Below are 57671 nucleotides of genomic sequence, written 5' to 3' on the forward strand. Positions count from 1 at the left end.
GACGACGGGACACGGCCGGCGCACGACCCGCTGCGGCTGCTCGCCGTGGTCCACGCCCCGCACCACCTCGTCGACACCGTGCTCGGCCGCAACCCGGCCCTGCGCCAGCTGATCGACGGCGGCTGGATGTCCCTGACCGTCATCGACCCCCGTACCGGCGAATGGAGTGACCCGGGCGGATCCCGGCGCACCACGCCGCTCCCGGCCCTCGGCCCAGAGAAGGAGTACAGCGTATGAACGAGCTCGGACTGACGCGCATGGTCAAGGTGGAGGTCGTGACCCGCGCCGACGACGTCGACGCCGTCCGGACGCTGCTGCACGCCTCCGGCGTGAGCGGTTGGACCAGCCTCAGCGGGGTCTCTGGCTTCGGCCACCACGGCACCCACGAGGGCCGGCTGCTCTTCAACGACCGGGCCGGACTCGTCATGGTGATCGCCGTGCTGCCGCTCGAGCGGGCCGAGCCTGTCGTCGTCGGCCTGCGCGACATCCTGGCCCACCGGCCCGGCGTCATGTTCGTCAGTGAGGCCTGGGTGAGCCGGCCCGAGTACTTCGGCGCCGATCGACCGGCGGGCCCGGTGACCTGAAGGGGGCGAGTCGCGTCCGGGCGGGGTGGCGACCGCCGCCCCGCCCCGCCGTGGCGGCCGGACCCGGCCGAGGAGGCCCTCGGGCACGTCCGGTCGTCCGCCGCTGTACGCACCCGGCCGACGCCCGCATCCCAGCTGATGCGCTCGTTCACGCGCGCGGCGGGTCCAGGAAGCGTTGTGCCAGTTCGGCGAGGGTGTCGGCGGTGTTGTCGACGGGCGCCGTCGGCAGCACGATGTGGCTGACGACCAGTCGCGCGAGGGATTCGGCGCCGACGGTGACTTCATCGGGAGGCACCCGGGGCAGGTGCGTGTCCGCCCACTCCCTCAGCACCGTGACGGCGGCGGCCAGGGCCAGGTCGGCGCGGGTGGTCAGGTAGGGGAGCAGGGCGTCGGTGCCCCGGGCGCTGTTGAGGACGGCTTTGACCAGCGGGTCGGTGCCGGCCTGCGTCAACACGAACGTGACCGCGGCATGGACGGCGGCTCGCACGTCGCCGCCGTGGGCGGACAACGCCTCCCGCACACCGTCCATGAACCGGTCGATCTCGCGGTGTGCGATGGCTTCGCCCAGTCCGGCCTTGTTGGTGAACTCGTTGTAGAGCGTCTGCCTGCTCACGCCCACGCGGGCCGCCACGTCGGCCATTCGTACCGCGTCCCAGCCGCGGTCGATCGCCAGGTCGCGGCCGGCCGTGATGACCGTGTCACGCAGGTGCCGGCGCGCGGTGTGGCGATAAGGCGGAGGGGCGGCCATGGTGCGTCGAGTCTATCGAGTAGACACACATGCCTTGCGTGTCTACTCAATTGACGCAGAGCCGGATATTGTCAAGCGTGGTTATCCGTGTGACAGTCGACGCAGCGCTCGACACTCCGGAGGCGGTACATGCAGACCTCGATCGATGCTCCAGCCGCCGGCTGGCGTGACGGCAAGAAGCACCTGTGGCCACTGGCTCTCCTCGTGCCGGTGCTGCCGTTTCTGGCGTACGCGTTGTGGCAGGCCGGCGCCGGACCCGCTGCCTGGTGGCTCACCCCGGCGGTGGTCTTCGGACTCATCCCGATCATCGACGTGCTGCTCGGTGACGACGGAGAGAACCCGCCCGACGACATCGCCCGGCGGTTGCAGGAGGTCCGCTACTACCGCTGGATCACGTTCCTGTTCCTGCCGGTGCAGTACGCCGCCCTGCTGCTCGGAGCATGGGTCTGGACGCGTGGCGGCCTCGGTGCCGCCGGCGCCGCCGGCCTGGTCGCCACCATCGGGATCGTCAACGGACTGGCCATCAACACCGCACACGAGCTCGGCCACAAGCGCGAAACGGTCGAGCGGTGGTTGTCGAAGATCGCCCTCGCGCCCACCGGGTACGGCCACTTCTACGTCGAGCACAACCGCGGGCACCATGTCCGTGTCGCCACACCGGAGGACCCGGCCAGCGCCAGGCTGGGGGAGAGCTTCTACTCGTTCTGGCCGCGTACGGTCTGGGGCAGCCTCATCTCGGCGTGGCGGCTGGAGATCCGCCGCTTCCGGCTGCGGCACAGGAGCCCGTGGACGCTGCGTAACAACCTGCTCAACGCCGGGCTCATGACCGTCGTGCTCTTCGCCCTGCTGATCGCTGTGTTCGGCTGGCGGCTCGTGCCCTTCCTGTTCCTGCAGGCGATCGTCGGCTTCTCGCTGCTGGAAGCGGTCAACTACCTCGAGCACTACGGATTGTGCCGCCGGCGCACCGCCACCGGCCGCTTCGAGAAGGTCGACCCACGGCACAGCTGGAACAGCGACCGCGTCGTCACCAACGTGTTCCTCTTTCAACTGCAACGCCACAGTGACCACCACGCCAACCCGCTGCGCCGCTACCAGACGCTGCGCAGCTTCGACGTCTCGCCGCGACTGCCCGGAGGCTACGCCTCGATGGTGTTGCTCGCTCTCGTTCCGCCGCTGTGGTACCGGGTGATGAACCCACGGGTTCTGGCGCACTACGGCGGCGACCTGAACCTCGCCAATCGCAACCCCCGCGCCGAGGCCCGACTGCGTCGCCGCTACGGCCGGCCCGCAGCGGACACCACAGCGGTCCACGCCGCCTGACCCGACCCGGTGTAGGTCTGACGGCACCTCTCCGTGTCAGGGCGTAGGATTTCGGTTCCTGCACGGAACGGGGCCGTGCCCGGCCGGTCGCGCCGCTTCGGCCTCGCCGGGCGCCGTGGCGTCCGGGACGAAGGGTGGACACCCCGGATGCACCAGCGGATCCTGCTGCGAGCCCGCAAGGGCCCGTTCGACGTCGTCACCGCCGAGGAGACCTACGAGCGGGACTGGATCGGCAAGAACAGCGGCAACCTGGTCTTCAGCCACGCCGCGCACAAGCTGCTGTCCACCTCGACGGCGGAGATCACCCCGTCGCGGTTCCGGACGGACCCGCGCGATGCCGACGAGATCAACGAGAAGTACGACGTCTTCGTGATCCCGCTGGCGAACGCGTTCCGCCACGACTACGTGAACCGGTTGACGTCGATGACCCGGCTGATCGAGCGGCTCAAGATCCCGGTGGTGGTGCTCGGGGTCGGGGCGCAGACCGACGTGGACGGCGACCGGGAGTACCTGCGCCCGATCGACGAGCCGGTGAAGGCGTTCTGCCGGGCGGTGCTGGACCGATCGCACAGCATCGGCGTACGCGGCGAGATCAGCGAGAACTACCTGCGGACGCTGGGGTTCTCCGCCGTCGAGCAGATCGGCTGTCCGTCGATGTTCCTGCACGGCGACAGCCTCCGGGTCGAGAAGGCGAAGGCCACCCTGGACACCGAGGATCGGCTCGCGTTCGTCATCTCGCCGTACGTCCGCGCGTTGGCCCCGATCGTCCAGCACCACCACCAGCGCTACCCGAACCTGCGCTACGTGGCGCAGGGCCTGTACACCCTCGGCACCCTGCTCTACGGCGACGCACCGAAGTTGCGCGGCAAGACCGACGACATGCCGATCCACACCTCACACCCGCTCTTCGTCGAGGACAAGGTGCGGATGTTCATGGACCCGTGGCCCTGGATGGAGTATCTCTCCGGATTCGACTTCGCCTTCGGCACCCGGATCCACGGCACCATCACGGCGCTGATCTCCGGCACTCCCGGGTATCTCCTCGCACACGACTCGCGCACCCTGGAACTGGCCCGCTACTTCGACATCCCGCACCGGTTGATGCGCGACGTGCCGGCCGACGTCGACGCCGCCCGACTCTACGAGGAAGCCGACTACACGGCCCTGAACGAGGGCCACAAGGAGCGCTTCGCGCGGATCACCGCGTTCCTCGCCAAGCACGACCTCGGCCTGTCGTTCGCCGACGGGGACAGCGCCACCCGCTTCGACGAGCAGGTCCGCCGAACCGTCTACCCGCCGGCGGTCCGGCCGGCCTCCGCCTACACGGCCGAGGAACTGCTGACGCGCATCCAATGGCTGCGGGACGAGAACCGGACGCTGCAGCAGAAGCTCACGGCACGCCGCGCGCAGCCACTGCGCGACCAGGTCAAGCAAGCGGTGGGCAGCCGGGTCCGCCGGATGCTGTCGCGCTGACCGTCGTACGCCTGCTCGGCAGCGGAATGGCCGGCGCCGCGACGGCGGCGTTCGGCGTGGCGGTGCGATCAGCCCGCCGCGAATCGCGAGAACCCTTCTTATTTCCATCGACCGGAATTACGCTCTGGGCCAGCCCCGAGGTGCATCACATCGGAGGTTCCTATGAGGACGATGACCATCCGTCGCACGACTGCACTCCGCCTGGTGTCCGGCGCACGCCGCCTGTGGATCGAGTGGTGCTGGTAACTGCCGGCCCGGCGGGCGCTCCCGGGCGCCCGCCCCTGCGGCGGTGGGCCCTGCGGTGACGGACGGGGCGGAGCGCTACGACTGCCACCGCGACCACGGGCCGTACGCCGGGGTCTCGGCCTTCCTCGGCCGGGTCGCCGCCGACCCTGACCCGGCCCGGCCGGGGAGCCGGCGCTCATCGTGCGCCGGCCCCGGTCCGGGGAGGGGAGCGGGTTCAGCAGCCCTGGCGGCGGCTGTAGATCTGGTGGCGCTCACCGGCCCATCCGATGTAGCCGACCGCCTCGACGCAGTAGTTCGCCGTACCGGTGACGGCGACCGGGCCGGCGTAATAGCTGAAGTCACCGGAATTGGTGTCCGCGCCGCCCGACCGGGTGCAGTGCGCGCCCTCGCCCGACCGCTCCGCGCAGCGGTAGATCTGCACGAAGGTCGGCGCCGACCTCCCGTACGCCGCGCCGCGGTGGTAGAAGCAGGCGCTGTTGGTGCCCCCGTTGCTGCTGTTGTAGTAGATCACCAGTTCACCGAGCCCGGACGACTGCACCTGGCTGTAGGTGATGGTCCCCGAGCAGGAGCCGGCCGCCTGGGCGGCGGGGGCGCCGACAGTCAGGCCCGCCGCGACGGTCACCAGCGCCGTCAGCGCCGAAAGCATGCGTTTCATGTACCTACCTACCCAATCCACAGTCGACTGTTCCGTAGTGGATCTTAATCAACCGGTGACCTTCGCCGTGGCCCTGATCCATAGGCAACCACCTATTGACAAACAATATTAACAATTGGACCCTGCTGAGAGAGCGCTCTCCCGTCCCCCTGTCTCCCGCGAGGTGTCCCCATGCGTCTCCGAAGAAGGCTGCTCGCCGCCGCGTCCGCCCTGCTCGCCGGGCTCACCGGCGCCGTCGTCGCTACGCCCGCCCAGGCGGTCGGACCGGCGTTGCTGCCGGTCACCGTCACCAACACCACCGGCCGCAGCGACCCGGTCCACCTCTACGTCATCGGCGTCCAGCTGTCCTCCGGCCGGCTCGGCTACGTCACCTCCGGCGGCGGATTCGTACCGTGGACCGGCGGGCAGCTCCCGCCGTCACCCGCGCCGGACGTCTCCATACCGGGCCCCGGCAACGGCGGCAGCACCACGATCCAGTTCCCCCGCGGCTTCTCCGGCCGGGCCTACTTCTCCCTCGGGCAGAAGCTCAAGTTCTTCCTCACCCCGGACGGACTGGTGCAGCCCGCGCCCTGGGCGGCCGGTGACGCGAACCGCGACATCCTCTTCGACTGGAGCGAGTTCACCTACAACGACTCCGGGCTGTGGCTCAACAGCTCCCAGGTCGACATGTTCGCGATCCCGCACGCGGTCACCGTGACCGGCGCCAACGGCGTCACCAAGCGCACCGGCGACGTGGTGGCCAACGGACGCAACGCGGTGATCGACGGGATCCGGGCGCAGCCGGGCTGGGCCGGCACCGTCCACACCCGCTCCGACGGGACCGTGCTGCGCGTCCTGGCTCCGGGCAAGGCGGCCGGGGCCGGCCTGCTCAGCACCACCTACCTGGACTCGTACATCGCGTCCGCGTGGAACGCGTACACCACGAAGACCCTGACCGTGGCGCCCTTCGCCGACCAGCCGGCCATCCGGTACTACGGCCGCACCTCGGGCAACACCATGACCTTCACCAACGGCAGCGGCCAGGTGGTCGCCTCCTTCAACCGGCCCTCCTCGGCCAGCGTCTGGGGCTGCGACGGCGACCTGCCCGCGCCGAACGACCAGGTGGTCGGCCCGATCTCGCGTACGCTCTGCGCCGCCCTCAACCGAGGCACGCTCGGCACCGTCGACACCCAGCCCAGCACGAACGCCGCCGACTTCTACCGCAGCAACCCCACCAACCAGTACGCACGCCTGATCCACGCCAACATGACCGACGGCCGGGCGTACGCGTTCGCCTTCGACGACGTCGGTGGATTCGAGTCGCTGGTGCACGACGGCGATCCCCGTTCGGCCGGACTGATCCTCAGCCCGTTCACCGGCGGTGGCGGCGGCACCCCGACCACCGGGGTGCCAGTGGTCAGCAACTGGAACAACAAGTGCATCGACGTGCCGAGCTCCAACTTCGTCGACCGCGCGCCGTTGCAGATGTGGAACTGCAACAACACCAACGCGCAGAAGTGGACGTTCAGCGGCACGGCGCTCAAGAGCCAGAACAACAAATGCATGGACGTCGACGCCGGGTCCACCGCGAACGGGGCGGCGGTGCAGCTCTACACCTGCAACGGCACCGGCGCCCAGCAGTTCACCCTGAACGCGGCCGGAGACCTGGTCAACCTCCAGGCCGGCAAGTGCGTCGACATCAAGGACTGGAACGGCAACGACGGCGCGAGGCTCCAGCTCTGGGACTGCGGGGGCACGGCCAACCAGAAGTGGCGCAAGGGCTGACCAGCCATGCGAACGGTGGCGGGGGCCGACCGCGAGTCGCTCCCGTCACCGGCACGCGACGGACGAGACGGCCGACACGACGCCGCGCACCGAGGCGTCCATCGACGTTCATCCAACAGATCGATGTGCGTAAGCTCCGCCCGGTCAGATCTGGGGAACCTACCGAGGAGGTTCCATGGATCGTCGAGCAATGCTGCGGGCCACTGTCGTCGGTGCGGGCGCTGTCGCGCTGCCGTTCACCGCGTGGTCGGCGGCGTACGGAGCCCCGGCGCAGAACGCGGCGGGCCCCTACGGCGGGCTCCAGCCCGCCGACGCCAACGGCATCCAGTTGCCGGCCGGCTTCACCAGCTCGATCGTCGCACGATCCCGTCGGACGGTGCCGGGGACGTCGTACACCTGGCACGACGCTCCGGACGGTGGCGCCGTGTTCCCGAACGGCACCGGCTGGATCTACGTGTCGAACTCCGAGGTGTCAGCCGGTGCGGGCGGCGGTGCCTCACGCCTCGTCTTCGACTCCAGCGGCACCGTGGTCGGGGCGTCGCGGATCCTCTCCGGAACCAACAACAACTGCGCCGGGGGCAAGACACCGTGGAACACCTGGCTCTCCTGCGAGGAGGTGTCCCTGGGCCGGGTCTTCGAGACGTACCCCCTCGGCGGGACCGCCGTGGCGCGTCCCGCGCTGGGCCGGTTCAAGCACGAGGCGGCCGCGGCCGACCCGGTCCGCCGGGTCGTCTACCTGACCGAGGACGAGACCGACGGCAAGTTCTACCGGTTCGTGCCGACCACCTGGGGCGACCTCTCCGCCGGAACCCTCCAGGTCTTCCGCGCCGGTACGGCGACCTCCGGCACGTTCACCTGGGCCACGGTGCCCGACCCGGACGGCTCGCCCACCCCGACCCGGCAGCAGGTGTCCGGCGCGAAGACGTTCAACGGCGGCGAGGGCTGTCACTACGCGGATGACACCGTCTGGTTCACCACGAAGGGCGACAACCGCGTGTGGCAGGTCAACCTGGCCGCCGGCACGTACGAGCTCGCCTACGACGACAACCTGGTCAGTCCGGGCACCCCTCCGCTGACCGGGGTCGACAACATCACCGGGTCCACTGCCGGTGACCTGTACGTCGCCGAGGACGGCGGGAACATGGAGATCTGCATGATCACGCCCGACGACAAGATCTCGGTCTTCCTGCGGATCACCGGACAGAGCGGTTCGGAGATCACCGGGCCGGCCTTCACCCCGGCGGGGGACCGGCTGTACTTCTCGTCGCAACGCGGCACGACCGGCTCGTCCTCCGGCGGGATCACCTACTGCGTCACCGGGCCGTTCCGCCGATGACCGGCTTCCGGCCCCGCTGACAGTGACCACGAGGTGGAGGACGCCCGGTCTTCACCGGGCGTCCTGCCGGCCGTCACGGCACGTGTCCGGTTCCTGGCGCATTGACATCGGCGCTCCGGCCACAGCAGACTGTCGCGACAACTGAACCACCGCGTGTACGTGCGGGGGAAGACCGGTCGAAATCCGGCGCTGGCCCGCAACGGTAGGCCGCCCAGAGAGATCTGCGGCGGCGAGCCCGAATACCCGTCGTACGCGTGCATCCGCTCCCCACCCGTCGTGGCCCACGGGTCGGAGTCCCGGTCGACGCGGCGTTGCCGCGGTCGTCCGGGCTTTCGACGACCGCCGGGCCGGAAAGGCGCTTCCGATGGTCGTCCGCCGAAGCCGGCACCGCCTGCTCGCGCTCCTCTGCGGCGTACTCGCCGCTCTCACCCTCACCACACCCGCCGTCGCCGCCCCCGAGCGCGCCGCCCTCACCCGCCCGGAGGCCGCCGGCGGCTGGCTCGCCCGGCAACTCGTCGACGGCGAACGCTTCGAGGCGGTCTTCGACGGTGTCGCGTACCCCGACCAGGGGCTGACCCTCGACGCCGTGTTCGCCTTCGCCGCCACCGGCGTCGCCGACGACCACGGCGCCGACGCGCTGGCCTGGGTCACCCGGCCGGACATCCGCGACGGCTACCTCGGCGACGGCGTCTCCGAGGCGTACGCGGGTGCGACCGCCAAGCTCGCCCTCGCCGTGCAGGTGCGCGGCGGCGACCCGGCCGACGTCGGCGGGGTGGACCTGATCGCCCGGCTGCGCTCGCTCCAGACGCCGGCCGGCAGGTTCAGCGACCGGTCCGCGTACGGCGACTACAGCAACGCGTTCAGCCAATCCTTCGCGCTGCTGGCGCTGGACCGTACGGCGGCCGGGGCGCCACCGGCGGCGGCTGCCTGGCTGGCCGGCACCCGGTGCCCGGACGGCGGCTACCCGCTGCTGCCCGCGCAACCGGTCTGCACGTCCGACGTGGACGCCACCGCGCTCGCGGCACAGGCGCTGCGCGCCGCGGACCGTCCGGCCGACGCCGCCGCCGGGCTGCGCTGGCTGGTGTCCGTTCAGCGTGCCGACGGCGGCTTCGCCAACGCGGGCGGCACGCCGAACGCCAACAGCACCGGCCTCGCCGCGCAGGCCCTGCGCGACGGCCACCGGCTGCCGGCCTGGGCGCGGGCCCGGGCATTCCTCGCCGGACTTCAGGTCGGCTGCGCCGGGGCGCCGGCCGACCGGGGCGCTGTCGACTTCGACGGCGGCGGCTTCGACCCGGCCACCGCACCCCGGGCGACCGCCCAGGCCGTCCTCGGTCTCACCGGGATCGGGTACGCCCGTCTGTCCGCCGTCGGCGCCGACCCCGGCGCACCGGCGCTCGCCTGCCCGTGAACCGCTTCGCCGCTCGCCCGATCACAGGAGGATCCGTGTTCCGTCATCGTTCCACAGTCCGCACCTGGCTGGCCGGTCTCCTGGCCGCCGTCGTGGCCGGCGTCGCGCTGACCGCAGTCGAACCCGCGCCCCGGGCGGCGCACGCCGCCGCCTGCGCGGGCACCTCGGGAGTCACGGTGGTCGTCGACTTCGCCACGCTCGGCGGCGGCGTCCAGGTCGCCTGTGCGCCGGGCGATCCGGCCACCGGCCTGGCCGCGCTTCAGGCCGCCGGCTTCACAGTCACCGGCACCGCCCGCTGGGGCCTGGCCTTCGTCTGCCGGATCAACGGCAAGCCCACCGCCGCGACCGAGCCGTGCGTCAACACCCCGCCGGCCACGGCGTACTGGTCGTACTGGCATGCGTCCAGCGGCGGCTCCTGGTCCTACAGCACGTCGGGGGCGACCGGCTACAACCCCGCGCCGGGCAGTGTCGAGGGCTGGTCCTTCGGCGCCGGCGCCCCGCCGAGCATCGCCGCTCCCTAGGTGTGACCGGCGGCGCACCGGGTGCCGGCAACTGCTCTGGCGTCGTCGCGCGCCCGGGCGGTACGGTGTCGGCACCCGGTGCGCCGGGCACACAACTGCATACGTCCCGCGCGGGGGGAAGCCGGTTCGAAGCCGGCGCTGACCCGCAACCGTGAGCGAGAGTCCCCCTTTCGCGAGCCGGAATGCCCCGCCCGGGACGAGCGGCTTCCACTGTCGAGGTCTACAGGGTGAAGTCCGGGCCGCCGAGGTCCGACCACCCCGCTCACCGCAGCACGCGGAGCGGGGTGTCCGTTTCTCGGGGTGCTTTCCGGAGGTTTCACCGACCGCTCTGCGAAAGGCACCCCTGATGCCCCTGTCCCGGCGTCTCACCACCGGCCTCGGTATGGCCACGGTGACGGCTCTCGCCGCGATCACCGGCGCCCCGCCGGCCGTTGTCGCGGCACCCGCCCCGGCCCACGTCACAGCCGCCCGCGAGGCCGCGTCCTGGCTGGCCGGCGAGTTCACCGACGATTCGCTGCCCGGCCCGTTCGCCCCCGAGGACTGGGGGCTGACCATCGACGGACTGGTCGCGCTGTCCGCCACCGGCGTCGACGCGCCGACCCGGCAGGCGGCAACCGCGCAGGTCGCGAGACACGTACGGTCCTACAACAGCTACGACGACTGGGGCATCGAGGGCTTCACCGACGGCGGGGCCACCGCCAAGCTGCTCTACGCCGCGGCCGCCGCCGACGCGGACCCCACCGACTTCGGCGGCTACGACCTGCGGGCGGAAACGCTGTCGCTGATCGCCACGGCCGACGCCGGGCACCAGCGGGGGCGGATCACCAGCCGTACCACCGCCGACAGCGGCCCGGACGCCAGCAACACCTTCGACCAGTCCTTCGCCGTGCTCGGCCTGGCCCGCAGTGGCGATCTGCCACAGGACACTGTGGACTTCCTGATCCGGCAGCAGTGTGCGGCAGGTGGCTTCCGGCTCTACCCGGACGCCGCCGACGGACCGTCGCCGTCCTGCGACGACCAACCCGGCGCCACCCTCGACGTCGACTCGACAGCGATGGCCGTGCAGGCGTTGCTGGCCGCCGCCGAGGACGGCGCCACCGGCGCCGGCGACGCCGCCCGCAAGGGCGCCGACTGGCTGGTCACCCAGCAGCACACCGACGGCTCCTTCGGCGGCTCGGGACCGACCACCGGCGCGAACTCCAACAGCACCGGCCTGGCCGGGCAGGCCCTCGCCGCCGCCGGCCGCGACGACGAGGCCGCCCGGGCGGCGAAGGCCCTGGCCGCGCTGCAGCTCACCGCGGGCAACGGTGGGGCGGCCTCCGCCGACGCCGGCGCGATCGCCTACAACACCGACGGGTTCACGACTGCCGCCGCGGCCGGGATCACCGACACCGACCGGGACCAGTGGCGCCGGGCCACCGCGCAGGCATTGCTCGGGCTGGCCCAGGTTCCGCTGGGCCGGATCGGCCTCGACCCGCCGCCCACGTCGAATCCCACCCCGACCGGCACGGCCTCGCCCACCGCGCCCGCCACGCCCACCGCGTCTCCCACGCTCACCACGTCGCCTCCGCCGACCGGCAGCGCCGGCCCGACGCCGAGCGTGACCAGTCCTCCGGCGACACCCGCGCCCACGACCGCGGCGCCGACCACCGCCGCTCCGCCGATCACCACCCCGGCCGCGTCAGGGCTGGGCGGGCTGCCGACCACCGGCGCGGCGATCGGCAGCTACCTGCTGATCGCGCTGCTGCTGATCGGTGGCGGAGTGACACTGCTCGTGCTCGGCCGACGGCGGGCGGGATGAGCCTCCGCGCCGCCCGCGGTGCGCTGGCCGTCGCCCTGGTCACCGCGGGCACCACGATCGGACCGGGCGGTCCTGCGGTGGCCGCCGGGTCGGCCGGATACTGCCCGGACGCCTCCGGGGTGACAGTCGTGGTGGACTTCAACGAACTCGGCGGCGGAACGGTGGTGCGCTGCGCGCCGGGCGCCCAGGCCAGCGGCCTCGCGGCGCTCAAGAACGCGGGCTTCCCGATCACCGGAACCCTGCGCTGGGGTGAGGGGTTCATCTGCCGGATCGACGGCAAGCCGTCGGCCGCGACGGAGAAGTGCGTCGACACGCCGCCGGCGAGCGCCTACTGGTCGTACTGGCACGCGCCGAACGGCGGCAGCTGGACGTACAGCGACAAGGGTGTGCTCAACCGCAAGCCGGCGGCCGGCAGCTTCGAGGGCTGGTCGTTCTCCCTCAACCGCAACGGCGATGACGCGCCTCGTCCCGGCGTCGCGCCGAAACGCCCCGCCCCTCCACCGCCGCCACCACCGCCCCCTCCGCCGCCGCCCACGGGCGGCGGGCCGGCGGTGCCACCACCGGCGGGAGGAACCGTCGCACCGCCGCCGGTCGCCGGTGGCCGGCCCGGCGAGCCCACCCGGCCGGCCGGCACCTCCGGCTCGCCGGTCTCCGTCAGCCCGCCGGCCTCCGCCGGCGCGTCACCGGCGGCCGGTACGCCGACCCTGGCGGCGACGCCGGGTGCCGCCACCGGAACGGCACCGCAGGGCTCCTCCGACGAGCCGGTGGTGACAGATGTCGCCGCGTCCCGTGACGACGGCGGCCTGCCACCGGGCACGATCGCCGGGGTGCTGCTCGCCGTGCTCGCCACCGGCGCGCTGGTCGCGGCCCGACGGCGGCGTGCCGCCGGCCCGGATGACTGACGCCACGGGCACCGGGTCGCGGACGGCTGACGCCGGCCGGCTGCCGGGCCGGCGGCCGGTGTGGTGGCTACCCCGAGGGCTGCACCCGGGCGCATGGTGGCTGTGGGCGCTCGGCCTGGCCACCGCGGCCAGCCACACCACGAATCCGCTGCCGCTGGCCCTGCTCGTCGCCGTCGCCGGTCTGGTGGTGGTGCGCCGCCGGGGCGACGCGCCGTGGGCGTTGGCGTTCCGCATGTACGTCTGGCTCGGCGCGGTGATCGTCACGATGCGCGTCGTGTTCCGGATCGTGTTCGGCGGCGGCCAGGGCGAGCACATCCTGGTCCGGCTGCCGGAGATCCCGCTGCCCGAGTGGGCGGCGGGTATCCGCCTGTTCGGACCGGTCGCCGCCGAGCAGATCCTCGGTGGCTTCTACGACGGGCTGCGGCTGGCGACGATGCTGATCTGCCTCGGCGCGGCGAACGCCCTGGCCAACCCGAAACGGCTGCTCAAGGCCGTACCCGGAGCGCTGTACGCGGTCGGCACCGCGATCGTGGTCGCGTTGTCGGTCGCCCCGCAGCTGGTGGAGAGCGTGCTACGGGTCCGCCGGGCCCGTCGGCTGCGCGGCGCGTCCGGCCGGGGGATGCGGGCGCTGCGCGGTGTCGCCCTGCCGGTGCTGGCCGACGCGTTGGACCGGTCCCTGGCCCTCGCGGCGGCGATGGACTCCCGCGGTTACGGCCGCACCGCGGCGGTGCCCGCCGGGCAGCGAACCGTCACCGGCGCGCTCGTGCTCGGCGGGCTGGTCGGCGTGTGTGCCGGCACCTACGGGCTGCTCGACACCGCCGCACCCGGCTACCTGGGGCTGCCGATGCTCCTGGCCGGACTGACCGCCGCCGTGACCGGCATGCTGCTCGCCGGCCGCCGGGTCCGCCGCAGCCGGTACCGACCGGACCGCTGGCGCCCGGCCGAGCTGCTCGTGGCCGGCTGCGGGGTGGCCGCCGCGGCACTGACCATGCTCGCCGGCTCGGTGGACCCGGAACTGCTCTACCCGCCGGTCAGCCCGCTCACCTGGCCCCAGCTGACCCCGCTGATGCTTCTCGCCGTGGGCGTCGCGGCGGCACCCGCCTGGCTGGCGCCGCCACCACCGCCGACGGCACGTGCCGGACGCCCGCCGGCGGTGGACCGGCCGTTCCCCGTCACGGACGTGCCGGCAGACGGAGGACGCGCCGCGACGGCGACGACACCGGGAGACCGTCCATGATCATTTTCGACCGGGTCACCGTCCACTACGCCGAGGGCGGCCCGCCGCCGTTGCGGGACGTGACGCTCCGCATCGAGGAGGGTGAACTCTGCCTGGTCGCGGGCCGTACCGGCGCCGGAAAGTCGACGCTGCTGCGGGCGATCAACGGCCTCGTCCCGCACTTCACCGGCGGCACCCTGCACGGCGCCGTCACCGTCGACGGCAGGGACACCCGCACGCACCCGCCGCGCGATCTCGCCGACGTCGTCGGCGTGGTCGGCCAGGACCCGCTGGCCGGGTTCGTCACCGACACCGTCGAGGAGGAACTGGCGTACGGGATGGAGCAGCTCGCCCTGTCACCCGCGGTGATGCGCAAGCGGGTGGAGGAGACCCTGGACCTGCTCGGCATCGCCGACCTGCGTGACCGGCCTCTGCGGACGCTGTCCGGCGGGCAGCAACAGCGGGTCGCCATCGGCGCGGTGCTCACCGCGCACCCCCGGGTGCTGGTGCTCGACGAACCCACGTCCGCGCTGGACCCCACCGCCGCGGAGGACGTGCTCGCCACCGTCACCCGGCTGGTGCACGACCTCGGAGTGACAGTGGTCCTGGCCGAGCACCGGCTGGAGCGCGTGCTGCAGTACGCCGACCGGCTGCTGTACCTGCCCGGCGATGGCCACGTCCACGACGGGACACCGGCGACCGGGCTGGCCCGCATCGACATCGCGCCACCCCTGATCGAGCTGGGTCGCCTCGCCGGCTGGACACCGCTGCCGCTGTCGGTCCGTGACGCCCGCCGACGGGCGTCCGACCTGCGGCACCGGCTCGCCGGCGTGGCGCCGCCGCCGGTCCCGGCGGGCGCGGACACCGGTCCCGCGCTGACCGCGCGGAAGATCGTCGTACGGTATCCGGGGACCGTCGCGGTGGCCGGTGTCGACCTCGATCTGCGCGCCGGACGGGTCGTCGCGTTGATGGGCCGCAACGGATCCGGCAAGTCCAGCCTGCTCTGGGCGGTGCAGGGCAGCTGCCCCCGCCACGGCGGCACCGTGGCCGTGACCGGGCCGCAGGGCACCGTCGACCCGAAGGCCCTGCCGGCCGGTCAGGCCCGCCGGCACGTCGGCCTCGTCCCGCAGAACTCCGGCGACCTGCTCTACCTGGAGACCGTCGACGCGGAGTGCGCCCAGGCCGACCGGGAGACGGACGTGCCGGCCGGCACCTGCCGGGCGCTGGTGGACCAGCTCGTCCCCGGACTGCCCGGTGACCGGCACCCCCGGGACCTGTCCGAGGGACAGCGGCTCGCCCTCGCGCTCGCCGTGCAGCTCACCGCCGCTCCGCCGGTGGTCCTGCTCGACGAGCCGACCCGCGGCCTGGACTACCACGCCAAGCGGCAGTTCACCGCCGTCGTCCGGATGCTGGCCGGCGACGGCCGGGCCGTGGTGGTCGCCACCCACGACGTCGAACTCGTCGCGACCCTCGCCGATCGGGTGATCGTGATGGCCGAGGGGGAGATCGTCTCCGACGGCACCACCGCAGAGGTCATGCTGGCCTCGCCGGCGTTCGCGCCGCAGGTGGCCAAGGTTCTCGCCCCCGCACCCTGGCTGACAGTGGAACAGGTCGCCGCCGCGATCAACGCGACCGGGGCACCGGCATGAGTGTCCTGCGGGTCGCCCCGCGTACCGCTGTGGTGCTGACCCTCGCCTCGGCCGCCGCGCTGGCCACCTTCACCTGGCCCTTCTTCGTCCCCGCACACCCGGAGACCACCGCCCGCACCGGCGAGGCGCCGCTGGTCTTCATCGTCATGCTGCCGGTACTCGTGGCGCTCGTCCTCGCCGAACTCACCTCCGGCGGTATCGACAGCAAAGCCCTGGCGATGCTCGGCGTACTCGCCGCCGTCAACGCCGCCCTGCGCCCCCTGGGTGCGGGGACCGCGGGCATCGAGACGGTGTTCTTCCTGCTCGTCCTCGCCGGCCGGGTCTTCGGACCCGGGTTCGGGTTCCTGCTCGGCGCCACGTCGCTGTTCGCCTCCGCCCTGCTCACCGCCGGCGTCGGGCCGTGGCTGCCGTTCCAGATGCTCTGCGCCTCCTGGATCGGCCTCGGCGCCGGCCTGCTCCCGGCCCGGCTGCGCGGCCGCGCCGAGGTCGCCGTCCTGGCCGGGTACGGGGTTCTCGCCGCCTACGGCTACGGCCTGCTGATGAACCTGTGGTTCTGGCCGTTCAGCGTCGGCGCGGACACCCAGCTGTCCTACGTCGCCGGCGCCCCCGTACTGGAGAACCTGCACCGTCTCGCGCTGTTCACCGCCGTCACCTCCACCTTCGGCTGGGACACCGGCCGCGCGATCACCACCGCCGTGGCGATCGTCCTCGCCGGTCCGGCCGTCCTCGCCGCGCTGCGCCGCGCCGTCCGGCGGGCCGCGTTCGGCGCGCCGGTCACCTTCGCCACGGCGTGCGACCCGCCCGCGCCCCGGGCGGGCGGCGACGACGTGACCACGCCCGGCGTCCCGCTGTCGTCCTCGCGTCAGGACGGAGACGTCGTGACCGGGCACGCGCTCGGATCAGCGGCGGATCAGGCCGAGTTCGGTGGCGGAGGCGACGGCCGCGGTGCGTGAGTCGACGCCGAGTTTGGCGTAGATGCGGGCCAGGTGGGACTTGACGGTGCCTTCGGTCAGGTGCAGGCGGGTGCCGATGCTGTGGTTGGACAAACCGTCGGCGACCAGGGCGAGAACCTCGGTCTCGCGTCGGGTCAGGGCGGTGCCCGGCGTGCGCAGCCGGTTCATCAGCCGGTTCGCGACGGTGGGCGCCAGCGTGGTGCGTCCGGCGGCGGCGGTGCGGACGGCGGCAGCCAGGTCTTCGGGTGGGGCGTCCTTGAGGAGGTAGCCGGTGGCACCGGCCTCGATGGCGGGCAGTGTGTCGGCGTCGGAGTCGTAGGTGGTGACGATCAGCACGCGCGGCGCTTCCGGGCGGGCGGTGATCCGGGCGGTGGCTTCGGCGCCGCCCATGCCCTTCCCGAACTGCAGGTCCATCAGCACGACGTCGATGTCGCCTTCGCCTGCACGGGTGACGGCCTCCTCGGCGGTGGCGGCTTCGGCCACGACGACGAGGCCGGGTTCGGTTTCCAGCACGGCGCGCAGCCCGGCCCGTACGACCGGGTGGTCGTCGGCCAGGAAAAGGCGGACGGGGACGTCGTCGGTCACGGGCGGCCCTCGGGCTCGGTCCTGCTGGGCGGGGTGAGGGGAAGCTCGGCGGTCAGGGCGGTGCCGTGGCCGGGCGCGGATTCGACGGCCAGGGTGCCGCCGAGGGCGTTCATGCGGGCGCGCATGGCCGTCAGGCCGAAGCCGCCGCTGTCGACGTCGGGGGCGGGCAGACGGTCGGGGTCGAAGCCTTGCCCGTTGTCGACGACGTGAAGGGCGATGCGGTCGCCGAGACAGCTGAGGGTGACCTCGGCCGTGGTGGCCCGGGCGTGGCGGACCGTGTTCGCGAGGGCGGACTGGGCGATACGCAGGAGCGCCACCTCGTGGGCGGTCGACAGCGATACGGGGGCGCCGACGAGGTGGAAGCGGGCGGCGATGCGGTGGCGGGCGCTGGTGGTGGTGCACAGGCGTTCCAGGGCGCCGGCCAGGGTGGTGCCTTCCAGGGTGGGCGGGGTGAGTGCGGCGACGAAGCGGCGGGCCTCGGCGAGGTTGTCCACGGCGACCTGGCGGGCCGCGTCGACGTGGCCGGAGGCGGCACCGGGCCGGCCGGGCAGGGCGCGCTCGGCGGCGCGCAGCAGCAGCTGGATGCTGGACAGGCCCTGGGCGAGGGTGTCGTGGATCTCGCGGGCCAGACGCTCGCGTTCGGCGAGTACGCCGGCCGTGTGCTCGGCCCGGGCCAGGTCGGCCCGGGTGGCGGTGAGTTCCTCGATCAGCTGCCTGCGCTGTTCGCTCTCCCGATACAGGGCCTGATATCCCCACACCACCCCGACGGCGACGGCGGCGCCGAGCGCGGGACCGATCACCGTGGCCGCGGTGAAGGAGCCGGTGTGGGCACCGAACCCGGCGACGGCCGCCGCGGCGGTGGCGATCACGGCAGCCAGGCTGGCGCGGCGCGGCAGCAGGTGGAGCTGGAGGAAGTACAGCGGGAAGGCCACCCAGATCGCATCGGGGGACAGGCCCAGCAACACCAGCCACGCGGCGCCCACGGCGGCCAGCCACCAGGCGGCGGCCCACCGCGAGCGGCGGATGCGGGGGAGGAGCGGCCCGATGGCGTACGCCAGGGCGCACGCCACCGACGCAGCGACGATGAATCCGGCGCGGGGCCGGTCGTCGGCCACCGCCCGGCCTGCGGCCAGGACGAGCAGGCCGATGATCAGCAGGTGCAGGCACCAGGCCAGGGCTCGGGTGGTCGGGGTCAGGGCAGGGGCAGCGGTGCTCACAGTGCGTCCCACGTTACCGAGGCCGGCGCCCCGGGGGCCTCTATCGAAAGTTAGAACCCGTGCGCCGTCCTTCGGCCCGCGAAGTGCCCGCCTACGCCAGACGCGGACACGGGCGCCGGCCGCGATGGTGGAGTCGTACCGCTTCCACCGCCGAAAGGACAGGCCACTGCCGTGTTTGTCGCCTGGAGAGATCTGAAGTTCGCCAAGGGACGCTTCGCCCTGATGGGGACCGTCATCGTGCTGATCACCCTGCTGGTCGGGCTGCTGTCCGGGTTGACGGCCGGACTGGGCCGGCAGAACGTCTCCGCCATCACCGGCCTGCCCGCCGACAGGATCGCCTTCCAGGCCCCCGGCGAGGGCCAGGGCGTGTCGTACTCCAACTCCACAGTCACCGAGAAGCAGTGGCAGCAGTGGGCCGAGGCGCCCGGAGTGACAGGCGCCGAACCGCTGGGCATCGCCACGACGAGGGCCACCGCCGGAAACAGGAGCGCCGGGGTCTCCGCCTTCGGCGTCCGGCCCGGCTCCCACCTGGCCCCCGGCAGCGGCCGGATCGACGGCCGCTCGGCAGTGCTGTCCACCAGGGCCGCCGACGACCTCGGTGTGAAGGCCGGTGACTCCGTCACCCTCGCCGGGCAGCGACTGACAGTGGCGGCCGTACGCGGCGACGCCTCCTTCAGTCACACCCCTGTGGTGTGGATCAGCTTGGACGTGTGGCAGAAGATCGCGCCTCCCACCGGCACCGGTGACGGCAGCCCGGCGGCCACCGTCGTCGCCCTGACCACCACCTCGGGGGCCGATCTGGTGGCCACCGACCGGCAGGCGGGCACCAAGACGGTCTCCGTCGACGACTCGCTGTCCGCGATCGGCTCCTACACCTCCGAGAACGGCTCCCTCCAGCTGATGCGCGGCTTCCTGTTCGCCATCTCCGCCCTCGTCATCGGAGCGTTCTTCACCGTCTGGACGATCCAGCGCAGCGGCGACGTCGCAGTGCTCAAGGCACTCGGCGCCTCGACCGCCACCCTTCTCAAGGACGCCATCGGGCAGGCCGTCGTCCTGCTCGCCGGCGGCACCCTGCTCGGCACCGGCATCGCCGCCGCGCTCGGCGCCCTCGTCGCCGGATCGGCTGTGCCGTTCGTCCTCACTCCGGTGACCGTCCTCCTTCCCGCGGCCGTGATGGTCGTCCTCGGCGCCCTCGGAGCCGCCCTGGCCATCCGCCGCATCACCTCCGTCGACCCGCTGACCGCCCTGGGGAGCGCCCGATGAGCCTGAACCTGACCGACATCACCCTCACCTACCCCGACGGCGAGGGCCGCCTGACCGCCCTCGACCGCGTCACCCTGGACGTGCCCAAGGGCAGCCTGACCGCCGTGATCGGCCCCTCCGGCTCCGGCAAGTCCAGCCTCCTCGCGGTCGCCGCAACCCTCATCACCCCCGACACCGGCACCGTCACCGTCGACGGCACCCCGACCACCGGTCTCATTCGGGCCGAACTCGCCGACCTGCGCCGCCGCAAGATCGGCATCGTCTTCCAGCAGCCCAACCTGCTGCCCTCCCTCACCGCCGCCGAGCAGCTCCAGGTCATGGCTCAGATCGACGGCCGCCCACCGGCCAGAGCCCGTACCCGCGCCGTGGAACTGCTCGACGCGGTCGGCCTCGCCGGCCAGGCCGACCGCCGGCCGCACCAGATCTCCGGCGGCCAGCGCCAGCGCGTCAACATCGCCCGCGCCCTGATGAACGACCCCACGGTCCTGCTCGTCGACGAACCCACCAGCGCCCTCGACCACGAACGCGGCGCCGCCGTCATCGACCTGATCACCCGCCTCACCCACCAGCAGACCACCGCCACCGTCCTGGTCACCCACGACCGCACCCACCTCACCGCCGTCGACCAGATCGCCGAGGTCCACGACGGCCGCCTCCACCTTCCGGCACCAGCCCGCTGAAGCGGGTGTTCCGGGGGGCGGGTCGGCGCAGCGGCCTGCGGGCTGCCGTCGACGTCGTGATCCAATGAAGCGCATGGTCGTCCAGCGGATCACCGCCGGCCTGCTGTTGCTGATCGGGTTTCTGGCGATGGCGGCCTCCCACACCTTCCCGTTCCTCGACGATCTCTCCGAACCGGCCGAGTCGGCGGTCGCGATCGGGGGCGCGGCGTGCCTGCTGGCGGGGGTGTGGCTGTGGTTGCGCAAGCCGGCGGACCGGTCGTCCGCGCCCTCGGCCGGCGACGGTGAGAGCCCGTGACGGCGCGCGGATCGGAGGCCGGGAAAGGGCCGGCGCTCGCGGTGACACGTCCGCCCGCCGCTCACTCCGGCGGGCGCCGCCCGTCGTCGTGCTCGACGGGCGGTCCCGGCTGAGGCGTCGGATACTGAGCCGATGACCAACCCCGACCTCGATCCCGAGGTGTACCCGCCGATCGACCCGCGTGAGGACGTGCCGGACGATCCCGGCGAACTCCTCCCGGACACGCCCGGCGAACTGCCCGAGGCGCCGGTCGAGCCGATGCCCGACGACGGGGAGCCCGGGGGCGTACCCGAACCGGCCTGACCGGCCGGCACCGGGGCACCCGACAGATCGACGATGATGGATAATCCTGTGGTGACCGGCGCGCCGACCGCAGGGGAGACCGGATGAGGATCGTCGACGCCCGGGTGATCGTGACCTGCCCCGGCCGGAACTTCGTGACCCTGAAGGTCGTCACCGACGCCGGCGTCACCGGCGTCGGTGACGCCACCCTCAACGGCCGGGAACTCGCAGTCGCGTCCTACCTGCGTGACCACGTCGTGCCGCTGCTGATCGGGCGCGACCCGGCCCGGATCGAGGACACCTGGCAGTACCTCTACCAGGGGTCGTACTGGCGGCGCGGGCCGGTCACGATGAGCGCCGTCGCCGCCGTGGACACCGCGCTGTGGGACATCAAGGGCAAGGTCGCCGGGCTGCCGGTCTACCAGTTGCTCGGCGGCCGGTCCCGCGAGGGCGTGACCGTGTACGGGCACGCCAACGGCGAGACCGTCGACGAGGTGCTGACCGAGGTCGCCCGCTTCGTCGACCTCGGCTACCGCGCGGTCCGGGTGCAGTGCGGCGTGCCCGGCCTGCCCCGGACGTACGGCGTCAGCGCCGACAAGATGTTCTACGAGCCCGCCGACGCCGCGCTGCCGACCGAGGCGACCTGGTCGACCGAGGCCTACCTGGCCCACGTGCCGGGCGTGTTCGCCCGGGTCCGCGAGGAGTTCGGGCCCACCCTCCGGCTGCTGCACGACGTGCACCACCGGCTCACCCCGATCGAGGCGGCGCGGCTCGGCAGGAGCCTGGAGCCGTACGCGCTGACCTGGATGGAGGATCCCGTACCGGCGGACCTGCAGGAGGGTTTCCGGCTCATCCGGCAGCACACCACCACGCCGATCGCCGTCGGCGAGGTCTTCAGCAGCATCTGGGACGCCGCCCAGCTCATCCGGGAACAGCTCATCGACTACGTGCGCACCACTGTGGTCCACGCCGGCGGGATCACCCACCTGCGACGCATCTTCGACCTCGCCGCGCTGCACCACGTCCGCAGCGGCTCGCACGGGGCCACCGACCTGTCCCCGGTCTGCATGGCCGCCGCGCTGCACCTGGACCTCGCCATCCCCAACTTCGGCCTGCAGGAGTACATGCGGCACACCGAGGCGACGGACGAGGTGTTCCCGCACGGCTACCACTACGAGGGCGGCTACCTGCATCCGGCCGAGACTCCGGGGCTCGGTGTGGACATCGACGAGCAGGCAGCGGCCCGCTACCCGTACGCGCCGGCCTACCTGCCTGTGAACCGGCTGACGGACGGCACAGTGCACCCCTGGTGAGCGCGCCGGTTCAGTGGATGCGGCGACCGTGCGCGTCCGGCACCCCGGACTTGCGGAAGAAATAGGTGTTGATCTGGTCCCGCCACTCGACGGCGCTGCGGAACTGTTCGTCGAGGCGCTCGGCCACCCGGTCGTGGACGGCCGGGTCGACCGCCCCGGCGACGAGCCGCCACCGTTCCCGCATCGCCGCCACCTCCTCGACCCCGGCGAAGTGCGTGTCGTAGATGTGCTGGATCACGGTACGGCCACTGCGCAGCACGTGCCGGTACGGGACGTGATGGAAGAACAGCAGCAGTTCGTCGGGGCAGCGCTCGCGTGACTCGTACACCTCCGACCACGGCGGCGGGTACTGGCCGGTGAAGCCGGTCCCGGTCGCCCGGGTCCGGTCCACCCCGACGCCGTCTCGGTCGGCGAAGTGGTACGTGCCCCACGGGGTGTACTCGTAGCCGTCCACGTCCGGGCCGTAGTGGTGACCGGGCCGCACCATGAAACCGACGCCGAGCGGGGCGGTGTAGCGCTCGTAGGTGCGCCAGGAATCGTCCATGACCGCGTGCATCGTCCGCCGTACCGCTTCCGGATCGCCGGTGGTGACCGGCAGCCAGGTCAGGTCGATCCACTCGTCGAGGATCGCGGCGGGATCCAGCAGCGGATCCCAGGCGAGCCGGCCGAAGGCGTACAGGTTCGCCTGCGCCAGCGGGTGCCCGGTCCAGAACGGGTCGTCGCCCACGTTGGCCACTGCCACCAGGCCGCCCCCGGTGCCCGCCCACCCGGCCGCCACGTCGGCGATCGTGCCGCCGGCCGCGCCCCGGGGCCGGAACCGCAGCACCTCGCTCCACCAGGGTCCGAGGTAGCAGACGTGCCGCTGCTGGCCGGTGTACTCCTGCGTCGCCTGCACCTCCACCGCCAGCCGGGTGGCCGGCATCGCGGCGAGCACCGGGGACACCGGTTCGCGTGTCTGGAAGTCGATCGGGCCGAACTTCACCTGGAGGATCACGTTGTCGGCGAATCGTCCGTCCAGCGGCGCGAAGTGGTCGTGCGCGGCCCGGGCCCGGTCGGTCGACCGGTCCCGCCAGTCCTGGTGGTGGTCGTAGACGAACGCCCGCCAGCGCACCACGCCTCCGTACGGGGCGAGCGCGTCGGCGAGCAGGTTCGCGCCGTCGGCGTGGTCGCGCCCGTACGCGAACGGGCCGGGCCGGCCCTCGGAGTCGGCCTTCACCAGATAACCGCCGAAGTCGGGGATCCGCCGGTAGACCCGCCGGGTGGCGGCGGCCCACCAGGCCCGTACCCGCTCGTCCAGCGGATCGGCTGTGGGCAGGCCGCCGAGGACCACCGGCGCGGCGAAGGTCACCGACAGGTGCACCCGGATGCCGTACGGGCGGAGCACCCCGGCGATCTCCGCGACGTCGCCGAGCCGGTCGGTCAGCAGCCGCGCCTCGGTGTCGTGCACGTTGACGTTGTTCACCGTGACGGCGTTGACGCCGCAGGAGGCGAGCAGGCGTGCGTAGTCGCGGAGCCGGGCGGTCTCGTGCCGGGCGGCGCCGTCGCGCCAGAACAGGGAGCCGCCGGCGTAGCCCCGCTCGACCTGGCCCGACACCGGGTGTACGGCCACGTTGTCCCAGTGGTCGAGCATCCGCCGGTCCAGTGCCGGTCGGTGCCGCCGAGCCGGGAGGTCGTCGTCGAAGGCCGCCGCGCCGAGCCGGACCACGTGGAACATCCCGTACAGCAGGCCGGCCGGCGCGTCGGCCAGGACCACTGTCACGTCGTCCACCCGCGCCAGCAGGTACCCCTCGTCGCCGAGGGAGCCGTCACCGGTGCCGTTCACCGCCGGTGTCGCGCCGAGCCGGGCCGTCTCGGCTGCCGCGTTCGGCACCGGGCCGGCCCCGCGCAGGGCCAGCACCAGGTCGGCGTCGACCTGCCACGGCGGACCGTGCCAGAGCCGTCCGCCGTACCGGCCGCAGGCCCGGCTCACCTCGTCGAGGACCGTGTCGACCAGGGGTCCGTCGCCGTGCACCAGCACCCCGCGGGAGCCGAGTTCGCGGAACGCCGCGGGCGGGAGCCAGGCGGCGTGCCAGGCCGACTCGCCGGCGTCGGCAGACGCCCGGCCGGTGACCGGAACGCTCATGCGGTGAACTCCGCCCGGATCTCGTCGATCATCGGGTCGCCGATCCGCAGCAGTGCCAGCACCAGGAGCGCGGCGACCAGGGCGAGTACCGCCTCGGAGAACACCGCTGTGAGGCCGGCGACGGCGGCCAGCAGGGCGACGTTGCCGACTGTGACGCCGGGCTTGCGCGCCACGTAGTAGACGGCGAGCCGGAGCACGTCGCGGGTGCGGAAGGTGAACAGGGAGACGATCACCAGCGCGTTGACCCCGACCAGGATCACCCCCGCCCCGACCACGACGAGCGGCACCGCCCACCAGCCGGGGACGGCGGCGGCGGGCAGGTTCGCCAGGTTGACAGCGATGACTGCGAGCCACAGCAGCGTCGGCGCCCAGACGCGCAGCACGCCCGGCAGGTTGGCCCGGTAGGCCCGGAGGAACGTGGCGGCGGGACGGAGATCGGTCAGGTCGGGGCGTTGGTGCCGCAGCGTGTGCAGCGCGGCCGAGACGGCCGGACCGAGCGGCACCGCGGCGGCGGCGACCAGCGGGAGGTTGCTGCTGTCGCGGTCGAGCAGCACGAGCACGGCCAGGCCGGGCAGCGTGCTCACCAGGAGCAGCAGTTCCACCACGAGCAGGATGTGGACCCTCGCGGCGGCCCGCGACAACGGCCCGTCGCCGAACTCCCGCAGCCCGCCGGTCGCGCCGGTCACTGCCGGTCCCCGGGCGGGTCGAGCAACCTGTCGTCCCACCACGGCGGGGTCTCGTCCACCACCGGCGTCAGTTCGGCGAGGGTCACCTCGTGCCGGGTGAGGACGAGGTCGAGGTCGGCCCGCCCGGCCGCGACCGGCACTGCGCGATGGGTACGGGCCGGCTCGGCTGCTTCCCGCAACGCGTCGAGCTGCCGGGGCCGGGGCGAGCGCGGGCTGCCCATCTCCCGCCAGGCCGCCCAGGCGTTGCCGGCGTCCTCGCTCACCGACGAGCGGAGCAGGAACGCCGAAACGGTGCCCGGCGGGCCGATCGGGACCGACAGCGACAGGGTGTGCCGCTCGGGTGCCGGTTCCCGGCCGGTGACGTCGACCGGTGCCCAGGCCAGCACCGCGACCCGGCCGTCGGGGTGCCGGGTGACGAGGTGGTCCGGCCCGCGTGCGAGCACCTCGTCGCCGAGCCGGGCCATGAAGGCGTACAGGTGGTAGGTGGGTTTCTTGATCTGCCGGTGGGTGAGCAGGCCGAAGCCGCCGTGCAGCGGCGCGGTCGGCACCCCCTCCTCCTCGAACACGTCGCTGAAGGTCCAGTAGGAGAAGGAGTCGACCAGGTCCCCGCCGCCGGCCAGCACCGGGGCGAGGTAGGCGGCGTGGAAGGCCGTGTCGTGGATCGGGTTGTCCGGCCGGTAGGAGGAGTTGAACTCGGTGATGTGCACCGGGAGGTCGGCCAGCGCGGTGCCGGCCAGGTGCCGGCGGGGCGCGGCGAACTGCTCCAGCAGGTCCGCGGCCGGGGCCAGCGTCTGCCGGGTGCCGAACGGCAGGTGCCGGGCCGGTCCGGAGGTGTAGGCGTGCCGGCTGACGAAGTCGACAGGCACCTCGCGGTCGGTGACGAACTCGGCGAACGGCTTGAGCCACTCGTCGGCGCCGGGGGAGAGGGCCGGGCCGCCGACCTGGATCGCCGCGTCGACGTCCTTGACGGCGTGCGCCGACACCTCGTACAGGCGGTGGTAGGCGTCCTGGTCGGCACCCTGCCAGAACGCCGTCAGGTTGGGCTCGTTCCACACCTCGACGGGCCAGCCGCGCACCTCGTCGAGGCCGTACCTGTCGACCAGGTGGGCCACCGTGGCGCGGACCAGGTCACCCCATTCGGTGTACGACCGGGGCGGCGTCACGTTGCCCCGCCACCAGAACACCGTCTGGTCGCCGGAGGCGAGCGCCGAGGGCATGAACCCCAGCTCCACGAAGGGCCGGACGCCCATCGCGAGGTAGGCGTCGACGACCTGGTCGACGTAGGTGAAGGCGTGCCGCACCCGGCGCTCGCCCTGGTACGAGTAGGGGCGGTGCACGCCGGCGCCGTCGCTGAGCAGCCCGTGCCCGCGGATGTGCCGGAAGCCGATGTCCCGCTGCACCAGCGCCAGCGAGTCCTGATAGTCGCGTCGCAGAGCCAGGTCGAACCGGCCGGTGCCCACGCAGGTACGCCAGGCGTCGGTCAGCCGGCCGATGGGCCGCTCGGGAACGGTGCCGCGCATCGCCGGTCAGCCGTGGCTCTTGCGGTACCGCTCGTACGCCTTGTTGACCAGGTCGGTGTAGGCCTGCGCGTTCTTGCCCTTCAGCTCCGAGACGTAGGCGTCCCACTCGCTCAGCGGCCGCTGGCCGAGGGCGAACTTCAGCGTGTTCTGGGTGACGTGGTCCTTCAGCGCGGTCGCCCACAGCGTCGTCTGCTCCCGCTCCTCATCACTGAGCGGCGCGGGCGGCGGAGTCACCCAGGGCGCGGGCTTGCGGGCGTTCATCTCCTTCTGGAACTCCAGTTCCTCGGGCGAGAAGAACGACTGCACCAGGTCGAGCTTGCCGCCGTAGGCGAAGACGCCGTTGTAGAAGCCGAAGTCCTTCTGCAGGTGCTTGCTGCCCTTGGGGTTGAGCCCGATGACGTTGACGTCCGGGGCGAGGGCGCGCTTGCCCGAGGCGTCCTTGGTGTACGTGGTTCCCTCGACGCCCCACTTGGCGAACTCCTGGCCGGCGTCGGAGTACCAGAGCCAGTCGACGAACTGCATCATGGCCACGAAGTTCTTGCCCTCCCGGGCCTTGCTGGAGATCATCACGCCGTTCTCCAGCCGGCTCGCCGCGTTGACCGGGCCGGCCGGCCCGACCGGGAAGAGGATCTTGCCGAGCCGGGCGTTCGGGTTGATCTTCGCGATGTCCGGGCGGTAGTCGTTCACCAGGGTCTGCGCGTTCGTGCTGATCACGAACGACTTGCCGCTGGCGAGCTTCTGCCGGGCCTGGTCGTCGGTCTGGGTGAACGTCTCCGGGTCGAGCAACCCCTCGGCGACCAGCTTGTGGAGGTACTCCACCACCTGCCGGTAGCCGTCCGAGGCGCCGGTGAAGACGTACTTCCCGGCACCGGCGTCCCAGCTCGTCGGCTGGTAGTTCCAGCCGGCGCCGGGCAGGCCGTGTGCCAGGGCGAGCATGTTCAGCAGGTTGCCGGCCGGGTTGGGCTTGCCGAACCGGTCGGAGAACGGGATGACGTCCGGGTGGGCCGCCTTCATCGCCTTGAGCATGGCGTACACCTCGTCCCAGGTGGTGGGGGACGGGATCTTCAACTGCTCCAGCACGTCGGTGCGGACCGCGAGCGTGTAGTCCTGCCAGGGCTTCTCGTGCAGGCCGGGCAGCAGGTAGAACTTCCCGTCCTCCTGCCGCAGCGTGTCCATCTCCGGCTGGAGTCCCCACCGCTCGATCTTGTCCTTGAAGTGCGGCATCAGGTCGAGGTAGTCGCTGACCGGCAGGATGGCGCCGGACGAGACGTACGAGCTCTCCTGCGGGTGGTAGGTCTTCGGGATGATCAGCGGGGCGTCGCCGGAGCCGACCAGCACGCTGCGCTTCTGCTCGTAGTCGCTCAGCGGCACGGCGACCGGGTCCAGCTTGACGTTCGTCCGCCGGGCCAGCTCGGCCCAGAACAGCCACTCGGGCTTGAGCGGGTAGTTCGGGTGGTTGTTGTAGAGGATCGAGAACGTGACCGGCTCGGTGGCCTTGAACTGGTCACCGATGCCGTACTTCTCCATCGCGCCCGTACGGTTGCGGTCGAGGTCCTTCTTGTCCGGGGTGTCGTCGCCGCAACCCGCCAGGGCGGCGACGGCGGCCGCGCCGCTGGCGAGCAGCACCTGGCGCCGGGACAGCTTGGCCATGGATTCTTCCTTCCGGTGGTGGGGTGGTGGTGCGGGGGGCGGCTATCCCTTCACGGCGCCGAGCATGATCCCGGAGACGAAATAGCGCTGGATGAAGGGATAGACCGCGAGGATCGGCAGGATCGTCAGCACGATGGTCACGGACTGGATGGTGGCGGCGGACTGGACGACGTCGCCGGCGCTGCCGAGGCCGCCGCCGGTCTGCGTGGCGTCGGTCGCGCCCGCGATGAGGTTGCGCAGATAGACGGTCACCGGGAGCAGGTCCTGGCGGTCCATGTAGAGGAACGCGGCGAACCAGGAGTTCCAGAACGAGACGGCGTAGAACAGCACCATCGTGGCGACCATCGCCTTCGACAGCGGCAGGACGATCCGCAGCAGCGTGCCGTACGTGTTCAGCCCGTCGACGGCGGCGGCCTCCTCCAGCTCGACCGGCAGGCTCTCGAAGAACGCCTTCATCACCAGCAGGTTGAACACGTTTATGGCGTTGGGCAGGGCGATCGCCCACACGGTGTTCTTCAGTCCCAGGCTGGTGACCAGGACGTAGTTGGGGATCAGGCCGCCGGTGAAGAACATGGTGAACACGGCGATCCCGACCAGCGCGGTCCGGCCCCGCAGGTGCCGCTTCGACAGCACGTACGCGTAGCAGGTGGTCAGCACGACGGAGATGAGCGTGGCGACCACCGTGTAGAAGACGGTGTTGCGGTAGCTGATCCAGAACGTCGGGTCCGACGTCACCACGCGGTACGCGGTGAGGTTGAACCCGCGCGGCACCAGGTTCACCTCACCCGCGACGATGTACGCGTTGTCGCTGAGCGAGCGGGCCACGATGGTGAGGAACGGATACAGGGTCACCACCACGACGCCGGTCAGCACGACGGCGTTGACGACCTGGAAGACCCGGTAGCCCGCTGTCGGCCGGGGGCCACGCGGGCGGACCGCCGGTGCCCGCGTGCGGGCGCGCGTGCTCACCACAGGCTCGTCCCCACCGTGCGGCGGGAGATCGCGTTCGCCGACAGCACCAGCGTCAGCCCGATCACGGACTCGAACAGGCCGATCGCGGCGGCGTAGCTGAGGTTCCCGGAGACGATGCCCACCCGGTACAGGTAGGTCGAGATCACGTCCGCCGTCGGGTAGGTGAGCGGGTTGTACAGCAGCAGGATCTTCTCGAAGCCGACGGCCATGAAGGTGCCGATGTTGAGGATCAGCAGGGTGACCATCGTCGGCCGGATCCCCGGCAGCGTGACGTGCCAGGTCTGCCGCCACCGGTTGGCGCCGTCGATGCGGGCCGCCTCGTACAGGTCGCCGTCGACGGTGGTGAGCGCGGCGAGGTAGAGGATGGTGCCCCACCCGACGGTCTGCCAGACCTCGGAGGAGACGTAGATCGTCCGGAACCATCCGGCCTGCTGCATGAACGGGACCGGCTCACCGCCCACGGCACGCACCATCTGGTTCACAGTGCCGTCCACCGACAGCAACTGGAGGACCATGGCGGCCACGATCACGATCGACAGGAAGTGCGGCAGGTAGGACACCGACTGGACGAACCGCTTGAGGGCACGGTTGCGCACCTCGTTGAGCAGCAGCGCGAGCACGATCGGCAGCGGGAAGCAGAACAGCAGGGTCAGCGCGCCCAGCACGAGCGTGTTGGTGAACACGCTCCAGAAGGTCGGGTCGGTGAAGAACAGCCGGAAGTACCGCAGCCCGGTCCAGTACTCGCCGAAGATGCTGCCGCCCGGCTGGAAGCGCCGGAACGCGATCACGTTGCCGAGCATCGGCAGGTAGCGGAACGTCAGGAAGAACAGCAGCGGCAGGACGGCGAGCGAGTAGAGCTGCCAGTCCCGGCGCAGGGCACGCCGCCAGGGCGTACGGCGACTGCGCGGGGTCGGGGCTGCCAAACTCGTCCTCCCGCCTGACCGTCGGCCGGAACTTTCCGGTAATACGTCGTAAGCCTTTCGGAAATTTATGGGTATCGTTATCAGCGTGTCAAGAGCGTCGATTGATATCTCCCTCGACCGGCTCCGCCGCTACACACCGGCCGTTGTCGAGCCCGCCGACTTCGACCGGTTCTGGCGCGCCACCCTCACCGCCGCCGCGGCCACCCCGGTGCTCGTCGACGTCCGTCCCGAACCCACCGACCTGCGGCTGGTCGACGTGTGGGACGTGACGTTCGCCGGGTACGCCGGCGAACCGGTCCGGGCCTGGTACACCCGACCCGCGGGCGTACCGGCGCCGCTGCCGGCAGTGGTGGAGTACCCCGGCTACGGACGCGGCCGGGGCCTGCCGGGCGAGCGGCTCACCTGGCCGGTGGCCGGTTACGCCCACCTGCTGGTGGACAACCGGGGACAGGCCGGCCTGTTCAGCCGCGGCGACACCCCGGACCCGCACGACGCGCCCGGCGGGCCCAGCCCCGCCACGCGGGGGATCCTGTCCCCGGACGACTACCACTACCGCCGCCTCATCACCGACGCCGTCCGCGCGATCGACGCCGTCCGCGTCCTGCCCGGGGTGGATCCGGCCCGCGTCGCCGCGGTGGGCAACAGCCAGGGCGGTGGACTCGCGCTCGCGGCGGCGGGCCTCGTCGACGGCCTCGCCGCGCTCCTGGTCACCGCCCCGTTCCTGTGCGACATCCAGCGCGCCATCGAACTGACCGAGGCCTCCCCGTACGGCGAGATCGCCCGCTACCTGGCGGTGCACCGCGAGGCGGAGGAGCCGGTCCGGCGCACGCTGTCCTACGTCGACGGCGTGACCTTCGCCCGGCGGGCCACCGCCCCGGCGCACTTCGGGATCGGTCTGCGGGACGAGGTCTGCCCGCCGAGCACCGGGTTCGCCGCCTACAACCAGTACGCCGCCGGTGGATCGGCAGCGCCGCTACGGGAGATCCACACGTACCCGTTCAACGGCCACGAGGGCGGGGAGGCCGTCCACGTCCGGCGGCAGCTGCGCTGGCTCGACGCGGTGCTCCGCCCCGCCGGGACGGCAGCCGGCTGACGGGCTCACCGGCGGGGCCCGCGACATCTACCATCCCTGATCATGATCTCGACCGTGTGGCGGATACTCACCCGCCAGATCGACCCCAACCCGGCGCAGGACGACGCCGTGCTGCGCGAGGCGTGCACGCAGGCGCGGTACGGCTCCGACATCGGGCCGGCCCGGACGGCGCTGGTCGCCACCCGGAACGACTACGACCGCCGGGCCCGGTACGTCCGCGTGCTCGCCGAATCGACAGCTCGCGGGCTGGGATCGCGGATCGACCGTACGACCGGCCGGGTCGACACCACGGACGCCTGGACCGATCGCTGGGCGTCGCGCGCGCCCGCGGACCCGGATGCCCAGCTCGTCCGTGCCCGTTCCCTGATGGCACGGGCGTGGGAGGTGCGCGGCGGCGACTGGGCCGCCGGCGTACGCCGGGAGCAGTGGGTCGAGTTCAGCCGCCTGCTGGACCTGGCCCGGCAGGTGAACGATGTCGCGATGCGGCTCGCGCCGGACGACCCCACGCCGTGGGCGCACCGCCTGGACCTCATGATCGACACGAGTGCGCCACTGGAGGACGTCGAGGAGGCGTGGCGTGAGCTGACCAAGCGGGATCCCGGGCACCATCTGGGCCACGTGCTCCGGCTGACCTACCACTGCCGGAAGTGGAGCGGCTCGCACGAGGCGATGTTCGGCTTCGCCCGCTCGGTCGCCGCCACGGCTCCTACCGGCTCACCACTGCTCGTGCTGCCGGTTCGGGCCGCCGCGGAGTGGGCGCTGTGGGAGCAGGATCGCGAACCCCACGGCGGTACCCCCGACGAGATCGGCGAGCGGTGGCGACAGGATCCGGTCATGCAGGCGGATCTCGACAACGCCCTGTCCCGGTGGTTCCACCAGCCGGCGACCCGGCACGCCGCCTGGCTCGACGACGCGAACTTCCTGGCGTACGGGCTGGTGCGCACCGGCCGCGCCGCCGAGGCCGCGCCGGTGTTCGCGTCGATCGGCCGGTACATGACCGGCGTTCCGTGGGGCTGGTGGGGCGACGAGCGGGGCGACGCCGTCTTCCTCCGAGCCCGTCGCCGCGCCCGCCGCGCTGCCTGACGGCGGGCGGCACCGTTCCGGCCACAGTCGATTCCCCCTCGGAGGGACCGTTCTTACCACTCCCTTACGGGACAGCAGCCGGGCACGCGCGCAGCTTCGCGGAACGCGATGCTGAGGTCCGACCACCGATCGGGGAAGAGGGCCACCATGGGATCACTGGCACGGTACGGGCTGTCCGTAGCGACGGTCTCCACTCTGACGGCAGGTGTACTGCTCCCGCCCGTCACGCCGGTCGCAGCCGCGGCCCCTTCGACATGGACGGCGACGGTCCCCGCGCTGATCCACGAGAGCCGGCTGACCGACGTGGCCGCCACCGGCCCGAACAACGCCTGGTCCGTCGGCTACCAGGCGTCGACCTACACGGGGTACTCGATCGACCAGCCGTACGCGCTGCTGCGGTGGAACGGGCGGACGTGGACGGAACGGCGCCTGCCGCACCAGGCGTATCTGCTGTACAAGGTGGACGCGGCGAGCGCCCGGGACGTCTGGACGGTGGGCTCCCGGCGCCTCGGCGAGTCGTACGCCGGGCACTTCGACGGCACGACCTGGACGGCGCACGCGCCGTGGCCCGCCCCGGCCGGGACCGCGGAGCTGCTGGACGTGGCCGCCACCGGCGGCGGGCGGGCCGTGTTCGTCGGCCACGACGGTGGCCGGCCGCTGGTCGTCGAGGGTGACACCGGTCAGTTCGGCCGGGTCGCGGTGCCGGGAACCGATGGACTCAACGGTGTCCTGCGGGCGGTCTCGCGTACCGCGGACGGTGGCGTGTTCGCCGCCGGGGAACGGTACGTCGCCGACGCGCCCTACCCGGAGCCGATGATCGCGCAGCGCGTCGGCGGGTCGTGGCGGGTGGCGCCGCTGCCGTCGATCCCGAGCGCCCGGCTCACCGGCGTGTGGGCCCGCTCGTCGACCGACGCCTGGGCGGTCGGCACCCAGGACTACGACTCCGCCCCCAGGCCGGTCATCCTGCACTGGGACGGCCGGACGTGGCAGCGGGTGGCCGGACCGGCATCGGCCGGCTGGGTGTACGCGGTCGCGGGCGACGCGAACGGCAACGTCTGGATCAGCGGCACGAACCCGATCCCGCCGTACGTCGAGTACCCGGGCACGCTGCTGCTGCGCTACACCGGCGGGCGATGGAGCGTCGCGTACGGGCCGAAGGTCGAGGGTAACGATCCGAGCCTGGACGCCCTGGCCAACATCCCGGGGACCGCGTCCTTCTGGGGGAGTGGCACGGTGTCGACAGCCGGGCTCCGCCTCACCGCCGTGATCGAGCGGACCAGGTGAGGGCAGGGGCGTGAGCGCGGCACGGCTCACGCCCCGCCACCCTGGCACCCGTCGGGAGGAACTACCGCCCGGAGGTCAGCACCGAACGGGTCAGTGCGGTGAGCCCGGCATCCCAGCGCTCGTCGGGCCAGTCGCGAAGATGCTCGACGAGATCGCTGCGCACCGCGGCCAGCAGGGCGTGGGCGAGGAACTCCGCCGACTCGGGGCCCCGGGCCTCGGACACGATGGCGGTCAGCGTCGCGTGCCACTCCTCGTACGACTCGTTGCGATAGGGGCTTCCGCTTCCCGCGTTCTCCAGGGCCAGTGTGAGGACCCGGTTGGCCCGCTTGAACCGGACCAGTTCCCGCAGCAGGTGCAGGGCGCGGTCCGCCGGCGAGTCGCCGGGCGGGCTCGCCGCGAGTGACGCCCGAAGCTGTTCGCCGCGCGTGCCGTAGAGGGCGCGGACGAGGCCCAGCCGGTCGCCGAAGTGGCGGAACAGCGTGCCCTTGCCCACGCCGGCGGCAGCGGCGACGTCGTCCATGGAGATCCGGTCGGGGTCGTTCGCCGCCTCGAACAGCCGATCGGCCGCGGCGAGCACCGCCTCCCGATTCCGCGCCGCGTCAGCCCGCACTCCTGCCCCCTCTCGCAAACGGACCGCCAGTCCGCTATGGTGAAGCGGACCGGCCGTCCGCTTATCGTAGATCACCGCGGGCGGCCCGCCGACAGGAAGGAACAGCAGTGCCGAGTACCGCCACCGATGTGTTCCACCAGGCCCTGGACCGTCTGCTCGCCAAGGACATGCCGGGCTTCATCGCCCTGTTCGCCGACGACGCCGTCATGGAGTTCCCGTTCGCGCCGGCCGGGCGGCCCAGCCGGGTGGCCGACCGCGCCGAGCTGCACAACTACCTCATCGACTACCCGCGGACCCTGGACATCCGCGAGATCGCCGACGTCACTGTCCACCAGACCGCCGACCGGGAGGTGATCGTCGCCGAGTTCACCGCCACCGGCGTCGTCGTCGCCACGGGCGAGCCGTACCGGCTGCGCTACATCGCCGTCCTCACCATCAGGGCCGGGCGGATCCTGCGCTATCGCGACTACTGGAACCCGCTGGCCGTGCGGGAACTGTTCGGCGAGGGGGTGCGGGCATGATCCTCGTCGTCGGAGGCACGGGAACGACGGGCCGGCTCGTCGCCGCGAGACTCGCCGCCGCCGGCCGCCGGGCCCGCGTCGCCAGCCGCCGGGCGTCCGCCGAGGGCGTCCGCTTCGATTGGTACGACCGCAGCACGCACGACACGGCGCTGGACGGTGTGACAGCGCTCTACCTGATCGCGCCCCTCGGCGACGCCGACCCGGCGCCGACCATGCTGCCGTTCCTGGACCTGGCCCGGCGTGCCCGGGTACGGCGGGCCGTCCTGCTCAGCTCGTCGGCGATCGAGGCCGGCACGCCGGGACTGGGCGAGGTGCAGGCCCAGCTCGGCGAGATGATCCCCGAGTGGGCGGTGCTGCGACCGTCCTGGTTCATGGAGAACTTCGTCGGCGACCATCCGCACGCCGCGAGCGCCCGGGAGCGTGGCGAGATCGTCAGCGCCACCGGCGACGCCCGCGTGGGCTTCGTGGATCCGGCCGACATCGCCGAGGTGGCGGTGCGTGCCCTCACGGATCCCGCGCCCCACGACACCGAGCACGTCATCACCGGTCCCGAGCGGCTGAGCTACGCCGACGTCGCCGCCACGCTCACCGACTTCCTCGGCCGCCCGGTCCGGCACCGTGCGGTCGACGAGGACGCGCTCACCGCGTACCACGAGGCTCACGGCCTCGCGCCCGACTACGCCCGCTTCCTCGCGGGCCTGGACACGGCCGTCGCCGCGGGCTCGGAGGACCGGGTCACGACGACCGTCGCGGACGTGACCGGCCGGCCACCCCGGACGTTCCGGGACTTCTGCCGCGACCGGCTGGCCGGAGTCCCTCGGACCGCGGACGCCTCGCGGGCCTGAGATCGACGCGCGGCCGGCGTCACGACGGGTTCGGTTCGGTCCTGCTCGCGTCGGGCAGCGACGTGGACGAGGCTCTGCCGGGGGCCGGCGCGGTCCGGGCGGCCAGCGATCCCAGCAGGCGCAGGTTGTCGTACGACGGGCTGCCGGGATCGGTGGTGTAGAGGAACAGCGTCTGGTCCGGGTCGCCGGGCAGGACGAGGGCCTCGTAGCGGAGGGTGATCGGCCCGACCGCGGGGTGGTGCATCCGCTTGGTGCCGTGCGTGCGTTCGTGCACGTGGCGGCCGTTCCACCAGGCCCGGAACTCCGGGCTCTTGATGCTCAGCTCGCCGACGAGCTCGCTGAGCTGCGGATCGTCGGGATTGCGTCCGGCGTAGAGGCGCAGGGTGCCGACCACGTCGGCGGCCACCGCCGGCCAGTCGAGGAAGGCGTCGCGGGCGCCCGGGTCGAGGAAGACCCACCGGATGTAGTTGCGGTGCCGCGGCGGGAGCAGTGTCCAGTCGGTGAGGAGGGCACGGCCCAGGGCGTTCGAGGCGAGCACGTCCGTGCGCCGTCCGAGGATGAGCGCGGGGTGTTCGGTCATCGAGGCGAGCAGCTGGTGCATCGCCGGGCGTACCCGTTGGGCGGGCATCTGCCGGCTGCTGCGCCTCGCCGGCCGCGCGAGGTCGGCGAGGTGGGCGCGGGCGGCGGCGTCGAGCCGGAAGACCCGGGCCAAGGCGTCGACGACAGCGGCCGAAGGGCTGGTGTGCCGGCCCTGTTCGAGCCGGGTGTAGTAGTCGACGCTCACGCCGGCGAGCAGGGCCACCTCCTCGCGGCGCAGTCCGCGGACGCGGCGTCCCTGCGCCACGGCGGCGATGCCGGCCGCTTCCGGAGTCAGGTCGGCCCGGCACTGACGAAGGAATCGGCCGAGGTCGGAGTGTCCTGCCATGACCCGATGATCCGCCCCGAACGTCGTCCGCGACACCGCCTGGGTGGGTACGCCGTTCCCAGGCAGCGCTGGGCTCGTCCGGCTGTGTTCTCGGCCCTCCCTCGTACCCACGATGGAGTGGCGTCCCCGGCCGGGGACACGACGACACCGAGATCCGGGAGTTCCCATGCCCTACCCCACCGCAGGTCCGGCCACGTGGTTCGTCACCGGCACGTCCCGCGGCATCGGCCTCGAACTGGTCAAGCAGTTGCTGGAGCGGGGTGACGACGTCGCGGCGACGACCCGGTCGGCCGAGCGGCTCGTCGCGGCCCTCGGGCCGGTCGACAGTGAGCGACTGCTTCCCCTCGAACTCGACCTGACCGACGAGGCCGCGGTGACGGCGGCCGTCCGGGCCACCACCGACCGTTTCGGCGGGATCGACGTCGTGGTCAACAACGCGGGGTACGGCTTCCTCGGCGCGGTCGAGGAGGCAGGCGACGCCGAGGTCCGGACGATGTTCGAGGTGCAGGTCTTCGGCGTCTGGAACGTGCTCCGCGCGGCCCTGCCCGGCATGCGCGCCGCCGGCAGCGGCCACATCGTCAACGTGTCCTCGATCCTGGGGCTGACCGCGTTCCCCGGCTGGGGCCTCTACTGCTCCGCGAAGTACGCCCTGGAGGGTCTGTCGGACTCGCTCGCGGCCGAGGTCGCACACCTCGGCATCAAGGTCACCGTCGTGGAACCCGGATACACGCGTACCGACTTCCTTCGGACGTCCTCCCTCGGCCTGCCGGCGCGCACCACCGACGGCTACGAGGCGATCCGCGAGATGACCGAGGCGCACCTGGCCATGCCCGGCACCCAGCTCGGCGACCCGGTCAAGGCCGCGGCCGCCATCGTCGAGGTGGCCGTCGGCGGCAGAGCGCCGCTGCACCAGGTGCTCGGCTCCGACTCATACGGCCTGGCCAAGGCCCGCGTGGCGACGCTGCTCGCCGACATCGAGGCCGGCCGCGAACTCGCGCTCAGCACGGACGCCGACGAAGCCTGACCGCTTCGTCGACGGGTCGCGGCGTGCCGTCGCGCACCCGGACAGCTCGCGTCGGCCCGCCTCCGGAGGCGGGCCGACCGGTCGCACCGGCGTCGATCCGGCTCTGTCGGAGCCCGTGGCTATCCTTTCGCCGTGTCGTACGCCGATCTCAGTCATGCCCAGTGGAACGATCTCTCCGACGGCGCTGCCGGCCGGCTCGCCCAGGACGTCGCCGCGCGGCACGAGCTGACAGTGACCGGCCTGGGCGACACGGCGTACGCGGGGCGGTCGCACCGGACTGCGCTGTTCGACCGGGGCGGGATGCGGTTCGCTCTCGTACCCGGCGGCCGGCCGACGCTCGGCTACGACGCGGCCCGCTTCCGGCCCGCTGCGCACCAGGCCGCCGACTACGCCGACAGCGCCGCCGAGTTCGGCCTTCCGTCGCTGACCGAGTACGTCGACGCGATGACGTCGCCCGTACGCGACGTCGACATGCCGGCGATGCTGGTCGCGGTGGACGCGTTCGACCCGTGCGAGGTGCCGCTGGCGCCGGACGACCCTCGGGTGCGGGAGCTGGTCGCGTCGGTCGGGAACCGGTTCGGCGGGGTGCGCACCTTCCGGTCGGGTGACGGGCTGACTGTGGAGTTCGACCGGACGACCGGGCAGGTGGTGCGCGCCCGGGCGATCCGCGAGGTCTCGTACGACGAGGCGATGGCCGGGCTCGGGAGCCTCGGCGTGCGGACGACCACTCCGGACGAGTGGGAGTGGGCGTGCGGCGCCGGTGCGACGACCCTGTTCCGCTGGGGCGACGACTGCCCCGGAGACGGCTATCCGTACGACCACAGGACCGGCCCGCACCGGCAGGAGAACCTCTGGGGTCTGGCGATCGGGCAGGACCCCTACCGGCACGAGGCGACGACCGAGCGCACCGTCGTCTGCGGTGGCGACGGCGGCGGTGCCACCTGTGGCGGGAGCGGCTTCTTCCTGGGCTGGCTCACCCTCGCGACCGCGTACCGCGACGAGGATTTCGGCCGGTGGGTCGCCTCCGACGACGGATACGCCGACGAGATCCTGACCCGGCCCGTCATCGAGCTGGGCTGAGGCCCGGATGACCACCGAGCGTCCCTACGGTTCCCGCCGCCCGCGCCGCCGCGCCCCGCGCGTCCTGCTGATCGTCGGCGTCCTCGCGGCGCTCGCCGCCGGTACGGCGGTCGTGGTGCCGCTGGTGCGGCCACCAGGCCCGCGACCGGAATTCCAGCTCCCGGTGGCCTGCGGCGAGACGTGGCGGCTGTCCACCTATCCGGGGCACGACGACTACGACGTCGACTTCTTCCCGACTTCCGGGGACGCGTGGGGACGGCCGGTGCTCGCCTCCGCCGACGGCACCGTCACGGTGGCGGGGATCAACGGCTCGCTGGGCGGACGTACCCCGCAGGATCCGGACGGGCCGCGGGGGCGCGGCGGCGGCTACTGGGTCAAGATCGACCACGGTGGCAAATGGGAGACGCAGTACCTGCACCTGCTCGAACCGCCGTCGGTGCAGGCCGGTCAGCGGGTGGCCCGGGGCGACCAGCTCGGACGGGTCGGCAGCACCGGGAACTCCGGCGCCCCGCACCTGCACTACGAGCAGCGCCGGGGCTGGGAGAAGGTGGAGGCATACTTCGACGGCGTGCCGTCCGGGATCACGTCCGACGACCGCGAGTACTCGGTGCGGCTGACGAGCGCGAACTGCCGGCCGACGCGCCCGTGACCGGAACCGTCAGCGTTCGTCGGTGGACGATCCGGCACGCCGGGCCTTTCCGATCAGGCCGAGGTGGGTGTGCTCGAACCCCTCGGTCGTCTTGAGGCCGTAGCCCAGGGCGCGGTCGACGGCGATGTGGAACGCCCACGCGACGGCCAGGACTCCCAGCCAGTCGATCCGGTCGCCGGACGCGGCCGCTGCCACTGCCACCGCGCCGAGCGCCGCCGGCAGCGTGTACGAGTGCGCCACGTTGTAGCAGACGGCGCCGACGCGCGGCCCGCGCAGGTAGCCGAGCATGGACAGGTCGAAGACGAGGAAGAGGGCGAGCAGCGACCACCACGGGTACCCGGCCGCGACGGTCACGACGACGGCGAGGGCCGCGACGGCGACGGCCTCCACGCGCTGCGCCGCGACCGGGTTCAACTGCGGCATCTCCCACCTCGATGTCTGTCAGTGGCCCTTGCGCAGGCCCGAGCCCCCCGGTGGCCGGGGTGGTCGGAGGCAGCCGGCTCGTGCCGCCACCAGCTCTGACAGGGTACGCGGCGGAGGCCGTGCGCCGGCGGCAACCGCGACGGTCAGCCGCCGAAGCGTTGCCGCAACTGGTACTTCAGCACCTTGCCGGTGCCGCCGCGGGGCAGCGCGTCGAGGCGGTGGATGCGGGCGGGGACCTGGTGCGGCTCCAGCCGCTCGGCGAGGAACGCGGCGAGCGTCGCGTCGTCCAGGGCCGGGTCGGCCGCCACGACGGCGGCGACGATCTCGCCGTGCTCGGGGTCGGGCAGCGCGACGACTGTGGCCTCGCGTACCGAGGGGTGGTCGTAGAGTGCGGCCTCGACCTCCAGCGACGACACGAGCTTCCCGTCGGTGGTGATGACGTCGGTCATCCGGTCGAACAGGAACAGCTCGCCGTCGGCGGTGGCGCGTCCGAGGTCGCGGGTGCGGGTCCACCCGCCGGCGTGCACGCGGGCGTTGAGCGCCTGGTCGAGGTACAGCCGCTTGGGCGCCTCGCAGCGCAGCCACACCTCGCCGAGTTCGCCCGGCGGCAGCGGCTCGCCCTGCTGGTCGACGACGCGCATCTCGGTGCCGCGTCCGGGGCGTCCCAGCCACATCGGCCGGTCCGGGTCGACGTTGCCCAGGATGATCGCCGGCACCGCCTCGGACTGCGCGTAGGCGTTGGCGATGGTGGCGTTCGGCATGGCCGCGAGGAGGTCGCGGGCGATGCGCGGCGGCATGATCGCCGATGCGTTGCCGATGGTCTTGACCGAGCCGAGGTCGTAGCGGTCCTGCGGGCGGATGGCGGCGAGCCGGATCGCGGTCCACGGGGTGAGGATGAGGGTCGCGCAGCCGTGCGTGGCGAGCAGGCGGGCGATCTCCTCCGGGTCGTCCGGTGAGCACACGATCAGCGGTGACGGCGTCGTGGTGGCCAGCACCGCGACAGTCGTCGCGCTCGACGTGGTGCCCAGCGGCATCGGCGCGAGCAGCGGTGCTGGGTCGACCAGCTGCCCGAGGGCGGCGGACCCGCGCCCGTACGTGAGGTTGCCGTGCGGGTTGGTGAACGGCTTCGCCGGGCCGGTGGTGCCGGAGGTGTAGAGGATGTCGGAGATGTCCTCGGGGGTGACGCCGGTGTCGACGGCGGCGGAGTCGCCCTGGTCGAGGTCCGCGACGACCACCGACCAGCGTCCGGCGTCGTCCCGCCACGGCGGGAGCGCCGCGCCGCGGATCACACCGGCCACCGCACACTGGTCGAACCGGCGGCGCAGCTCCACCGCCGGCATCGTGTCGTTCACGTGTACGGCGGTGGCGCCGGCCTTGAGCACGCCGAGGTAGGCGACGGCGTAGTCGATCCAGTCGTCGCCGCCGAACAGCAGCGCCACCCGGGCGCCCCGCCCGGTGCCGCCGAGCCGGTCGAGCACCGCGCGGGCGACGGCGTTCGAGCGCCGGTCCCAGTCCCGGTAGGTGATCGCCGTCTTGCCGCGGACGTTTATCGCCTCCTGCTCGGGCATCAGGCCGGTGCGGTGCCGGAGCAGGTCGGGTACGACGACCGCGGACGTGGGCACACTCATGGGTCCTCCCTCGGATGGCGCGCTCAACTCCACCGGTACACGCGGTGGAAGTCTTCGATCCGGTCGAGCAGCAGCAGGCCCCGGCCGGCCACGTGGCTGTCCAGGACGGACCGGTAGGGGCCGGTGTCCAGGACGGCGTCGCGGACGCCGAAGGCGCGGTCGGCGGTGTGCCGGCTCCATTCGTCGAACTCGGCGACTGTGAGCCGGCGGCGTTCCTCGACGGCGCGGGCGAGCGGGCGGGCCGCGAGCCGGCCGGCGGCGCGCTCGGTGACGACGCCGCTGAAGAACTCGGACCCGCAGCCGGAGCCGTAGGAGAACAGGCCGATCCGGCGGGCCACCGTGAAGTCGGCGTGGTCGATCAGCGAACACAGCGCGAGGTAGAGCGAACCGGAGTAGAGATTGCCGATCTGGCTCGTGTACGACAGCGACGGGGCCACCCGCGCCGCGAAGTCCCTGTCGATGTCGGCCGGCGCCATGCGCTTGGTCTTGCGCAGCAGCGTGCGGTGGGCGCCCTTGACCATCCCGGCGAAGGGGATGTGGAAGACGAGGTGGTCGAACGTGGTGACGATGTCGGCGCCCTCGACGCGGTCCCGGTAGGCGGCGAAGCACCGTTCCAGACAGGTGAGATAGGCGAGCAGGGACAGGTCGGAGTTCACCACGTCGACGTCCGGCCGGGGCCGCAGCGTGTCCATCACCTCCTGGGTGTGGTACCCGCTGGCGCCCAGGTCGAGCCGCAGCACGTCGGGCGTACGGCTGACCAGCATCGCGACCGCGCCGGCGCCCTCCGACGGCTCGAAGTAGCTGCCGGCCGCCGCGACGCCGGCGATGTCGGTGGCGATCACGAGCGCCCGCGCGTCCGGCGCCGGGCTCGCGGCGATGATCGCCGCCGCGCTCTGCAGGGCGGCGGTGCCGCCGTAGCAGGCGTGCTTGACCTCGAACGACCGGCAGCGCGGCGGCAGGCCGAGGAGGTCGTGGACATAGGTGCTGATCGGCTTGCCGAAGTCGAGCCCCGACTCGGTGGCCACCACCACCAGCTCGATCGCCTCCCGCTGCTCTGGCGACAGGGCGTCGACCAGTGGCCGGGCGGCGTTGACCGCGTGGGTCACCTGGTCCTCGCAGGGCAGGCTCACCGACCGGCGGCGCATCATCAGGTTCGGCAGCCGCGACGGGTCCAGGCCGCGCGCCTCGAACAGGCTGGGCACGTCGACGTACGCCCGGCCGGGGTAGACGTGGAGATCCTCGATGCCGACCGCCGTGGTGATCATCCTCGGGCCTCTCCTCTTCGTGGATCCCTTACCGCCGCGGTCCCTGACGTTGTACGACCGCGGGCCGGGCGTGTCTGCTCAGAGTTGAGCGCCCGCGATCGGCCCGGCCGGTTACCATCCCGGGTCATGACGAGATACGTCGCTCTGTTGCGTGCGGTGAACATCGGTGGCGGTAGCTCGATGGTGATGACGGAGCTGAAAGAGGTCTTCGTCTCCTGCGGCTTCGACGGCGTGGCCACGTACATCCAGAGCGGCAACGTCGTGTTCGGCTGCCCCGAGACCGACGAGGTCGCGATCCTGGCCGAGATCGACAGGGGCATCAAGCAGCGGTGGGGTCGCGACGTGCCGGTGCTGCTGCGCAGCCTGGACGAGCTCGACGCGATGATCGCCGCCAACCCGTATCTCGACGTGCAGACGGACCACACGAAGCTGCTCGTCACCATGCTCAGCGGCGACCCCGGCGCGGACAAGCAGGCGGCGCTCGCCGCCCCGCCCGGCGAGAGCGGCACGCTGACGCTGCTCGGCCGCGACGTGTTCGTGCACGTTCCCGACGGGTACGGGCGCAGCAAGCTCAGCAACGCCTTCGTGGAGAAGAAGACCGGTGTGGTCGGGACGACCCGCAACTGGCGCTCGGTGCTGAAGCTGCGCGACATGGCGGCGGCCTGACCGCGTACCCGTCATACCCGTCATCGCGGGCTCACCATTGACGGGCCGGACACGGCGCCCGAGGCGCTGTCACCGGCGTCGGCGGCCCGCACGAACCGGTCCGCCAACGACAGCAGCGGGCCGGTGAGAAGCGTCGTGACCAGCGCCATGATGAGCAGGGCGAGGAACAGCGGCGGGCTGAGGATGCCGGCCTGGAACGCGACCTGGAGCACGATGAGCTCGGTGAGCCCGCGCGTGTTGAGCAGGATCCCGATCCGTGTCGCCTCTGCGGGAGAGCAGCCGCCGAGCCGGCTGCCGAGATAGCCGCCGCCGATCTTCCCGGCGAGTCCGAGGACGAGCACGACGACCACCAGCGACCACGGCGTGCTGGCGACCGCGCCGGTCAGCGCGGTGAGCCCGGCGCTCACGAAGAAGATCGGCAGCAGCGACCGCCCGAGCCGCGACACGGCGGCGGTCGGCGCGTCCCAGGGCTCGCCGGGCGGCACCGCCAGGCCGACCAGGATCGCGCCGAACACCGCGGTCAGCCCGAGGAGGTGGACGCCGAAGCCGACCACGAGAGCCACCACGCCGAGCACCACGGCACTGGCGGCCGGCCACCGGCCGCACCACAGTGCCGCCCGGGCGCGGCGCAGCACCCATCGGATCCCGCCGGCCAGCAGCAACGCGCCGGCGAGGACCGCCATCGCGCGGCCGAAGGTCGCGGGGTCTCCGGCGCCCAGCCCGACGGCCAGGGACAGCAGCAGCCAGCCGACGACGTCGACGACCACGGCGGCGGCCAGCGCGAGGGCCCCGGCCGTCGTCTCCGTCAGGCCCCGCTCGGTCAGCAGCCGCGCCAGCACCGGTACGGCGGTGATGGACAGCGTCACCGCGACGCCCAGCACGAAGGCCGGCATCGGCGCGTCGCCGCGTACGGCCGGTCCGGCGACGAACTGGACCCACAGTGCGACGAGCACCCCGCAGGCCAGCGCCGGGACGAGCGCACCGGCGGTCACCCAGGCCAGCCTGCGGTCGTCGCGCGCCGGCCCGACCCGCAGCTCACGCGCGAGGCCGACCAGGAAGAGCACCAGGGCACCCTCGGCGACCAGGCGCAGGAGTGCGCGTACGTCCTCCGGCAGCACCGCCGCCAGCCCGTCGTGACCGGCGAACAGGACGAGGGCCGGGCCGACGAGGAGACCGGCGACGATCTCCCCGATCACCGGCGGCTGCCGCAACAGCCGCGCCACGGCTCGTCCGGTCCCGCCGACGAGCAGCAGCGCCACGAGCAGCGCGGCTCCGTGCAGGAGGACCAGGACGGCGCTCATGCGGACAGTTCCCGGTCGCCGCGCAGCAGGCGTGCGCCGTTCACCGGCCGGATCGGCTCGGCGCCCCACCGGGCGGGCTCGTACTGTCCGCACTCCACGTACCGGGTCAGCGCCGGCTCGTTGATCAGGAGGTATCCGCCGGGCAGCTGATCCACCAGCTTCGCCGCGCGGAAGTGCTTGAGGAACAGCCCGACGCGGGACCGGGTGGTGCCGACCATGCTGGCCAGCTCCTCCTGAGTGATCTTCGCGTCGATCTGCATGCCGAGGTTGAGCCGCCGGCCCACCTTGCGGGCGAGTCGCAGCAGCGTCGCGGCCAGCCGGTGTTCGCTGTCCATGGTGACCAGTTGGGTGATGGCCTGCTGCTGGTCGAGCAGCTTGGCCATGAGGAACCGGGTGAAGTGCCAGTTGAGCTGTTCGTCGCTGCTCAGCAGGTCGAACAGCTTCGCCGAGTTGACTCTCCTGATCACACTGTCGCGCATGGCCCGGGCGGTGTCGTGGCGTGGCCCGCCGAGCAGGCCGAGCTCGCCGAACATGTCGCCCCGTGTGTGGATCGACAGCAGGCACTGCTTGCCGTCCGCGGAGGACGCGATGGTCTTGAACTGGCCGACCTCCACGAGGTACATCCGCAGATCGTGGTCGCCGGAGTTGTACGCGGCCCCGCCTCGCGGGACGTGTGTGCGGACGGCGAAAGTCGGGTCGTCCCGGATCAGCCGATGCAGCTCGTTACGCAAACTGGTGGTGGCGCCGGCGATTCGCAAGGAGGCCTCCTGGCGCCCGATGTCGTGGCTCGGGCGTGTTGTCAGGTTCCTGATCATTCGCTGGTGAAATGCGTGACGCTATCAATCGTTGACAGTACAGCCGCAACGCCGGCAAGTATTTCTTCAGCCGGTGTCGGCAAACTGTCGGAATTGCAATACGGCCCGTGCCGGCCGTTCGTCCCGTCGGTCGTGCTCGGCATGCCGCGCGCCCGGCGCTGAGGCGACCCATCTGCATTTCTGCAGGCAGGAGCGCTTGATCTGGGCGGCGGCATGGCGCGACCTACGATGTCCATCTATCTGTGGTGTCTGGTTTCTTCCATGTTCGGGACGCGTTCATCCAGTGAAGCAAATGCATGCAAGGGGCCTTTCGGAGGGTGTGGGCGAGGGTTGCGCATACTGCTTGATTGAGCCGTATTAATGCCCGCCGCCATCGTAACTAATTGGGTGGCGGGTGTCTACGCAGCGCAATGACCAGGCATTTTGCGACCTCGGTTGGGTTCGTAGGGGGTGATTGTCAGCGGAATGGGAGTCGGCTGGCCTTTTTAATGATTTAGGTCAATTTGCCTCGCTGAGCAGCCGCTCGGTGACCGACTCGGCGTGCCGGACCCGCCAGTCGACCAGCGGCTCCGCCGCGACGAGCCGGTTGAACGCCCCGACGTCGGTGGAGGCCGGCACCCGGTAGTTCAGCCGCTGACCCGGCGTTCCGCGCAGGGCCGCGGCGGTGGCCTCCCGGCAGTAGGCGGCGCAGACCGACGCGAGCACGCGCCGGTCGTCCCGCCCTGCGACGCCGAGATCGGCGCGCACCTCGTCCAGCGGGCGGCCGAAGTGCGTCCGCTCCAACTCGGCGAGCCGCCGCGGGCCGACGTCGGCCAGCCGGTCGTAGCGCAGGAACATCCGGTACAGCTCCTCGGCGCGAGCGGCGAACAGGGTGCCCCGGTGCGCCACCGGAGACCGCGCGCCGAGCTCGAACAGGTCCGGATCGGGCGCCTCACGGATGTCGGTGACGTCGAGCGCGGCGAGCAGATCCTTCGCCGCGTCCGACGTGGCGGCCTCGGCGGTGCACTGGTTCACCGTCGTCGTGACGACGAAGTCGGCCCCGAGCGCGAAGGCGGCGGCGACGGACGCCGGGGTGCCCACCCCGGCCACCCCGATCCGCGCCCCCGGCGCCTCCCGGTCGCGCAGGGCCACCAGAGCCGGCACCAGCGCATGGGCGTCCCGTTCGACTGCCACGTCGGTGGCGACCGCCTCCCGTGCCGCCGCGCCCGCTGCTCCGCCGTCCAGGTGCCCGGCGGCGGCCAGCGCCCGTACCGTCGCCGGATCGGCGGGGCGCAGGAACCGGACCGCCGTGGCCAGATCCGGGGCACGGACCAGGACCTGCCGGGGACCGTCGCCGTAGCGGAACCGCACGAGCTGCGGCGACACCACGGCGAGCGGACCGGTGACCTCCACATGGCGGACGTCGTGGGCGAGGTACAGGTCGCACAGCGCCCGCTCGTCACCACCGGACGGCCAGGCCATGCCGTACCGGCGGACGTCGCGAAGCTCGGCCAGCGCGGCCCTGATCTCCGGCGGCGCCAGACCCCGGGCGCCGAAGAAGCCGAGCAGTCCGGCCTCCGACAGCCGTCGCAGGAACGCCGGCGACGTGACGCCGAACGGGGACGACCCGGCCAGGCAGGCGTACCGGATGCCGTAGTCGGACCGCAGCCCGGGCGAGCCCGCCGGGCGCGGACGCGACGCGGTGGCCGGCGGTGGGCCGAGGGCGGGACCTCGCGCCACCGGCGCGGCCGGCGCAGTCACCGGAAGCGCGGCCGGCGCGGCGGGCGCGACCGACGTCGCTGGCGCGGGCGGCGGGACCGGCGCGGGCGGCGGGACGGGCGCGGCGGGCGCGAGCGGCCCGCCGGGAACGCGTGCCGGCAGGCTCCCGGCGGCCCGGCGCCACATCTTGGTCAGCACCTCACCGGGACCGACCTCGACCGGCTCGGTCACCCCCGACCGGGCCAGCAGGCACATCGTGTCCCACCACCGGACCGGCTCGACGAAGTGCCGCAGCAGCGTGCCCGGGATCTCGCCCGGGACATGGGGCGACCCGGTCACGTTGCTCACCACCGGGATCGACGGCGGGCCCGGCGTGACGTCGCGCAGGGCCACCGCGAACGCCTCCGCGGCGCCGGCCATGAACCGGGAGTGCGCCGGCACGCTGACCGCCAGCGGCACGCACCGGCCCGTACCGAGCCGCGGCACGGCGTCGACGACCGCGCGGATGCCCGCCGTGCTGCCGGCCAGCACGAACTGGTCGGGCAGGTTGTGGTTGGCGAGGTCGACGTCCGGGATCCCGGCCAGCAGCTCCGTCACCCGCGACAGCGGCAGGCCGAGCACCGCCACCATGCCGCCGCCGGTCACGCTCTCCATCAGCCGCCCACGGCGGACGACCAGGCTCAGCGCGCTGTCGAAGTCCAGGCAGCCGGCGAGGTGCAGCGCGGCGTACTCGCCGAGGCTGTGCCCGGCCACCACCTCGGGTGGCGGACGGCCGTCCGCCAGCGCGGCCCGGGCGGCCAGCACGCTGACCAGGAACACGGCCGGCTGCACGTACCGGGTGCGGCCGAGGTACTCGCCCCGGGCGTCCCGGCACAGCTGCGCCGGCGGCACGCCGATGAGCCGCTCGGCGGTGGCGCACTCGGCGGGGAAACGGTCCAGGAGACCCTCGCCCATGCCGGGATGCTGCGATCCCTGCCCCGGGAAGACCCACGCGCGCACGGCGATCACCGTTCCCAGGGGTAGCGGCCGTGCGCGACGAACTCCGTGATCCGCTGCCGCACCGCGGGCGCCGACATCAGCCGGCCGAACTCGGTGACCGCGTGGTCGCGCAGCCGGTCGTCGACGCCGGAGAACGCCCGGAAGTACCGCTTGGCGTCGCCGACGACCACCGGGTCGAGGCGGTTGAGCCGGAACAGTAGCTGCCGCAGCACCGTCTCGGGACGCTCGGCGACCTCGTCGACGAGATGGATCCGGTACGCCTCGGCCGCGGCGATCGTCTGCGTGCTCAACGTCGCGGCGTACGCCTTCTGGAACCCGACCCGCCGCACCAGGAACGGCAGCACGCAGCAGGGCAGCAACCCCCACAGCGCCTCCGGCAGCGCGAACGTGCTGCGGGCGGTGGCGTGCACGAAGTCGCTGGCGGCGACCAGCCCGACACCACCACCGGCGACCTGCCCGTCCACCTGGGCGATCACCACCCGCGGCACTGTGGTGAAGCGTTCCAGCAGGGCGAAGAACGCCGCGCCCCCGTCGGACGCGCCACCGTCACCGGCGGCGCTCTGGAAGTCCATGCCCGTGCTGAACACGCCGTCACGCCCGGCCAGGACCACCGCCCGGCAGGCGGCGTCGCCCTCGGCCTCGTCGAGTGCGGCGTGCAGCTCGCGCAGCGTCTCGTCGTCGATGCCGTTGCGCCGCTCCGGCCGGGCCAGCGTGACGCGCAACAGCCCGGGCTCGCGCCGGAGCTCGATCGTGCGGTACGCCATCGGAGCTCAGGCCGCGCCGCTCGGCACCTGCGGCAGCAGCAGCGTGTCGCGGATGCTGCCCTCGATGAACAGCCGGTCCCAGGTGCCGCCGCCCTTGGACTCGTGCAGCCGGCGCCGGCCGAACACCTCGGTGGCCATCTCCTTGCCGCGCTCCAGCTCGCGCAGCTCGTGGTAGTCGTCGACGCTGCGCAGGTGGATCAGCTGGAACAGGTGGTCCTGCTGGCCCCAGGTCTGCTCGTACAGCGTGGCGGTGACCCGGCCGGCGAGCCGCTCGTTGACGAAGTGCTGCCAGTGGGCCGCGTACATCCGGCCCTCCTCGCGGAACTCGTACTTGACGTCCGAGGTCCGCATGACGATCGCGCCGGCCGTCGCCGAGTTGATCTGCTGCTCCGGCGGCTGGTTGAGCTGGGACGAGGCGGGCGGCACGAAGGTCGCCGGCTCGGCGTCGTCGCCGTCGTGGTCCATCCCGTGCTGCGGTACGAGCACGTCCTCGTGCAGGCTGCGGTGGACGAAGATGCGGTCCCAGTTGCCGCCGCCCTTGTGCGGCAGCCGGTCCTCGTCGGAGATCCGGCGGAACTCCAGGTCGTGGTCGACCATGTTGAGCAGGATCCGGTAGTCCTGCGGGGACTTCAGGTGGATGAACCAGTGCATCCGGTCCCGGCCGCCGAACACCTCCTCGAAGGCGAACGACGTCGCCACGCCCTCCTGCGAGGTGTTGATGTACTGCAGCAGGTCCACGCTGAACTGGCGCCCCTCGGCGGCGAACCCGTAGGCCATCTGGCCGACCCGGTGCAGGATGAAGCCGGAGTTGAGCGTGTGCAGCACCCGCTCCAGCGGCAGCGACGATTGGTTCAGCGCGCGGTACGGCTCGACCGTCGTGGTCATCGGTTCGCTCCTCAGGTGAGATCGCCGGTTCCGGCCCGTTTCTACGGGGACGGCCGACGGCGTGTCTGCTCACGGTTGAGCGGGCGCCGGAAGCAACCGGCCTGCTCAAGGTTGAGCAGGCGAAGCCGGTACGACTGCCTAGCGTGATGACTCGGCCGGGATCCTCGGCCGTCGACCCTTCCCAGGCGGGCAGGTGCCGTGACGCAACAGACCGATCCAGCCCACGCCGTTGTCCTCTCCGCCGCCGATCCGGAGCGGCTACGCCGGTCCGCGCACCGGCTGCGCGAGCACGTCTCCACCGCGGACCCGGCGCTCGACCTCGCCGACGTGGCGTACACCACGCAGGTCGGCCGGATGCCGTTGCCGCACCGGCTCGCCGTGCGGTGCGCGAGCGTCGCGGACCTGGTCGGCGGACTCGACGCCTACCTGCGCGGCGAGGCCCGCGACGGGGTGCTGCACGGCGTCGCCGGGGCGCCGTTCGCGCCGGCCGCCGCGCCGACCGACGCCGACGCCGCCGCGGACTGGGTCGGCGGCGGCCTGGTCGACTGGCGGCGGTACTGGCCGGGACCACGCCCGCGGGTGCCGCTGCCCGGCTACCCCTTCGGTGCGGCGCCGCCGGCCCCGCCCGCCGCACGGCCGCGCGACCCGGCCGGGTCGCTGCGGGCCTATCTGGTCCAGGTGTACGCCGAGGTGTCCGGCCTGCCCGCCGAGTCCGTCGACCCGCTCCTGCCGCTGACCGAGCTGGGCCTGTCGTCGTTCCTCGTGACGCGACTGACCGCCCGGCTGGAGAACGACCTGGGCGAGCGGTCGCGGACGCTGTTCTTCGAGCACGCCACCCTTGGAGAGGTCGCCGCGGCGCTGGCGGCGGCCGGCCGCACGGCTCCCGCCGGCGCGGTTCCCGCCGAGCCCGCCGAGCCCGCCGAGTCCGCCGCACCTGCCGAGTCCGCCGCACCGCCCGCTGCGGACGTCGTGCCGGCGCCGGCCGTCGCCGTGGAGCGGGAGCCGGAGGAGGAGCGCGAGACGGAGATCGCGGTGATCGGCGTCGCGGGACGCTACCCGCGCTCGCCCGACCTCGACGCGTTCTGGGACAACCTCGCCGGCGGCCGCGACTGCGTCACCCCGCACCCGCCCGAACGCGCGCGGCCGGGATGGCCGACCCACCTCATGGACGGCGGGTACCTCGACGACGTCGACCGGTTCGATCCGCTGCTGTTCGGCATCACCCCCCGCGACGCCGCCCTGATGGACCCGCAGGAACGGCTGTTCCTCGAAGTGACCTGGGCCGCGCTGGAGAGCGCCGGATACACCCGCGCCCGGCTGCGGGAGCGGCACCAATCCTCGGTCGCCGTGTACGCGGGCGCGATGTGGAACGAGTACCCGCTGTTCGGGGCGGAGCGGACGCTGCGCGGCGTCCCGCAGGACTCCGGCGCGACGCTCGGCGGCATCGCCAACCGGGTGTCGTACTGCTTCGACCTGCACGGCCCGAGCCTCACCGTGGACACGATGTGCTCCTCCGCGCTGGTGGCGCTCGACCTGGCGGTGCAGAGCCTGCGGCGCGGCGAGGCCGAACTGGCGGTGGCCGGGGCCGTCAGCCTGTCGCTGCACCCGAACAAGTTCATCCAGCAGCACCGGATGAAGCTCACCGCGACCGACAGGCGCAGCCGGACCTTCGGCGCCGGCGGCGACGGGTTCGTGCCGGCCGAGGGGGTCGGCGCGCTGATCCTCAAGCCGCTGCGGCGGGCGCTGGACGACGGTGACCCGGTGCACGCCGTGATCCGCGGCACCGCCGTCGTCCACGCCGGACGGACGAACGGCTACATCGTGCCCAGCCCGGTCGCGCAGGCCGACGTGGTACGGCGGGCGCTGCGCGACGCCCGTACCGGACCCGCCGAGATCGGCTACGTGGAGGCACACGGCGCCGGCACGGCGCTCGGCGACCCGGTCGAGATCGACGGCCTGACCCGGGCGTACCGGGACGCGGCCGGGACCGACCTGCCGCCCGGCAGCATCCCGATCGGCTCGGTGAAGTCGACGATCGGGCACACCGAGGCCGCCGCCGGACTCGCCGGTCTCACCAAGGTCATCCTGCAACTGCGGCACGGCGTGCTCGCGCCGTCGCTGCACGCCGACGAACTCAACCCGAACATCCCCTGGGACGCCGTGCCGTTCCGGGTGCAGCGGCAGCGGGCCGAGTGGACCGGCCCCCGGGTCGCGGGCGTCAGCTCGTTCGGCGCCGGAGGGACCATCGCCCACGCGGTCGTCGCCGCGCCACCCGCCCGCACCCGCCCGGCCGCGCCGCCCGGCCCGCAGCTCGTCGTCCTGTCCGCCTACGACGAGGACCGCCTCGACGAGGTGGTGCGGCGGCTCGTCGCGTACCTGCGCCGGGACCGCGGACCGAGCACGGCGGACCTCGTCGCCGCGGTCCGGCGGATCGCCGCCGGGGAGCACCCCGGTTCGGCCGCCGACCACGCCGCCGCGCTGCTGGCGCACGACGGGCCGGCCCTCGCCGACATCGCCTACACGCTCCAGGTCGGCCGGGAGCCGCTGCGGCAGCGGCTGGCGGTCGTGGTCGAGGACGTCGCAACGTTGTGCGAGCGTCTCACCGCCTACCGCACCGATCCCGCCGTGCTGCGCGGGCGCGCGCCCGCCGCGCCGGACCCGGACGCCGTGCCGCCGGCCGGCGCGAGCCTGACCGACCTCGCCCGGCACTGGGTGGCCGGCGGAGCCGTCGACTGGGCCGCGCTCCACGAGCCGGGCCGGACGGTCGTGGACCTGCCGGCGTACCCGTTCGCCCGCATGCGGTGCTGGGTGCCGGAGGACACACCGGCCGGTGCCGGGCCGTCCGGCACGCAGGCGCCGACCGTCGCGGCGGCGCCGGACGCCGAGGTGCCGCTCTACGCCAAGGGGTGGGAGCCGGATCCCGATCCCGGGCCGGCCGCGTCGCCGGTGGCCGGGGTGATGCTGTGCGTCGGCGGCAGTCCCGATCTCGTCGCCCGTCTCGGCGGCCTGGCCGTGCACGACGTGGCGGACCTCGCCGCCGTGCTGTCCCGCGTGCCCGACGTCGGCGGGCTGGTCGGCCTGCCCGGCGGGCCCGGCTGGGAGACCCGGGTACGGATGGTGCAGCGGCTGCTGGCCGAGCGTCCCACCACGCCGTTGCGGATCCTGGAGACGGCCGTCGACGACGTCCGCACGGCCGGCTTCGTCAAGGTCCTCGGCGCCGAGTACGCCCGCGTCACCGCCACCGTGCTGCACACCGACCGGCCCGGCGACGACACCGATCTCGCCACCCGGATCCTCGCCGAATGGGTACGGGCCGACGCCTACGGCGAGGTCCGGTACGCCGACGGCCGGCGGTACCGGCCGCGCCTGGACCTCGTACCGGCGCCCCACGCGCCGCTGCGTTGCGACCCGGACGGGGCCTACCTGGTGACCGGCGGCACCCGGGGCGTCGGTGCGCTCGTCGCCCGGCACCTGGCCGGTCACGGCGCCCGGTCGATCGCCCTGGTCGGCGTCCACGCGGACACCGGCGTCGCGGACGACCTGCGCGCCCGCGGCGTGCGCGTGCTCCAGCACGCCGGCGGGTTCCCCGGTGTCGAGGAGTTCCTGCGGCAGGTCCGCGCGGAACTCGGCCCGCTGCGGGGCGTGGTGCACTGCGCCGGTGTGGAGAGCCGGGGCAACCCGGCGTTCCTGCACAAGGACCTGGCGGACGTCCGCGCGGCGATGGCGCCCAAGCTGGACGGTTTCGAGACCCTGGTGCCGCTGTGCGCCGCCGACCCGCTCGACTTCTTCCTGGTGTTCTCCTCGGTGTGCGCCACGGTGACCGGGCTGGCCGCCGGGGTCTCCGACTACGCCGCCGCGAACATCGCCGTCGACGAGCTGGTCCGCGCGCGGATCGCCGCCGGCCGTACGGAGTTCCGCTCGGTGGACTGGCCGCAGTGGGCACAGACCGGGTCCACGAGCGGACGCCCCAACCCGTGCGCGCCGGCCGGTCTCGCCCCGCTGGACGACGCCGCCGGACTACGCGTCGTCGACCGCGTGCTCGCCCTGCCGGCCGGCGCGGTGGTGCTGCCGTGCCCGCCGCTCGGCGACGCCCCCGACCCCGACGCCCTGCTGCGGCTGCGCCCGCGCCGCCCGGCGCCGACGTCACCCCCCGTCGTGGCAGGCGCTCCGGCCGCCGGTACGCCCGCCCCGGGCTCGGCGACAGCCTCGGTCCCAGCCCCGGCCTCGGTCCCGGCGCCGGCCCCAGCCTCGATCCCGGCCCCGGCCCCAGCCTCGGTCCCGGCCCCGGCGCCGGCGCCGGCCCTGACGACGGGCACGGCGACGGCCCCGCCGGGCTGGCTCGTGGGCATCTTCTCGGCGGCGCTGGGCATTCCCGAGCGCGACCTCGACCCGACCGTCGAGTTCGGCGACCTGGGCGTGGACTCGGTGCTCCTCGGCGAGCTGCTGATCCGCATCGAGGAGCGGCTCGGCACCCATCTCGACCCGGCGACGCTGCTGCTGCACCCCACGTTGGAGCGCCTCACCGCCCACCTCGGCGTGCAGGCCGCGACTCCCGAGCCCGAGCCGCCGACTGCGCCCGAGGCGGTGAACTCGCCCGGGCCGGTGGCTGCGCCCGTACCCGTGACTCCACCCGACGCGGTGACGGCGCCCGTACCCGTGACTGCGCCCGTACCCGTTGATGAGCCTGTGCCGACGGCGGCGCAGGCGGCGGTGGTCGCGGGCGGCGGCGCGCGGCCGGACCTGGACCGGCGGGTGGCGGTGATCGGCATGGCCTGCCGGTTCCCGGGAGCGACCGACGTCGTGACGCTGTGGGACAACCTGCTCCACGGGCGCTGCGCGGTCACCGAGGTGCCGGCCGAGCGGTGGGACCACCGCCGCTGGTACTCGCCCGAGCCCGGCCTCGGACGGTCGATCAGCAAGTGGGGCGGCTTCGTCGAGGGCATCGAGTGGTTCGACCCCGGCTACTTCGACATGAGCGACGACGAGGCGCGCTGCCTGGACCCGGCGATCCGGATGTTCCTGGAGGGCACCGCGGAGTGCCTGGCCGAGGCCGGGTACGCCCCGGACGAACTGCGCGGCCGGCGCGTCGCCGTCGTGGCCGGGGCGCGGCTGTCCGACTACGGCCGACGCGTCCCGATCCGCACCGACGTCCTGCGCTCCGACCAGAACTTCATCGCCGCCCGCGTCGCACACCACTTCGACCTGCGCGGCCCGAACCTGGTCGTCGACAGCGCCTGCTCGTCGTCGCTCGTCGCGGTGCAGGTCGCCTGCCGCAGCCTGCTCGCGGGGGAGTCGGAGCTGGCGGTCGTCGGCGGCGTCGAGGTGCTGCTGGACCCGGAGACGTACCTCGACCTGAGCGCCGCGCGGGCGCTGTCCCCGACCGGCCGGTGCTGGACGTTCGACGAACGCGCCGACGGCTTCGTGCCCGGCGAGGGCTGCGGCGTGGTGCTGCTCAAACCGCTGGCGGCCGCGCTCGCCGACGGCGACCGCGTCCACGCCGTGATCGACGGCGTGGCGGTGAACAACGACGGGCACACGATGGGCGTCACCACCCCCAGCCCCGCCGCCCAGGCCGACGTGGTCCGGCAGGCGCTGGCCGCCGCCGGCCGGCGCCCCGCCGACATCACGATGCTGGAGGCGCACGGCACCGGCACGCTCATCGGCGACCCGATCGAGCTGCGTGCCCTCAACGACGTCTTCGGCGACCGGCCCGGCGGCCGGATCGAGATCGGCAGCGTGAAGTCGAACCTGGGCCACCTGCTCAGCGCCGCCGGCATGGCCGGGCTGTTCAAGGTGGCGCTCGCCCTGGAACACGGCACGATCCCGCCGACGCTGTTCTGCGACACCCCGAACCCGCGGTTCGACTTCGACCGCTCACCGCTGCACCCCACCACGGAACCGGTCGGCTGGCCGGCCGGACGGGAACGCGTCGCCGGCGTCAGCTCGTTCGGCCTCGGCGGCACCAACGCCCACCTCGTACTCAGTGGCGCGCCGCCGGGGCCGGTACGCCGGGCGCCGCTGCCCCGCCCGGTGTTCCGGCGCAGGCGGCTGTGGCTCGACGGCGACGGCCCGGCCGGGGCGCCACCCCCGGCCCGGCCGGACACGGGCGAGCCGCTCACGGCGTCCCTGCTGCGACTGCAACTCGTCACCACCGACTGACCAGAAGACCGGAGGCAGGTTCCCGATGGCCGACGTCCAGAGCCGGTTCCGGCTCACCCACGACGACTTCGTCATGCGGAACCACCGGCTGCACGAGGTGTCGGTGCTTCCCGGCGTCGTCTTCTTCGACCTCGTCTACCGCACCGCCGTCGCGGCCGGCTGGGACCACCGCCGGCTCTGCGTACGGGACACAGTGCTCGCCGAGGCGATCGTCACCACCGACGGCTTCGACCGCGAGGTCGTGCTCACCATCGGCGAACCACAGGACGCGGGGCGTCCGTTCACCGTCCGCAGCCGCTGGCTTCGCGGTGACGACCCGGTGTCCGGCTGGCACGACAACGCTCACGGGCTGATCTGCCTCACCGACGAGCCGGTCCCGCCGCCGCTCGACCTGGCCGCGCTGCGGGCCGCCGCCGACCGGCACGACGACGTGGAGGTGCTCTACCAGCGGGCGGTACGGGAGCACATCCGCCACGGCCCGGCGATGCGCTGCCGCGGCACCCTGCACATCGGCGGCGGCGCGCTCCTGGCCGACCTGACCCGCGAGCAGCAACCGGGGGCCGCAGCCGCCGGGTTCCACCTGCACCCGGCCTCGCTGGACGCCTCGACGCTGGCCGGGTTCGGGCAGGTCGGGATGCCGACCGACGACCCGTTCGTGCCGATGTTCGTCCAGGAGTTCCGGGCACCCGAGCCGCTGCCGCCGACGTGTCATGTCCACGTGCCGCGCCCGGAACGGCTCGCGCCGTCCGGCGACGTGATCACCACCGACTACACGATCCGCGACGCGGACGGCCGGTTCCTGGCCGGCTTCACCGGCCTCACCTGCAAGCGCATCCGCGAATCCGGGCTGGTACGCCGGCTGCTCGCCGACGTGTCGGCCGACGCCGCGCCGGTCCGGCCCGCCGCCGCGCCACCGGCGACGGTGCCCGGGCAGCCCGCGGCGTCCTCGCCGGGCGCCGCGAACGGCTTCACCGACACGCTGCGCGCCGCCGTCGCGGACATGCTCGGCCGGCCGCCCGCCGAGGTGGCGACCGGCACCGGGTTCTACGACCTCGGCTTCGACTCGGTCGCGCTGCTCCGGCTCACCGAGCGGGTCGAGCAGCTCGTCGGCCGCAAGCTCTACCCGACGCTGTTGTTCGAGCACACCACCATCGACGCGCTCGCCGCGCACCTGTCCACCGGGCAGGCCCCGGCCGCGCCGGCCGTCCCTCAGTCGTCCGACGCGCCGGTGGCCGCCGCGGCTCCGGCCGCCCCCGAGTCGACGGTGCTGTCCTTCGTCGACGCCTGGGTGCCCGCGGACCCGGCGCCGCCGAGCACCGGTACCCCGGAGGCGCTCGTGGTGGGCGGCGCGCTCCCCGCCGGGCTCGCCGCCGCCCACGTGGACTCCGTCGACCGGCTCCGCGACGCCCCTGACCTGCCGCCCGCCGTCGTCCTGCTGACCGACGACCCGGCCGCCGACCTGTGGCGCGCCGCCACCGCCCTCGTCGACGCCGGACCGCGCGACCTGCTCGTCGTGCACGCCGGTGAGACCACCGCCGAGCAGGCGGCGACCGCGGCGCTGGCCCGTACCGTGACCGCCGAGATCCCCGGCCTGCGCTGCCGGTTCGTCCAGGTCGATCACGCCCGCGACCTCGCCACCGCGGTACGCGCCGAGCTGCGCGCGGGCGACGCCGAGCCGGAGGTCCGCCACGTCGGCGGCCGGCGTCTCGTGCGGCGATGGCGCGAGGTGGACCCGGCCGCCGGGGCCACGGGCGGGGAGCCGTTCCGCGACGGCGGCGTCTATCTGATCACCGGGGGATCCGGTGGTCTCGCCGCCGTCCTCGCGACGCACCTCGCGCGGCGGCACCGGGCCCGGATCGCCCTGCTGTCG

The 57671-nt window shown here is 73.0% G+C and carries 49 protein-coding genes and 2 riboswitches (2 of these 51 cut by a window edge); of the genes, 29 read left to right on the forward strand and 20 right to left on the reverse strand.

All coding sequences use genetic code 11. The annotated features are described in order from the left end of the window. Positions 1-237, forward strand: partial view of a putative inorganic carbon transporter subunit DabA gene (locus tag BFV98_RS00520; protein WP_071094354.1) — the end only. The gene continues 3996 nt to the left of window position 1, outside the view; only the last 237 of its 4233 coding nucleotides appear in the window; its start codon lies beyond the left edge, outside the window; it ends in the stop codon at positions 235-237. Further along, positions 234-584: a DUF190 domain-containing protein gene (locus BFV98_RS00525; RefSeq protein ID WP_030268168.1), complete on the forward strand. Its 351-nt coding sequence runs from the start codon at positions 234-236 to the stop codon at positions 582-584. Before BFV98_RS00520 ends, BFV98_RS00525 begins: the two co-directional genes overlap by 4 nt. A gap of 148 nt (positions 585-732) precedes the next feature. Here the strand turns inward: BFV98_RS00525 and BFV98_RS00530 are convergent, their stop codons facing one another. Beyond that, a complete protein-coding gene (locus BFV98_RS00530; protein WP_071094356.1) occupies positions 733-1332 on the reverse strand; it encodes a TetR/AcrR family transcriptional regulator in 600 nt (199 codons plus the stop codon). Between the two features lie 129 nt (positions 1333-1461). Here BFV98_RS00530 and BFV98_RS00535 point away from each other — a divergent pair, with 129 nt between their 5' ends. Then, a complete protein-coding gene (locus BFV98_RS00535; protein WP_071094358.1) occupies positions 1462-2652 on the forward strand; it encodes an alkane 1-monooxygenase in 1191 nt (396 codons plus the stop codon). A gap of 147 nt (positions 2653-2799) precedes the next feature. Continuing rightward, entirely contained in the window at positions 2800-4125 is a 1326-nt protein-coding gene (locus BFV98_RS00540) for a polysaccharide pyruvyl transferase family protein (RefSeq protein ID WP_071094360.1), read from the forward strand. A 460-nt stretch (positions 4126-4585) separates the two neighbouring features. Here BFV98_RS00540 and BFV98_RS00545 read toward each other — a convergent pair whose 3' ends face one another. Beyond that, positions 4586-5026, reverse strand: coding sequence for a hypothetical protein (locus BFV98_RS00545; RefSeq protein WP_013287086.1), 441 nt, complete (start codon positions 5024-5026; stop codon positions 4586-4588). A 171-nt stretch (positions 5027-5197) separates the two neighbouring features. On the opposite strand from BFV98_RS00545, the gene BFV98_RS00550 reads away from it, so the two are divergent. From BFV98_RS00550 to BFV98_RS00590, 9 genes are all read left to right on the forward strand, one after another. Then, the gene (locus tag BFV98_RS00550; RefSeq protein ID WP_030268178.1) at positions 5198-6790 is read left to right on the forward strand and encodes a beta-1,3-glucanase family protein; all 1593 of its coding nucleotides are present in this window, start codon (positions 5198-5200) and stop codon (positions 6788-6790) included. Between the two features lie 175 nt (positions 6791-6965). Continuing rightward, a complete protein-coding gene (locus BFV98_RS00555) occupies positions 6966-8126 on the forward strand; it encodes an alkaline phosphatase PhoX (protein ID WP_013476266.1) in 1161 nt (386 codons plus the stop codon). Positions 8127-8255: 129 nt separating this feature from the next. Then, positions 8256-8392: riboswitch (cobalamin riboswitch) on the forward strand. 98 nt (positions 8393-8490) lie between these two features. After that, positions 8491-9534, forward strand: coding sequence for a peptidase (locus BFV98_RS00560; RefSeq protein ID WP_071094362.1), 1044 nt, complete (start codon positions 8491-8493; stop codon positions 9532-9534). A gap of 35 nt (positions 9535-9569) precedes the next feature. After that, on the forward strand, positions 9570-10055 hold the full coding sequence (locus BFV98_RS00565) for a hypothetical protein (protein WP_013287082.1): 486 nt from the start codon (positions 9570-9572) through the stop codon (positions 10053-10055). Between the two features lie 114 nt (positions 10056-10169). Then, positions 10170-10243: riboswitch (cobalamin riboswitch) on the forward strand. Positions 10244-10401: 158 nt separating this feature from the next. After that, positions 10402-11856 carry a prenyltransferase/squalene oxidase repeat-containing protein gene (locus BFV98_RS00570; RefSeq protein WP_071094364.1) on the forward strand — a complete coding sequence of 485 codons (1455 nt, stop codon included), beginning with the start codon at positions 10402-10404 and terminating at the stop codon, positions 11854-11856. After that, complete coding sequence (locus tag BFV98_RS00575; RefSeq protein ID WP_071094366.1) at positions 11853-12758, forward strand: hypothetical protein; 906 nt, start codon at positions 11853-11855, stop codon at positions 12756-12758. The genes BFV98_RS00570 and BFV98_RS00575 overlap by 4 nt, the downstream gene beginning before the upstream one ends. Further along, positions 12751-13995, forward strand: coding sequence for a CbiQ family ECF transporter T component (locus BFV98_RS00580; protein WP_071098700.1), 1245 nt, complete (start codon positions 12751-12753; stop codon positions 13993-13995). The genes BFV98_RS00575 and BFV98_RS00580 overlap by 8 nt, the downstream gene beginning before the upstream one ends. Further along, positions 13992-15623, forward strand: a complete 1632-nt coding sequence (locus BFV98_RS00585; protein ID WP_071094368.1) for an ABC transporter ATP-binding protein — start codon at positions 13992-13994, stop codon at positions 15621-15623. The genes BFV98_RS00580 and BFV98_RS00585 overlap by 4 nt, the downstream gene beginning before the upstream one ends. Beyond that, on the forward strand, positions 15620-16576 hold the full coding sequence (locus BFV98_RS00590) for an ECF transporter S component (protein WP_071094370.1): 957 nt from the start codon (positions 15620-15622) through the stop codon (positions 16574-16576). Before BFV98_RS00585 ends, BFV98_RS00590 begins: the two co-directional genes overlap by 4 nt. On the opposite strand, the gene BFV98_RS00595 is transcribed toward BFV98_RS00590, so the two are convergent. Both BFV98_RS00595 and BFV98_RS00600 read right to left on the reverse strand, forming a co-directional pair. After that, positions 16523-17161: a response regulator transcription factor gene (locus tag BFV98_RS00595; RefSeq protein WP_071094372.1), complete on the reverse strand. Its 639-nt coding sequence runs from the start codon at positions 17159-17161 to the stop codon at positions 16523-16525. The genes BFV98_RS00590 and BFV98_RS00595 overlap by 54 nt on opposite strands. After that, positions 17158-18378, reverse strand: coding sequence for a sensor histidine kinase (locus tag BFV98_RS00600; RefSeq protein WP_071094374.1), 1221 nt, complete (start codon positions 18376-18378; stop codon positions 17158-17160). Before BFV98_RS00600 ends, BFV98_RS00595 begins: the two co-directional genes overlap by 4 nt. A gap of 222 nt (positions 18379-18600) precedes the next feature. On the opposite strand from BFV98_RS00600, the gene BFV98_RS00605 reads away from it, so the two are divergent. From BFV98_RS00605 to manD, 5 genes are all read left to right on the forward strand, one after another. Beyond that, entirely contained in the window at positions 18601-19641 is a 1041-nt protein-coding gene (locus BFV98_RS00605; RefSeq protein WP_255367943.1) for an ABC transporter permease, read from the forward strand. Then, on the forward strand, positions 19638-20321 hold the full coding sequence (locus BFV98_RS00610) for an ABC transporter ATP-binding protein (RefSeq protein ID WP_071094378.1): 684 nt from the start codon (positions 19638-19640) through the stop codon (positions 20319-20321). Before BFV98_RS00605 ends, BFV98_RS00610 begins: the two co-directional genes overlap by 4 nt. A 73-nt stretch (positions 20322-20394) precedes the next feature. After that, complete coding sequence (locus BFV98_RS00615) at positions 20395-20616, forward strand: hypothetical protein (RefSeq protein ID WP_225319635.1); 222 nt, start codon at positions 20395-20397, stop codon at positions 20614-20616. A gap of 132 nt (positions 20617-20748) precedes the next feature. Next, the gene (locus BFV98_RS32170) at positions 20749-20919 is read left to right on the forward strand and encodes a hypothetical protein (RefSeq protein ID WP_013287071.1); all 171 of its coding nucleotides are present in this window, start codon (positions 20749-20751) and stop codon (positions 20917-20919) included. A gap of 83 nt (positions 20920-21002) precedes the next feature. Next, positions 21003-22211, forward strand: a complete 1209-nt coding sequence (gene manD / locus BFV98_RS00620; protein WP_071094381.1) for a D-mannonate dehydratase ManD — start codon at positions 21003-21005, stop codon at positions 22209-22211. Between the two features lie 10 nt (positions 22212-22221). Here manD and BFV98_RS00625 read toward each other — a convergent pair whose 3' ends face one another. From BFV98_RS00625 to BFV98_RS00650, 6 genes are read right to left on the reverse strand one after another with little or no spacing between them, the layout of a single operon-like run. Then, complete coding sequence (locus tag BFV98_RS00625; RefSeq protein WP_071094382.1) at positions 22222-24333, reverse strand: alpha-glucuronidase; 2112 nt, start codon at positions 24331-24333, stop codon at positions 22222-22224. Then, positions 24330-25019, reverse strand: a complete 690-nt coding sequence (locus BFV98_RS00630) for a DUF624 domain-containing protein (RefSeq protein WP_071094384.1) — start codon at positions 25017-25019, stop codon at positions 24330-24332. The genes BFV98_RS00625 and BFV98_RS00630 overlap by 4 nt, the downstream gene beginning before the upstream one ends. Further along, complete coding sequence (locus tag BFV98_RS00635) at positions 25016-26539, reverse strand: xylan 1,4-beta-xylosidase (RefSeq protein ID WP_071094386.1); 1524 nt, start codon at positions 26537-26539, stop codon at positions 25016-25018. The genes BFV98_RS00630 and BFV98_RS00635 overlap by 4 nt, the downstream gene beginning before the upstream one ends. Before the next feature lie 6 nt (positions 26540-26545). After that, positions 26546-28189, reverse strand: coding sequence for an extracellular solute-binding protein (locus BFV98_RS00640; RefSeq protein ID WP_030268204.1), 1644 nt, complete (start codon positions 28187-28189; stop codon positions 26546-26548). A gap of 42 nt (positions 28190-28231) precedes the next feature. Beyond that, entirely contained in the window at positions 28232-29158 is a 927-nt protein-coding gene (locus BFV98_RS00645; RefSeq protein WP_230650141.1) for a carbohydrate ABC transporter permease, read from the reverse strand. Further along, positions 29155-30084, reverse strand: coding sequence for a sugar ABC transporter permease (locus tag BFV98_RS00650; protein ID WP_013287064.1), 930 nt, complete (start codon positions 30082-30084; stop codon positions 29155-29157). Before BFV98_RS00650 ends, BFV98_RS00645 begins: the two co-directional genes overlap by 4 nt. A 67-nt stretch (positions 30085-30151) precedes the next feature. Between BFV98_RS00650 and BFV98_RS00655 the strand changes: the two genes are divergently transcribed. The 3 genes from BFV98_RS00655 (at position 30152) to BFV98_RS00665 (ending at position 33544) form a co-directional block, all read left to right on the forward strand. Beyond that, positions 30152-31177 (forward strand): acetylxylan esterase, encoded by a 1026-nt coding sequence (locus BFV98_RS00655; RefSeq protein ID WP_030268208.1) that lies wholly within the window; start codon positions 30152-30154, stop codon positions 31175-31177. Between the two features lie 42 nt (positions 31178-31219). After that, a complete protein-coding gene (locus BFV98_RS00660; RefSeq protein ID WP_030268210.1) occupies positions 31220-32260 on the forward strand; it encodes a DUF4034 domain-containing protein in 1041 nt (346 codons plus the stop codon). 147 nt (positions 32261-32407) lie between these two features. After that, entirely contained in the window at positions 32408-33544 is a 1137-nt protein-coding gene (locus BFV98_RS00665; RefSeq protein ID WP_071094388.1) for a hypothetical protein, read from the forward strand. 61 nt (positions 33545-33605) lie between these two features. Here the strand turns inward: BFV98_RS00665 and BFV98_RS00670 are convergent, their stop codons facing one another. Then, complete coding sequence (locus tag BFV98_RS00670) at positions 33606-34154, reverse strand: TetR/AcrR family transcriptional regulator (protein ID WP_071094390.1); 549 nt, start codon at positions 34152-34154, stop codon at positions 33606-33608. A 107-nt stretch (positions 34155-34261) separates the two neighbouring features. Between BFV98_RS00670 and BFV98_RS00675 the strand changes: the two genes are divergently transcribed. Further along, the gene (locus tag BFV98_RS00675) at positions 34262-34675 is read left to right on the forward strand and encodes a nuclear transport factor 2 family protein (RefSeq protein ID WP_030268214.1); all 414 of its coding nucleotides are present in this window, start codon (positions 34262-34264) and stop codon (positions 34673-34675) included. Next, on the forward strand, positions 34672-35520 hold the full coding sequence (locus BFV98_RS00680; RefSeq protein WP_013287058.1) for an oxidoreductase: 849 nt from the start codon (positions 34672-34674) through the stop codon (positions 35518-35520). Before BFV98_RS00675 ends, BFV98_RS00680 begins: the two co-directional genes overlap by 4 nt. Before the next feature lie 19 nt (positions 35521-35539). Here the strand turns inward: BFV98_RS00680 and BFV98_RS00685 are convergent, their stop codons facing one another. Then, entirely contained in the window at positions 35540-36445 is a 906-nt protein-coding gene (locus tag BFV98_RS00685) for a helix-turn-helix transcriptional regulator (RefSeq protein ID WP_071094392.1), read from the reverse strand. A 166-nt stretch (positions 36446-36611) separates the two neighbouring features. Here BFV98_RS00685 and BFV98_RS00690 point away from each other — a divergent pair, with 166 nt between their 5' ends. The 3 genes from BFV98_RS00690 to BFV98_RS00700 all read left to right on the forward strand — a co-directional run bounded on the left by BFV98_RS00690 (position 36612) and on the right by BFV98_RS00700 (position 39198). Beyond that, positions 36612-37469, forward strand: a complete 858-nt coding sequence (locus tag BFV98_RS00690) for an SDR family NAD(P)-dependent oxidoreductase (protein WP_013287056.1) — start codon at positions 36612-36614, stop codon at positions 37467-37469. Positions 37470-37601: 132 nt separating this feature from the next. Beyond that, entirely contained in the window at positions 37602-38549 is a 948-nt protein-coding gene (locus tag BFV98_RS00695; protein WP_013287055.1) for a hypothetical protein, read from the forward strand. 7 nt (positions 38550-38556) lie between these two features. Continuing rightward, on the forward strand, positions 38557-39198 hold the full coding sequence (locus tag BFV98_RS00700; RefSeq protein WP_071094394.1) for a M23 family metallopeptidase: 642 nt from the start codon (positions 38557-38559) through the stop codon (positions 39196-39198). A 9-nt stretch (positions 39199-39207) separates the two neighbouring features. Here BFV98_RS00700 and BFV98_RS00705 read toward each other — a convergent pair whose 3' ends face one another. The 3 genes from BFV98_RS00705 to BFV98_RS00715 all read right to left on the reverse strand — a co-directional run bounded on the left by BFV98_RS00705 (position 39208) and on the right by BFV98_RS00715 (position 42514). Beyond that, positions 39208-39621 (reverse strand): DUF4260 domain-containing protein, encoded by a 414-nt coding sequence (locus BFV98_RS00705; protein WP_013287053.1) that lies wholly within the window; start codon positions 39619-39621, stop codon positions 39208-39210. Between the two features lie 143 nt (positions 39622-39764). Next, a complete protein-coding gene (locus BFV98_RS00710) occupies positions 39765-41249 on the reverse strand; it encodes a class I adenylate-forming enzyme family protein (RefSeq protein WP_013287052.1) in 1485 nt (494 codons plus the stop codon). A gap of 23 nt (positions 41250-41272) precedes the next feature. Next, positions 41273-42514 (reverse strand): hydroxymethylglutaryl-CoA synthase family protein, encoded by a 1242-nt coding sequence (locus BFV98_RS00715; RefSeq protein WP_013287051.1) that lies wholly within the window; start codon positions 42512-42514, stop codon positions 41273-41275. A gap of 126 nt (positions 42515-42640) precedes the next feature. Between BFV98_RS00715 and BFV98_RS00720 the strand changes: the two genes are divergently transcribed. Further along, positions 42641-43180 carry a DUF1697 domain-containing protein gene (locus BFV98_RS00720; protein WP_047893481.1) on the forward strand — a complete coding sequence of 180 codons (540 nt, stop codon included), beginning with the start codon at positions 42641-42643 and terminating at the stop codon, positions 43178-43180. A 20-nt stretch (positions 43181-43200) separates the two neighbouring features. On the opposite strand, the gene BFV98_RS00725 is transcribed toward BFV98_RS00720, so the two are convergent. From BFV98_RS00725 to BFV98_RS00745, 5 genes are all read right to left on the reverse strand, one after another. Further along, positions 43201-44481, reverse strand: coding sequence for a cation:proton antiporter (locus BFV98_RS00725; RefSeq protein WP_071094396.1), 1281 nt, complete (start codon positions 44479-44481; stop codon positions 43201-43203). Then, a complete protein-coding gene (locus BFV98_RS00730) occupies positions 44478-45296 on the reverse strand; it encodes a Crp/Fnr family transcriptional regulator (protein ID WP_255367944.1) in 819 nt (272 codons plus the stop codon). The genes BFV98_RS00725 and BFV98_RS00730 overlap by 4 nt, the downstream gene beginning before the upstream one ends. Positions 45297-45794: 498 nt before the next feature. Then, the gene (locus BFV98_RS00735) at positions 45795-48002 is read right to left on the reverse strand and encodes an acyltransferase domain-containing protein (protein WP_071094398.1); all 2208 of its coding nucleotides are present in this window, start codon (positions 48000-48002) and stop codon (positions 45795-45797) included. Beyond that, positions 47999-48757: an enoyl-CoA hydratase-related protein gene (locus BFV98_RS00740; RefSeq protein WP_013287046.1), complete on the reverse strand. Its 759-nt coding sequence runs from the start codon at positions 48755-48757 to the stop codon at positions 47999-48001. Before BFV98_RS00740 ends, BFV98_RS00735 begins: the two co-directional genes overlap by 4 nt. Positions 48758-48763: 6 nt before the next feature. Beyond that, positions 48764-49642, reverse strand: coding sequence for a DUF6039 family protein (locus BFV98_RS00745; RefSeq protein WP_013287045.1), 879 nt, complete (start codon positions 49640-49642; stop codon positions 48764-48766). A gap of 198 nt (positions 49643-49840) precedes the next feature. On the opposite strand from BFV98_RS00745, the gene BFV98_RS00750 reads away from it, so the two are divergent. Both BFV98_RS00750 and BFV98_RS00755 read left to right on the forward strand, forming a co-directional pair. Then, positions 49841-55801 carry an SDR family NAD(P)-dependent oxidoreductase gene (locus tag BFV98_RS00750; protein ID WP_030268220.1) on the forward strand — a complete coding sequence of 1987 codons (5961 nt, stop codon included), beginning with the start codon at positions 49841-49843 and terminating at the stop codon, positions 55799-55801. A gap of 25 nt (positions 55802-55826) precedes the next feature. After that, positions 55827-57671: the 5' portion of an SDR family NAD(P)-dependent oxidoreductase gene (locus tag BFV98_RS00755; RefSeq protein WP_071098702.1), read on the forward strand. It continues 18450 nt past the right edge of the window; 1845 of the gene's 20295 nt are visible here — the first part of the coding sequence; the start codon lies at positions 55827-55829; its stop codon lies beyond the right edge, outside the window.

The sequence above is a fragment of the Micromonospora sp. WMMB235 genome, assembly GCF_001855515.1.
Classification (GTDB): domain Bacteria; phylum Actinomycetota; class Actinomycetes; order Mycobacteriales; family Micromonosporaceae; genus Micromonospora; species Micromonospora aurantiaca.

Coding starts and splice junctions, on each gene's coding strand:
- BFV98_RS00740 (WP_013287046.1), bottom strand. CDS start 48,757: ATGGCGTACCGCACGATCGAGCTCCGGCGCGAGCCCGGGCTGTTGCGC.
- BFV98_RS00540 (WP_071094360.1), top strand. CDS start 2,800: ATGCACCAGCGGATCCTGCTGCGAGCCCGCAAGGGCCCGTTCGACGTC.
- BFV98_RS00640 (WP_030268204.1), bottom strand. CDS start 28,189: ATGGCCAAGCTGTCCCGGCGCCAGGTGCTGCTCGCCAGCGGCGCGGCC.
- BFV98_RS00610 (WP_071094378.1), top strand. CDS start 19,638: ATGAGCCTGAACCTGACCGACATCACCCTCACCTACCCCGACGGCGAG.
- manD (WP_071094381.1), top strand. CDS start 21,003: ATGAGGATCGTCGACGCCCGGGTGATCGTGACCTGCCCCGGCCGGAAC.
- BFV98_RS00555 (WP_013476266.1), top strand. CDS start 6,966: ATGGATCGTCGAGCAATGCTGCGGGCCACTGTCGTCGGTGCGGGCGCT.
- BFV98_RS00660 (WP_030268210.1), top strand. CDS start 31,220: ATGATCTCGACCGTGTGGCGGATACTCACCCGCCAGATCGACCCCAAC.
- BFV98_RS00550 (WP_030268178.1), top strand. CDS start 5,198: ATGCGTCTCCGAAGAAGGCTGCTCGCCGCCGCGTCCGCCCTGCTCGCC.
- BFV98_RS00605 (WP_255367943.1), top strand. CDS start 18,601: ATGGGGACCGTCATCGTGCTGATCACCCTGCTGGTCGGGCTGCTGTCC.
- BFV98_RS00745 (WP_013287045.1), bottom strand. CDS start 49,642: ATGACCACGACGGTCGAGCCGTACCGCGCGCTGAACCAATCGTCGCTG.
- BFV98_RS00700 (WP_071094394.1), top strand. CDS start 38,557: ATGACCACCGAGCGTCCCTACGGTTCCCGCCGCCCGCGCCGCCGCGCC.
- BFV98_RS00730 (WP_255367944.1), bottom strand. CDS start 45,296: ATGATCAGGAACCTGACAACACGCCCGAGCCACGACATCGGGCGCCAG.
- BFV98_RS00545 (WP_013287086.1), bottom strand. CDS start 5,026: ATGAAACGCATGCTTTCGGCGCTGACGGCGCTGGTGACCGTCGCGGCG.
- BFV98_RS00535 (WP_071094358.1), top strand. CDS start 1,462: ATGCAGACCTCGATCGATGCTCCAGCCGCCGGCTGGCGTGACGGCAAG.
- BFV98_RS00560 (WP_071094362.1), top strand. CDS start 8,491: ATGGTCGTCCGCCGAAGCCGGCACCGCCTGCTCGCGCTCCTCTGCGGC.
- BFV98_RS00585 (WP_071094368.1), top strand. CDS start 13,992: ATGATCATTTTCGACCGGGTCACCGTCCACTACGCCGAGGGCGGCCCG.
- BFV98_RS00705 (WP_013287053.1), bottom strand. CDS start 39,621: ATGCCGCAGTTGAACCCGGTCGCGGCGCAGCGCGTGGAGGCCGTCGCC.
- BFV98_RS00615 (WP_225319635.1), top strand. CDS start 20,395: ATGGTCGTCCAGCGGATCACCGCCGGCCTGCTGTTGCTGATCGGGTTT.
- BFV98_RS00575 (WP_071094366.1), top strand. CDS start 11,853: ATGAGCCTCCGCGCCGCCCGCGGTGCGCTGGCCGTCGCCCTGGTCACC.
- BFV98_RS00680 (WP_013287058.1), top strand. CDS start 34,672: ATGATCCTCGTCGTCGGAGGCACGGGAACGACGGGCCGGCTCGTCGCC.
- BFV98_RS00625 (WP_071094382.1), bottom strand. CDS start 24,333: ATGAGCGTTCCGGTCACCGGCCGGGCGTCTGCCGACGCCGGCGAGTCG.
- BFV98_RS32170 (WP_013287071.1), top strand. CDS start 20,749: ATGACCAACCCCGACCTCGATCCCGAGGTGTACCCGCCGATCGACCCG.
- BFV98_RS00530 (WP_071094356.1), bottom strand. CDS start 1,332: ATGGCCGCCCCTCCGCCTTATCGCCACACCGCGCGCCGGCACCTGCGT.
- BFV98_RS00720 (WP_047893481.1), top strand. CDS start 42,641: ATGACGAGATACGTCGCTCTGTTGCGTGCGGTGAACATCGGTGGCGGT.
- BFV98_RS00665 (WP_071094388.1), top strand. CDS start 32,408: ATGGGATCACTGGCACGGTACGGGCTGTCCGTAGCGACGGTCTCCACT.
- BFV98_RS00580 (WP_071098700.1), top strand. CDS start 12,751: ATGACTGACGCCACGGGCACCGGGTCGCGGACGGCTGACGCCGGCCGG.
- BFV98_RS00710 (WP_013287052.1), bottom strand. CDS start 41,249: ATGAGTGTGCCCACGTCCGCGGTCGTCGTACCCGACCTGCTCCGGCAC.
- BFV98_RS00570 (WP_071094364.1), top strand. CDS start 10,402: ATGCCCCTGTCCCGGCGTCTCACCACCGGCCTCGGTATGGCCACGGTG.
- BFV98_RS00725 (WP_071094396.1), bottom strand. CDS start 44,481: ATGAGCGCCGTCCTGGTCCTCCTGCACGGAGCCGCGCTGCTCGTGGCG.
- BFV98_RS00715 (WP_013287051.1), bottom strand. CDS start 42,514: ATGATCACCACGGCGGTCGGCATCGAGGATCTCCACGTCTACCCCGGC.
- BFV98_RS00655 (WP_030268208.1), top strand. CDS start 30,152: ATGGGTATCGTTATCAGCGTGTCAAGAGCGTCGATTGATATCTCCCTC.
- BFV98_RS00525 (WP_030268168.1), top strand. CDS start 234: ATGAACGAGCTCGGACTGACGCGCATGGTCAAGGTGGAGGTCGTGACC.
- BFV98_RS00635 (WP_071094386.1), bottom strand. CDS start 26,539: ATGCGCGGCACCGTTCCCGAGCGGCCCATCGGCCGGCTGACCGACGCC.
- BFV98_RS00690 (WP_013287056.1), top strand. CDS start 36,612: ATGCCCTACCCCACCGCAGGTCCGGCCACGTGGTTCGTCACCGGCACG.
- BFV98_RS00590 (WP_071094370.1), top strand. CDS start 15,620: ATGAGTGTCCTGCGGGTCGCCCCGCGTACCGCTGTGGTGCTGACCCTC.
- BFV98_RS00685 (WP_071094392.1), bottom strand. CDS start 36,445: ATGGCAGGACACTCCGACCTCGGCCGATTCCTTCGTCAGTGCCGGGCC.